A 40,544-nucleotide genomic window follows, 5' to 3' on the forward strand; every position below is an offset into this window, starting at 1 on the left:
GCTCGGCATCACCACCGTTTTCGTGACGCATGATCAGGAAGAGGCGCTGTCGATCTCCGACCGTATCGTCGTCATGAATGCCGGCCGCGCGGATCAGATCGGTTCGCCTTTCGAGATCTACAACACTCCGGCCACCCGCTTCGTCGCTTCCTTCGTCGGTACGCTGAACCTGATCGAAGGTAAGGTCGTCGATCCCGACAACAGCCGCATCATGATCGGCGATCAGGACGTCACGCTGAAGCAATCGGTCACCGCCTACAAGCCCGGTGACACGGTATCGCTGGCTTTGCGCCCGGAGGCAGGCTCACTGGCCGAATCGGCCAAGGGCGACACGGCCCTGACGGGCGAAGTTTCCTCGGCGCACTTCCTGGGTTCGGTCATCCGCACCCGCATGAACGTCGCCGGCAACACGATTTCCTTCGATATGTTCAACAGCCCCGGCATGCTGCCCCCGAGCGTCGGCGAAAAGGTCACGCTGCGTTTTGCATCATCCGATCTGCTGGTCATTCAGGATTGAGAATCTGCCCTGTGCTACAGGGCAATTTTGGAAAATTATTCGCAAACGCCGGGTCGAAAGCCCGGCGTTTTTCTTTGATTTCCTTGCTGAAATGCATTTATAGTCCATCCGTTCTCAGGGCGGGGTGCAATTCCCCACCGGCGGTATGGGGGTTTCCCCCGAGCCCGCGAGCGCCTTCCGGTCCCCCGGAAGGGTCAGCAGATCCGGTGAGAGGCCGGAGCCGACGGTATAGTCCGGATGGAAGAGAGCAAGCAGGTCGCACCCTCCTCGGCGAGAGGAGTGTCGCGTTCATGCGTGTTCGCCCAAGGGATATTTGGTACCAACCCTTGAAAGGCAGAATTCATGACCATTTCTATCTCCTCCCAACCGAGCCGCATCGCGATCATTCGGGCTCGCTGGCATGCCGATATCGTCGATCGCTCGGTTGATTCCTTTATTGCCGAATGGCAGACGACAGAAAGAGCATCGCCCATCGACATATTCGACGTGCCGGGTGCACTCGAAATTCCGCTCCATGCGCAGACGCTTGCCCGTAACGGCCGCTATTCCGCAATCGTCGCCACCGCTTTCGTTGTCGACGGCGGCATTTATCGCCATGAATTCGTTGCCAATACCGTTCTCGATGCAATGATGCGCGTGCAGCTCGACACCGGCGTGCCGGTCCTCTCGGCCGTTCTGACGCCCCATCACTTCCAGGAATCGGAAGCCCATATCCAATTCTTCAAGGAGCATTTCATCATCAAGGGCCGCGAAGTGGCGAGCGCCTGCCGGCATATATTGACCGAGCGCGCCAAACTCCTGCCGTCGGTAACGGTCTGAGCGGGAGTATCCTGGAGGCGCGGCGCAAGCCCGCCTCCATTTCTCAAGGGAGGAAGTCGGTGACCGTTCTACGCATCATCCCTAACCTGCCCGCCGCCGATCCCGCCAGCGCTCGTCTGTTCTACAGTGAGTTGCTCGGCCTTGACATCGTCATGGATCACGGCTGGATTCTCACCTTCGCCTCCAAAGCCGCAACGGTCCCGCAGATCAGCGTTGCCAGCGAAGGCGGTTCGGGAACGATTGTCCCCGACCTCTCGATCGAAGTTGATGATGTCGACGAGCTTTATCGGCGAGCCACGTCAATGGGCTTCGGCATCCTGTACGACCTGACGGACGAGCCCTGGGGCGTTCGTCGTTTCTACGTCCGCGACCCGTTCGGCAAGGTCGTCAACATCCTCTCGCATCGCTAATCCAGCTACCGCAATTCGACATTGAAAGTGATGCGCTCCGCCGGCCAAATCGATTCCGCGTAGGCTATAGGCACGCCATCGGTATCGACATCCACCTTGCGGGTCACGAGCAGCGGCGCTGATTTGGGCTGTCGCAACAGTCGCGCTTCCTCGGCCGTCGGCATGCGCGCCTCGATCTCGGTCGACAACCGTTCATAGTCGGAGATGCCATAGCTGGCGAGTGCCGCCGTGATCGTCGGATATTGCAGCCGGACCTTGTCGAAATCGGGAAAGCGCTCCGCTGGATAATAGGTGTCACCCAGTTCGACCGGAACGCCATCGGCCGTCATCACGCCGCGGCGATGGATGACAGGCACGCACGCCGCAAGTTTCAATTGCACGGCAACACGTTCCGTCGCCGGCACGACTTCATGAACCAGCAGTTCGCCGCCTGGCTCGAAGCCCTGCTCGATCAGGTTCTTGGAAAAGCGCGTTCGCTTCGAGAGTGTGTAGTCGAGCACACCCTTGTGTACGAAGGTCCCCCGTCCCTGCTCAGCGCGAACCAGCCCGCGCTGCTCCAAATGCCCAAGCGCCTGGCGAACGGTGAAACGGCTGACGCCGAAACGCTCCATCAGTTCAGGCTCGGTCGGCAATCTCGCCCCGGGGGCAAAGGTCCCGGCAGCGATATCAGCCGCCAGGATCTCGCCGATCTGATGCCAGAGGGTGCTGCCTCCGTTGCGATCGATCGTCTCCATATCATCAGCGCTTTTCGAGCCGGAACAGCAGCTTGTATTCGGCCGGATAGCTCAGCGCATCGAGAATGCTCGGATAATATTTCCGATCCTTCGTCGCCCGCACGAAGCCGTCATAACCGAAGCGCCTGACGGAAACATCGAAGCCGGCCGCCGCGAAGGCGTCGATATAATCCTGCGGCGAGCGATCCTGCACCGGCGCATTGCTGTTGCCGCCGATCAGCTCGCGCCATTTTGGCCAGAGCGGCATTTCATTGTGGCATCCGGTAACGGCATAGTAGACGCCGCCATTGCGCATGACCTGGAACATCTGTTCGGCATGCAGTCGCAGCTCCGGCAGCAGGTAGACGACCTCATAGCTGAAAGCCACATCGAAGCTATCAACAAAGGGCGACAGGTCGGTCGTGACGTGAAACTGCAGCGGCATGTTGCCCACCGCAGCGACAGCTGCAGCCACCGATTCCGAGGCAATGTCGATGCCGACACCGCGACGAAACGGCCGCAGGGCATGAAGCAGTCGCAGGAAGCCACCGCGATTGCAGCCGAAATCCAGCACTGTCTTCGATGAAAAATCCCGCTCCGGGACCGTTTCGATGAAATGCCGCCAGTAAGGACTATGCGATTCCGCCATCGCGATATCGCCCTGCGGCTCTGTATGCCAGGTTGCATAAATGGATGCTGCGTTTGTCATGATGCGCTCGCTGCTGGAGTGGACTGAGCCCGTGATAGCCCAGCTTCATGACAGTGGAGTGAATTCATCCGGACGACCGGACTATTTGATTCAAACCCTTACTATTCGAGATCACGATCGCACGCAGTCCACCATCCATTGAACGCCAAACCGATCCGTGAGCTTGCCGTAGTAGCTGCCCCATGGCTGGATGGCGAGCGGCGTCGTCACCGTGCCGCCTTCGGCCAGCAGAGAAAAAATCCTGTCGGTGCTGTCGCGGTCATCCATGACAAGCATATGGGCGGAGCCGCGCATCGGCTCGGCATCGTGATTGTCGGATGCGAAGAACAGCACGCCTGGCCCCTCGAAACGCGCGTGCATCACCCTGCCCCGCATCGCATCCGCAGCAAGCGGTATCCCATCGGCACCATGATGGATCAATAGCGTAACGCGGCCAAGCCCGCAGGCGGCATAGAAGGCAAGCGCCTCCTCGCAATGCGTTGTGAAGAACAGATAATTGGCCAGTTGCATGTCCTGTTTTCCTCTTGCGTCGGACCACGATGGCTCGGCACACGCCGGTCCGACACCCCTACGAACTCTGCCGATTCAGGCGGTATTGAGCCGAGGGTTACCTAGGACCCTGCGGCATTTTGAATAGCGCCGACCAAATCGGCATTGCTGTAGCTATGCCCTGCAATGCCCCAGGCTCCTTCCGGCGCGTAGACTATGTTCGACCAGATGTGCTCGCGCTTGATCCGCCCTCCGGCGGCCTGTTCGACGATATCGGTCGCCTTCTCGATGAAAGCCCGTTTGGCTTCCGGCGTCGTAAGCGCGATCTCGGGCAGCTTGAGCTCGATGAAGGCCGCCGCAACGGGCTTTCCCGCCGCCAATACACGTTCGGCCGGAAGCACGTTAATTGTGCCGATGACATTGGCCGTCATGAAGGCATTTCCGGTCAAGCCGGCAACATCGAGAACCGCGTCGGTCAAGCGGGCAAAAGCCTGCGCTTGCGCTTCAGACGAAAGCAACCGTTCGGGGAGTGTAAGCGTAATAGGCATGGGACATCTCCTTGTTGGACCTGCGACGGCAATTGATATATACCGATCACTCTTTATCAATACACACAGATCGCTCTCTATGCAATCAATAAAGAGAGATCACTCTTAATGGGGGCACCAATGCGCTATAGCGCCGAACACAAGCAGGAGACCCGGGCGCGGGTGATCGCGGCCGCCGGGCAAGTATTTCGAAAGGAGGGTTATGGCGGGGCGGGCATCGATGCCCTGACGAAAGCGGCCGGCGTCACCAACGGCGCCTTCTACGGGCACTTCAAGTCCAAGGGCGAGGCATTTCGCACGGCTGTCGTGGAAGGGCTGGAAGAGCTCCGTCAAGGGATCGCGGCACTCAAGGAAAGCCAGCCGAAGAACTGGCTGAAGGCCTTCGCCAGCTACTATCTCGGCTACAAACGCACCTGCGATCTCGGCGATAGCTGCGCCCTGCCAAGTCTTTCACCCGATGTCATGCGTGCTGACGATGAAACGCGCAACATCTATACGGTGGAATTGAAAAAACTCATTGCGGCCGTGGCCACCGGCCTGCCGGAGAACAAGGGAGCGAACCTAACCAAAACGGCGGCCGAGGATCAGGCGATCCTTCTGCTCGCTATGCTCAGCGGCGGTGTCACGATTGCGCGGGCCGTTTCCGATCCCGCGCTTTCCGAGCGTATCGCAGAGGTCATCGAGAAGGCCGCGCTGACAATAGGCAGCCCCTCGAACCCCTGAGGCGAATGATCGACCACCACGCTCCCTGGGCAAGGGACGTCCGAAACGAAACACCCTGCTTCGCCTCGAGTGCAGCAGATTACGTGCGGATCGCTTTGTCGTTTGCATCGAAGCGATGCATGTGGGTCGCATCCGGCGTCGCATAAACCATTTCGTCCGGCTCGTATTGATGCTCGCCGAAAAGACGAACGGTCAAAAGACCGGTGACATCGGATTCGAGATAGATAATCGTGTCGGCACCGAGGTGCTCGACATGGATGACCTTGGCCGACCAGGTGCCCTGATCACGCGACAGAGTAATGTGCTCCGGCCGAATACCAACGGTTTTTGCGCCGCTTTGCCCCAGTTTCTCGGCCGGAACGAAATTCATCTGTGGCGAACCGATGAAGCCGGCGACGAAGACATTGGCCGGACGGTTATAGAGCTCCATCGGCGAGCCGATCTGCTCGATCGCGCCGGCATTGAGCACGACGATCTTGTCGGCAAGGGTCATCGCCTCGACCTGGTCGTGGGTGACGTAGATCATCGTCGCCTTGAGGCTGCGGTGCAGACGAGCGATCTCCAGGCGCGTCTGTACGCGCAAGGCCGCATCGAGGTTCGACAGCGGTTCGTCGAAGAGAAAGAGCTCCGGCTCACGCACGATGGCGCGGCCGATGGCGACGCGCTGGCGCTGGCCGCCGGAAAGTTCGGCCGGCCGACGCGCGAGATAAGGCTCGAGCGACAGCATGCCAGAGGCCTTCCCGACGCGGCTTTCGATCTCGTCCTTCGCCGTGCCGGCCTGCTTCAGGCCCAGTCCCATATTGTCCTTCACCGTCAGGTGCGGATAGAGCGCATAGGACTGGAAGACCATGGCGATGCCACGCTTGGCAGGCGGCGTTACCGTCACATCCTGGCCGTTGATCAGGACAGTACCAGCAGTCACGTCTTCGAGGCCGGCGATGCTGCGCAGAAGGGTCGACTTGCCACAGCCAGAAGGGCCTACGAAGATGACGAACTCGCCGTCCTTCACCTCGAGATCGATGCCTTTCAGCACATCATGCGTGCCGTAGGCCTTGCGGATGGATTTCAGTTGAAGCGATCCCACAGTCTCTTATCCTTACAAATAAACGGGCTTGCCGGTGCGCACGCTCTCGTCGGCGGCGATGCAGATGCGCAGCGATTGAACGGCGTCTGCCATGTGGCGGTCGAGGTCGATGTCTTCGCGGATGGCCTTCAGCATGAAGGCCTGTTCAAGATCGCAGAGCTCCTGATGGCCTGGCTCCCCGTCCATATGCAGATCCTGATCTGGTCGGATGAACTGGCCATTTGGCCCGGTTTCGGCATTATGCAACCGGATGACGGAGGTCTTGGTGTGCGTGTCGATGTCGTCGGACTTGGCGTTCGGATCCATGACGATCGACACCGCACCGTTTGGCGACATCACATCCTTCACGAAGAAGGCGGTCTCGGAAATCATCGGTCCCCAGCCGGCCTCATACCAGCCGACAGAACCATCCTCGAAGATCACCTGCAGATGGCCGTAATTATACATATCCGGCTTGATCTCGCTCGACAGGCGAAGGCCCATGCCGCGCACCTCGACAGGTTTGGCATCGGTGATCTGGCACATGACGTCGACATAGTGCACGCCGCAATCGACGATGGGCGATGTCGTGCGCATCAGCGCCTTGTGCGTCTCCCAGGTCGGGCCGCTCGACTGCTGATTGAGGTTCATGCGGAAGACATAGGGACCGCCAAGCTTGCGGGCCTCGGCAATCAAACGCTGCCATGATGGATGTTGACGCAGGATGTAGCCGATGACCAGCTTCTTGCTCGCCTTCTTCGCCGCTGTAACGACGCGCTCGGCATCGCCGACCGTCGTTGCCAATGGCTTCTCGACGAAAACATGGCAACCCGCCTCGAAGGCCATCACTGCGTAATCGGCATGGCTGTCGGAATAGGTATTGATGGAGCACAGATCCGGCTTCAATTCCTTCAACGCCGTTTCGAAATCCGGGTGGATCGCGTAGCCGCGCAACTCTTCCGCCAACTCCGGCTTGGAGCGATTAACGAGGCCGACAATCTCGAACCCAGGATTGTTATGATAGGCGAGCGCATGGCTGCGGCCCATGTTGCCAAGGCCGGCGACGAGAACGCGGATCGGCTTTTCGGATACGCTCACTTGACTGCTCCGGAGGTGATGCCACGAATGAGTTGGCGCGAAAAGATGACGTAGAGGATAAGGATCGGCAGGATGGCAAGCGTCAGCGCCGCCAGCACGGCGTTCCAGTTTGTGACGAACTGACCGATGAAGATCTGCGACCCGAGCGTCACGGTTTTCGTCGCCTCGCTCGGTGCCAGGATCAGCGGGAACCAGAGGTCGTTCCAGATCGGTATCATCGTGAAAACGGCGACCGTCGCCATGGCCGGGCGAACCAGCGGCAAGACAAGGCGAAAGAAGATGGCATATTCGCTGAGGCCGTCGATACGACCGGCATTTTTCAGGTCATCGGAAACGGTCCGCATGAACTCCGAGAGAATGAAGATCGCCAGAGGCAGGCCTTGAGCGGTATAAACGAGGATCAGCGCCGTCAACGTGTTGACGAGGCCGGCGGCAACCATCCCCTGCAGGATGGCGACCGTGCCGAGGCGGATCGGGATCATGATACCGATCGCCATATACAGACCCAGCATCATATTGCCACGGAAACGGTACTCCGACAGGGCAAAAGCGGACATTGCGCCGAACAGCAGCGTAAGGATGATCGAGACGATCGTCACCACGAAGCTGTTCTGGAAATAGGTCAGGAAATCGCCCTGCCTGAGGACGGTATCATAACCGATCATGCTGAATGAGGATGGCGTCGGAAGGCTTAACGGCGCACGGAAGATCGATGCGCGATCCTTGAACGAATTGATGATGGTCAGGAACACCGGGAAAAGGGCGACAAGCGTATACGCGATCAGCGCCAGATGCACGAAGCCGGTGCGGACAAGGGAAGTGCGGGCCTTGGACATGGTCGCCTCTCCTCAGAACTGGTAGCGGCGAATGCGCCGCTGGACGATGAAAAGATAGAACGAGACACCCGTCAGGATGATCAGGAACATGACAGTCGCGATCGTCGCCCCCATGGAGCGGTCTCCGAGCTGAAGCTGGAAGCCGAAGAAGACGCGATAGAGAAGTGTGCCGAGAATATCGGTCGAGCCATCCGGCCCGGCCAGTGCACCCTGCACGGTGTAAACCAGATCGAACGCGTTGAAATTGCCGACGAATGTCAGGATCGAGATGATACCGATTGCGGGCAGCACCAGAGGCAGCTTGATCTTCCAGAACTGGCTCCAACCGGTGATGCCATCGCATTCGGCCGCTTCGATGACCTCTTCCGGAATATTGAGCAGGGCGGCATAGATCAGCATCATCGGAATGCCGACATATTGCCAGACGGAAATGAGCGCGACGGTAATCAGCGCCGTGCTCGGCCTGCCAAGCCAAGGCGCGAAGAACGACTTGAGGCCGATCATGCTCAGCAATTCGGGCGCAACACCCCAGAGAGGGGACAGGATCAGCTTCCAGATGAAGCCGACGACGACAAATGAAAGCAGCGTCGGCAGGAAAATAGCGGTACGATAGAAGGCAACAAAACGCAGCTTCGGCAGAGACAGGAGCGCTGCGAGTGCGACGCCGATCGGATTCTGCACGCACATATGGATGGCAAAGAAGATCAGATTGTTGCGTAGCGCATTCCAGAAATCATGCGCCCAACGTTCGTCGCCGAACAATACCTTGAAATTGTTCAAACCGACGAAAACCGGTTGATTGTCGACGACGTTGTAAAGCGACAGCCGCAGCGTCTCGATCAGAGGCAGGATCATGACCGCCGTATAGACGACAAAGGCCGGGAAAAGGAAAACGAGGATGTGCCAGCGTCTGGAGCGCCTGATCGGCGCAACCTCAAGGGCGTCTGATATCTCGGCGTCGCTCATGGCTTTCTGCCTGTTTTTGTTGGCTGCCCGGCGAAGCGGCAGCTCTGAGGTTCAAATTCACCCGCCATTCCGGCGCTAAACGACGTCGGGCGTGTCGCAATGCAATGGCGAGGCGATCGCCAATCCAATTATCCATGATCAAGAAAAAGGGAGAGGAGCCCGAAGGCCCCTCGCCCGTTTTATGCAATGATTACTTGCCAGGCTTGTACCAGCTGTCGAGGCCCTTCTGCAGCTTTGCAGCAGCCTGTTCCGGCGTATCCGTAGCATTGATCACGTTTGCGGATTCCGTCCAGGTTTCGTTTTCCAGGTTCGGCGTGCCGCGCGACAGGATCTGATACGTGGAGCGAACGGTCGACTTGTGATCCTTACGCCAGGAGACGAACTCCTGAGCAAGCGGATCGCTCATCTTCACCGGATGCGAATTCAGGCTGAAGAAGCCCGGCAGCGAATTGGCGTAGATGGTGGCGAACTCGTCGGAAGCGACCCAGCTCAGGAACTTCTTGGCTTCTTCCTGGTGCGTGCTCTTCGTATTCAGGCCGACGCCGATATCCGGATGGTCCGAGATATAGGCGGTGTCACCAGCCTTGGCGACGGGCGGCGGGAAGGCGCCCATCTTGAATTGCGCCTGGGTGTTGAAAAGAGCGATTTCCCAGGAGCCGGCCGGATAGATCGCAGCCTTGCCGAGCGTGAAGAGGTTCTGGCTGTCAGCGTAGCCCTGAGCCTCGAAACCGTCACCGAGATAAGGCTTCCACTTGGCAAGTTCCTTGTAGGGATCGACCCACGGAGCGTCCGTCAGCTTTTCCTTGCCGGCGATAAGAGCCTCGCGGCCGTCCTCACCCTTCCAGTAGTTCGGGCCGATGTTCTGATAGCCCATGGTTGCAGCCTCCCACAGGTCCTTGGTGCCCATGGCCATCGGAATATAAGTGCCGTCAGCCTTGATCTTGTCGAGAAGAGCAAAGAACTCGTCGCGCGTCGCCGGCACCTTCAGGCCGAGCTTGTCGAAGGCGTCTTTGTTGTAGATGAAGCCATGGATGACCGAAGCCATCGGCACGCAGAAGGTCGACTTGCCGTCATCGGTGGACCATGCGGCCTTGGCGACTGCCGAGAAGTTCTCCATGCCCTTCAAGCTCGTCAGATCAGCGAGATGCTTCTTGTTGAAGAGGTCGAGCGAGGCATCGAAAGGACGGCAGGTGATGATGTCACCCGCAGAGCCGGCGTCGAGCTTGGCGTTCAGCGATGCGTTGTATTCGGTGGGAGCCGTCGGCGAAAAAACGATTTTGATGCCGGGGTTCTTCGCTTCGAAAGCCGGGATGATCTTGTCCTGCCAAATCTGCAGGTCGTCGTTACGCCAGCTTTCGACCGTCAGCGTTACATCAGCCGCATGCGCGAAGCTGACCGAGGTCAGCAGGCTGGATGCAAGAAGCAAGCCTTTCAGAACATTATTTTTCATTTCCCTCTCCTGTTTTCGACGCCCGTAGCGAGGCGCTGTTTTCGATCTGAAAATCCGCTGGCCTGTCTGAAAAAACGGTCAGCGATCCATAGGGACCGCCAATGCTGCCGGCCCCCAATACAAAGGGCTTCAGAGGCACTTCGCCTGATCGGCCCGTTCAATCGCCGTCTGCCGCCAACAGGGCAGAGACGCTGTAAACACCATGCGGGAAATTCATGACAAACGCCGAAGAACGGATCCTCCTGATCCAACCGGCTTGGGACAACGATGGAGGTTCAGCCTTCTGCTTAGCCCGCCGGCTGTTATTGTTCTGCCGGTTCCGCCGATGTCTGTTTGTATTGTTCCCTTGGCAAGAATTAAGGCCAAAAAAATACCAATTGTCCAGCCGAATTTAACCTTTGGACACAAAAAGAGCGGGCAAAAGAAATTTTACAATATATTTCAATAGGATATTGATGCGCAAAAATGGACACGTTGCCTATTGGTAAATGGTATTTTTTTGGTATTGTATAGGAAAATGGGGAACAGGTGGCATCCGGAGGCATGATGGGGCAGTTTGCAATAGGCATCGACGGCGGAGGAACGAGCTGCCGCGCTGCCGTGATAAACGGAACGGGCCAAGTTCTCGGCACGGGCAAAGCCGGCGCTGCAAACATTCTCTCCGACCTGGAAAACTCGCTGATCAATATCGTCGCTGCGGCCCGACATGCACTGACAAGCGCAGGGCTCGATCCCGAACAGGTTTACAAGTTGCCTGCGGTTATCGGCACGGCCGGCGCCAATGTCGGCAGCTATGGAAAACGGGTGGAAGGCGCCCTTCCCTTCGCGAGCTCTCGCGTGGTCACCGATGCGACGATCGCACTTCAGGGTGCGCTCGGTGATGCCGATGGAATCATCGGCGCTTTTGGCACCGGCTCCGTCTACAATGCCCGCCGTGACGGTGTGAGCTGGGGCATCGGCGGCTGGGGGTTTGTCATCGGCGATCAGGCCAGCGGCGCCCGCCTCGGCCGCGATCTCCTCGAACGCGCCCTTCTGGCGCATGACCGGGTGGCGGCAACGTCACCGCTGACGAATGCGATCATGGCCGAATATGGCAACGATCCGGAGCGGGTCGTCGAATTTGCCCATGCGTCCAAGCCAAAGGATTTCGGGCGCTATGCACCAATCGTGTTCGACTATGCTGGGATGAATGACCCCGTCGCCATCGATATCGTCAAGACGGCTGCGAAGGCCATAACCGAAAGCCTGGATGCCCTGCTTTGGCCCGAATGCCCGTCGATCTGCCTCCTCGGCGGCCTTGCCCAGGCTTATCGCCCCTGGCTCGACGCACGCCACAAAGCACTCCTGGCCGAGCCCAAGGGCGACGTGCTGCGCGGAGCGGTGGAATTGGCGGCAAAATTGCTACGGGATGGGAAGGGAAGCTGGGCATGACCGAGGATTTGAGTGCCATCTTCTCGCCAGAACGCCTGTCAGGAGGCGGACCCGGCCCGCTCTATGTCAAGCTGCGACGCACACTCGAAGAAGCCGTAAAGATCGGAAGGTTGAAGCAGGGCGATGCGCTTCCACCCGAGCGCGATATTGCCGAATTTGCCGCCGTCAGCCGCGTCACCGTGCGCAAGGCGATCGACGACCTTGTCGCCGAAGGTATTCTCGTGCGCCGCCACGGGTCCGGCACCTTTGTCACAAAGCCCGTATCCAAGGTGGAACAACGGCTATCTCAGCTCACCTCCTTCACCGAGGACATGGCCCGACGCGGCATGACCGCACGTTCCGAATGGCTGCACAAAGGCATCCATACGCCGTCTCCCGATGAAATGATGATCCTCGGCCTTGCCGCCGGCACTAAGGTTTCCCGGCTCAGCCGCTTGCGCATCGCCGACGATCAGCCACTGGCGATCGAGCATGCCAGTGTCTCCGGCGAATTCCTGCCGGATCCAGCAGTCGTGACGACATCGCTTTATGCGGAACTCGAAAAGCGACAGGTCCGCCCCGTGCGCGCCGTACAGCGCATATCGGCAACCAACATGAAAGAGTCCGATGCGGGGTTGCTTGGCGTTCCCGTCGGAGCCGCCGGCCTTTCGATCGAACGCATTTCCTATCTCGGCTCGGGCCGGGCCGTGGAATTCACCAGGTCGCTTTATCGGGGAGATGCCTACGATTTCGTCGCGGAGCTAACGATCGGCGCAACTTAGGTTCACCCGGTAGCGATCGAAGATTTATATTATTAATCAAATAGATATCGCCGCAAAATGAATCAAATTGCGGCGATGGCGGCGTGCGGAATCTGCCTATGAGCAAAACGCCCCAAGGCGTTGAAACGACTCATGATCAGGCTGCGTCATCGACCGCTGCTTCGGCCTTCGCCGGCACATAGTTCAGCACCGGACCCAACCAACGCTCCACCTCCGCAACGGGCATATCCTTGCGGGTCGCATAGTCCTCAACCTGATCGCGCTCGACTTTGGCGACGCCGAAATAATAAGCGTCGGGATGCGCGATATAAATGCCCGAGACGGAGGAACCGGGCCACATTGCATAGCTTTCCGTGAGCTTGACACCCGCTACCGCTTCGGCATCGAGCAGCCGGAACAGCGTTTCCTTTTCGGTATGGTCAGGTTGTGCCGGATAGCCGGGTGCCGGACGAATACCGGCGTAAGCTTCAGAAAGAAGCTCGTCGCCGGAAAGATGCTCATCTGTGGCGTAGCCCCAGAACTCGCGTCGCACCTGCTCATGCATCCGTTCGGCAAAGGCTTCGGCAAAACGGTCGGCAAGCGCCTTCACCAGGATCGACGAGTAGTCGTCATTCGCACGTTCGAAGCGCTCGGCAATAGCGATTTCCTCGATACCGGCAGTGACGACGAAGCCGCCGACATAGTCGGCCACACCGCTTGAAACCGGCGCAACGAAGTCCGAGAGGGCGACATTCGGACGGCCATCACGCTTCGACAGCTGCTGGCGCAAGGTGTAGAAGGTCGCAAGCTCGCGATCACGGCCTTCATCCGTGAACAGCCTGATATCGTCGCCAACGGCGCCCGCCGGCCAGAAGCCGATGACGGCGCGAGGGCGGAACCAGTTTTCCGCGATGATCTTTTCCAACATCGATTGAGCATCGGCGTAAAGCTGCCGTGCCGCCTCACCCTGCTTTTCATCTTCGAGGATCGCCGGGAAACGGCCCTTCAGCTCCCAGGTCTGGAAGAACGGCGTCCAGTCGATGTACCTGGCAAGCTCGGCCAGATCGTAGTTCTCGAACACCTTTGTCCCGAAGAACTGCGGCTTCACAGGCTTATAGCTCGCCCAATCGACCTTCTGGGCGTTCTCGCGAGCTCTCGCAATCGGCAGGCGCACTTTCTCAGCCTCACTACGGGCGTGAGCGGCCGCGACCTTGGCATATTCTGCCCTGATGGTGTCGACATAGCCCTGCTTGGCATCCGGCGACAGCAGCGCCGAAACGACGCCGACGGCGCGGCTGGCGTCGGTGACGTAGACCGTCTGCCCCTTCTCGTAGCGCGGATGGATCTTCACCGCAGTATGCACACGGCTGGTGGTCGCACCGCCGATCAACAGCGGAATATCAAAACCCTGCCGCTCCATTTCCGAGGCAACATGCACCATTTCGTCCAGGGAAGGCGTGATCAAGCCGGAAAGACCGATAATATCCACCTTCTGGGCGATGGCCGTTTCGAGAATCTTCGTCGCCGGCACCATGACGCCGAGATCGATGATTTCGTAGTTGTTGCAGGCAAGCACGACGCCGACGATGTTCTTGCCGATATCATGCACATCGCCCTTGACGGTCGCCATCAACACCTTGCCGGCAGCCTGACGCTCGCCGCTGCCGCCATTGGCCAGCTTCTCGGCCTCCATGTAAGGCAGCAGCACGGCAACGGCCTGTTTCATGACGCGAGCGGACTTCACCACCTGCGGCAGGAACATCTTGCCCGCACCGAAGAGATCGCCGACAACGTTCATGCCCGCCATCAGCGGACCTTCGATGACGTGCAGCGGCCGTTCGACGGTCTGACGCGCCTCCTCGGTATCCGCCTCGATATAGTCGGTGATGCCGTTGACCAGCGCATGCTCCAGCCGCTTTGCCACGGGCCACTCGCGCCAGGAAAGATCTTGCGCCTTGGCCTCCCTGCCGCCGGTTCCACGAAAGCGCTCTGCAACCTCGAGCAACCGTTCCGTGCCATCCGATCGACGATTGAGAACGACATCCTCGCAGGCCTCCCGCAATTCGGGATCGATATTGTCATAGACCGCGAGCTGACCCGCATTGACGATGCCCATGTCCATACCCGCCTGAATGGCGTGATAGAGGAAGACGGCATGCATGGCCTCGCGGACCGGTTCGTTGCCGCGGAAGGAGAAAGACAGGTTCGACACGCCACCGGAGATATGAACCAGCGGCATGGTCTGTCGGATCGTCCGCGTCGCTTCGATGAAGTCGACACCGTAATTGTTGTGCTCTTCGATGCCGGTCGCAACAGCGAAGATATTAGGATCGAAGATGATATCTTCCGGCTGCAAACCTGCCGTTTCCGTCAGCAGCTTGTAGGCGCGCGAGCAGATCTCGACCTTGCGTTCATAGCTGTCTGCCTGGCCCTGTTCATCGAAGGCCATCACGACGACGGCGGCGCCGTACATGCGCATCAATCGAGCTTGCTTGAGAAAATTCTCCTCGCCTTCCTTGAGCGAGATCGAATTGACGATCGGCTTGCCCTGCACGCATTTCAGGCCGGCTTCGATGATCGAGAATTTCGAACTGTCGATCATCACCGGAACGCGGGCAATATCCGGCTCGGCGGCGATCAGATTCAGGAACTCGACCATTGCCCTTTCAGAATCGATCAGGCCCTCGTCCATGTTGATGTCGATGACCTGCGCGCCGTTCTCGACCTGATCGCGGGCAACGGCAAGTGCCGCCGTATAATCGGCATTGGTGATCAGCTTGCGGAATTTCGCGGAGCCAGTGACGTTGGTCCGCTCGCCGACGTTGACGAAGGGAATGTCTCTGGTCAGCTCAAACGGCTCGAGACCGGAAAGCGACATGAAAGGACGGTGCTCGGCAAGCTGGCGCGGTGGATATTTCGACACCGCCTCAGCGATCGCGGCAATGTGCTCTGGCGTGGAGCCGCAGCAGCCGCCGACGATGTTGACGAGACCCTCGCGTGCAAACTCCTCGACTTGAGCCGCCATCATATCAGGCGTTTCGTCATATTGGCCGAATTCGTTCGGCAACCCGGCATTGGGATAAGCGCAAATGAAGGTATCCGCAGCAGCCGAAAGCTCCTGCAGGTGCGGACGCATGGCGTTTGCGCCGAGGGCACAGTTAAGGCCGATGGTGAAGGGGCTCGCATGGCGCACTGAATTCCAGAAAGCCGATGGCGTCTGCCCTGAAAGCGTGCGACCGGAAAGGTCTGTGATCGTGCCGGATATCATGACAGGCAGGCGTATGCCCTTGGCCTCGAAACGCTCCTCGCAGGCGAAGATGGCGGCCTTCGCGTTAAGCGTATCGAAAATCGTCTCGATCAGAATAATGTCGGCGCCCCCGTCGATGAGGCCATCTATCTGCTCGCCGTAAGCCAGACGCAGATCATCGAAGCTGACGGCGCGATAGCCGGGATTATTGACATCGGGGGAAATCGACGCTGTGCGGTTGGTCGGACCGATGGCACCGGCAACGAAACGGCGCTTGCCATCTTCCCGCTCCGCGCGGATCGCCGCACGGCGGACGATCTCGGCGCCTTCCTTATTGAGATCATAGACGGCACCTTCCATCTGATAATCCGCCTGCGCAATGCGGGTGGACGAGAAGGTGTTGGTCTCCAGGATATCCGCGCCTGCCTTGGCATAGCGATAATGAATCTCTTCGATCGCGTCGGGCTGTGTCAGAATGAGAAGGTCGTTATTGCCTTTTTGATGACAGGCACAGCCTATGAAACGGTGACCGCGAAACTGATCCTCGTCGAAACCGAGGCCCTGGATCTGCGTGCCCATGGCGCCATCAAGCACGAGAATTCGCTCGCTCGCCGCCTTTCGCAAGGCGTCGAATATCTCGCTACCATCGCGTTTCGCTGTTTCGGAACCAAAAAGATTGTCAAACATAAGCGAATTCCTCTGGCCTGATTGCGACTCGACAATCAGATCACATAAAGATATCTTTATGTCAACATATCTATGCTCTGGTTGAGCGCAGCACAAGCATGCCGCTTCTATGGTTTGCTTCCTTTCCGAAAAATACAAACAAGACGAATTGCCGTGCCGGCCATGGACAAGGCGGAGCTGACGACACAGTTTCATCCCATTACGCCATGACAGCGCTTTTGGGCGGCGCTATAGGGCTTGTAGAAAGAATCCAAGGAGGATGGCATGAACATACAGGTTGAACCGGCAGCGCTCGGAAACTGGAGCACGCGCGCCTATCATCGGCATTGGCTGCTCGAACAGGCAAGCGCACTTTTTGACTTCTTCCAGTATCGCGCCGTCAATCCCAATGGCGGCTTTTACGACATGGACGATGTCGGCAAGCCGCTGGATGCGATCAATCCCACGCGCGGTATTCATTCGACGGCCCGCATGGTGCATTGCTTCTCGATCGGATCGCTACTCGGCCGCCCCGGCGCGAATGATATTGTCGACCACGGAATGAACTACCTCTGGAGCCACCATCGCGACACGAAGCATGGTGGTTATGTCTGGTCACTGAACAATGATGGTCCGGTCGATTCAAGCAAGCAGGGCTATGGCCACGCATTCGTACTGCTCGCCGCCTCCTCCGCCAAGACGATCGGCCATCCGCTGGCCGACGGCATGCTCGCCGACGTTACCGAAATTCTGAATACGAAGTTCTGGGAGGAAAAGCACGGCGCTATTGCCGAGGAATTCAACCAGGATTGGTCGCCGATCGACGGCGGCAGCTATCGCGGCCAGAACTCCAACATGCATCTGACGGAAGCGCTGATGGCTGCTTTCGAGGTCACCGGCGACAAGAGCTATCTTGAAAAGGCGGAAAGCATTGCCGATCTCGTCATTCGTCGCTCGGCCGGTTCGGTTGGCTGGCGAGTCGCGGAACACTTCAATGCCGATTGGGTACTCGATAAGAATTATCGCGGCAATGAGATGTTCCGCCCATCGGGCACGACGCCCGGGCATTGGCTGGAATGGGCGCGGCTCATCCTGCAGCTCTGGTCGCTGGGAGAAAAGCGGCACGACTGGATGCCGGAAGCAGCCAAGGGCCTCTTCTCCCAATCCATGTCATTGGGCTGGGATAACGAAAAGAGCGGCTTTTTCTATACCCTCGACTGGGAAGACGTTCCCGCCAAACGCAACAAGCTCTGGTGGCCCGCATGCGAGGGCGCCGGCGCCGCCCATTATCTGAACGAGCATGTTCCTAGCGATTTTCACGAGGAGAGCTACCGCAAGATTTGGAGCGTCATCGGCCGCTCGTTTATAGACCACGCCAATGGCGGCTGGCATGAGGAATTAATGGAAGATCTCGTTCCGGCCCACACACTGTTCCCAGGTAAGGGCGATATCTATCACGCATTGCAAGCCAGCCTGATTCCGCTCTTCCCGGCGACCGGCAGCTTGACCAAGGTCATCGCCGAAGCCGGCGGCAAAATCTGAGATTGCCGGCGGCGCCCCGCTTTGGGCTTGGCGCCGCCATAACCCTCTACGAGAGGCTGAGATTGTGAAGTTCGTGGCCGAGCGTCAGCGCGAGAGCCTCGACCACGAGATTGTGGTCTTCACGCTGCGGAAGACCTGAAACCGTGACGGCGCCGATGCAGCCCGTGCCGTTGACGAAAATAGGGAAGCTGCCGCCGGATGCGGCGTAATCGGCGCCCGAAAGCCCGTTATCCTCGATCGTCCTCCCCTGCTGTTGGAGCCGCAAGGTACTGGCATAGCTGCTGCGGAAATACCGCAGCACCATATTGCGCTTGCGGCGTATCCAGTTGGAATTGTCGGGCGTCGATCCGGGCAAGGCAATGTAGAAAACCGGCATCGAATGCAGCGTGATATCGATGGCAACGCCCAGATTGCGCTCGCTGGCAAGGTCATGCAGCAGCTTGCCGAGCACCCAGGCGGTCGAGAGGTCGAAGGCCTCGAAACGCAGAGTCTCCTCCTGCAGTCCGATACGAGTGAGGTCCTGGTCGATCGTCATGGAAAACCTTCCCTAAAAATGGATCGACTTATGAAACGCGCAAAGAGTGATTTGTCCACCTATCTCTTCGGTATTTCGAAACCAAGCTGCCACTTCTGGCCGAGCAGGAGATCATGCTCTTCCGGCTCGAACGCTTCAAAGCCTCCACCCGGATAAAACGTCAATTCTCCCACACGAACCCACTCCGCCGACGCATAGAGATCGACGCGAACAAAATCGATGTCGCGAGCGACCGTTTCCGCGACATGGATCATCTCATCGAGCCGCGGCGGCCGTGCCACATGGCCCGGATAAAGGCCAAGATAATCCCGGTCGTAGAACGGTAGCTTCTTCCAATCGGGCGTGTAATTGCAGGAATAGCCCTGGCCATTCTCGCGAATGTCGATCTCGATATGCGACACCTTGCCATTGAACGTGAAAAGCCTGTAGTCCCACGGAACGCGCCCTTCGACGAGCAACATGCTTTCGATGAGAATACGGCGTTCGACCTGCCGATAGGCCCACTCCCTGTTGTAGAAGGCATGATCGATCGCCAGCCACTCGGCGGAGGGATTGTTCGTGAGGAGCCGATCCACATCGGCCTCTCCGTAAAGAAATCGCCCCACGCCACTCGCATGAGTCGGTTTGACAACGGCGGGCAAGGGAATTTCGGCCCAATCGACGGTAGCCAAATCCGTGCCGACCCAGAGCGTCGGAATGACGTATTGGCTGCCAACCCTCTCCGCGATCAGCACTTTGGCATCGGCCTTGTCGACGAAGCGCGGGAAGAGCGGATTGCGATCGTATAGTTTCCGGGCCTGAATCTTGTCCGTGAAGGTCTGAGGCGACCTCAAATCGGGAAATTTGCCACGAATGACGCGATATTTTAGTGCGCAGTAAGACCTATCGGGCAGCGGCGACATAAGCCTCCATAGAAGATTATGCGCCCGCTCGCGCAAGCCCCTCTGCAGATATCCCGGAATGAGAAATCCATCTTGGTCGGCGGCTCTATCTGTCATGGCGGCCATCTCGAATTTCAACTAGAACGCAAGTGAAAATTATCAGCCTGCCTTTAACACAAGGTTATGCGACAACCTTCTAGGAGGATTGCCATGAGTGCGACTACGTCCAATCTTCTTAGAAGCTCGCTGATCAGTCTGGCCGCGACGTCGATTTCGCTGGCTGCTGGCTTTGCGAGCAGCATCATAGCTGCGCGCCTGCTCGGCCCGGCAGGGTCCGGCAAAGTCGCTTACGCGTTATGGGTTGCGACCTCCGCAGCAGCATTGGCGGATATGGGCCTGCCGCAGACGTTGCTGCGCAATGCCGGCAGCCTCTCTGGCGATGGGGAAACCTGGAAAGCGCTGGTGCGCACGGCGCTACGCAGCTTCATGATTTCAGTCAGCATGGTAAGTGCGGCCATACTGGTGTTTGCCGCAATCACTTACGTTCAGCGCGACGCGCGACACGCCTGGTTCTGGATCGTCACCGGGCTGTTGTTCTTGAGCTACACATTTCACGTCTTCTCCACAGCAATCGCTCGCGGAAGAAATCGTTTCGGCCAAACCGCGCGTAGCACCGTTCTTGGCGGAATACTGCAGGTCCCACTCGTTTTTATCGGAGCCTGGCTGCTTGGTCCAACCGGCGTCCTGATCGGATACATCGCGCGCTACCTGCCGCAGGCGCTGAAATTGCGCGGCTACATCGATCGCGATATCAGGCCTTCTCGTGAAGCACTGACGCCGGAAATGCATCGCTATGGTCGCTATATATGGTTGAGCGACCTTATCGAAATTCTAGTCCTATCGCGCATTGAGTTCCTGTTTCTCGGCCTCGTCCTCTCTCCCACCAGCATTGGCTATTTTGCGGCAGGCCTCGGTCTGGCCGGTCTCATCGAACAGGTCATGCTCCAGATATCGCCTGCCTTGATCGTCAGCTTTACCGATGCCCAGGCCAAAGATGATCGCCAGATGCTTCAAGCCGCATATAGTCGCGTCATTCGCATAGTCGCTCTGATCATGCTGCCGATCAGCTTTGGCGGCGCAACCATCATGCCCGATCTTTTGCCGCTGATCTTTGGCGATGCCTTCAAGCCCGCGATTCCAGCAGCGGCAACACTGCTCGCTTTTGTTTGGCCTGCCGGCCTGTCTGTCATCCCCTGGGGTATGATCGGCGCGTCCGGGCGCAGCGCTCTTTTGCTGCGCGTGCAGATCGTAAGCGGCATATTGACGATAATGCTCTTGACCGTTCTCGTACCACTGATGGGGCTCGAGGGAGCCGCGCTTGCTCGCGCGACGATCGTGACATTGACTTTTGCACTACTCGGCCGGACTGCTTGGAAATATGTCCGAGTTGCCGTACCCATTGCTGCGTTGACAAAAACGATACTGGCTGCCCTTCTTTGCGCGGCCGCCGCAGGGCTCGGCATTTACAATTTCGACGGAGCAGCGGCCGTTGCGACGGCTATTCCCGCAGGGGCCGTCGCCTACGTGCTGGCAATCCGATTTCTGCGCTTGATTACGCCCGAAGACGTACGAATCCTGATGGATACTGCCGGCGGAAAATTGCCCCGAGCATCACGCCCGCTCGTCAACAGTCTGTTGAACCTCGTCGCACCGGGCTAAGCCCGATCATGGCGTTTCAAAAGCGGCAGCCAATGTCTGCCGGGCAACCTCGTCCCAGGTCATTATCCCATCGCGAAAAGTCGGCGAACGCCGCATCGCCAGCGCCGCGTCGACCTTCTTTCGCCAAGCGGTTTCGCCGTCAAGGCGATAGGCAATACCGTTCGCACGGGTAAAGGGAACGAGATCAGGCAGCAGGATCGGTAGACCGCAGTAGCTGTACTGCGCGAGTTTCAAGCTCGATTCCGCCAGGTAAATCTCATCTGCCGTCAGGCGATAGGGAGCGATGCCAAAATCGGCGTGCTGCAAGTATGGTACGATGCTCTCGAAATCCCTCTCACCGTAGATGGCGATGTTCGGCAGCGCCCAACCACTCCATTGCGCACCAAAGACATGGAAATTCACATCCGGAGCGGCCGCAGCCATGGCGGCGACAGATGGCTGGTCAAAGAGCATGTTACCGATCGAAACAGCATTGCGGCTACCAGCTTGATACGGCGACGGCTGGTCGCGATCGAACACGGCGGCATCGACACCCTGAGGAATGACCCGTACACGCCCACCCTGGGGAAGCAGCGCCCCGAGCCTTTCCGAAGGAACGCAAATTGCGTCGAAGCGACTAACCGCGGCAGCTTGAATATCTTGCAGCACAGGTGCTGCGCGTATGCTTCTCAGCAGGTCGCGACAAAAATACAGAGTTCGCGCCTTCGGATTGAGCCGCTTGATCCGGTCAAAGAAAGCAAGTGCTGAGCCGCTTTCGATCAGCACCAGATCGGCAGCGGCTATGACATGACGGGCAAAGCGCGGCAGGTAGCTGCCATAAAGCCGAAAGAGCATCGCATTTGCCGCATTCAGAAAGCGGTTGTTCGAACTGAATGCATGGAGTGGCGGGAGATACGCGCCCGCCCTCAGATTGACGCCGATAGTCTGAAATCGATTCGCTTGGCTTCCCGACAAGGCTCGGAAGCGCGGGCGATCCTTGAGCAGAGTCAGCCAACTATGGCCAATGGTGAGAAAATGGACGTCGTGTCCCTGCTCGGCCCAGCGGGATGCAACGAAGTGGATCGACGCCTTGCGATAGCCGCGTAAAAACGCATGCGACGTCAGAATGACGATTTTTCGTCGTGGCTCGGTCGCGTCCCCGGCCACCCCTGCTTCTCCGTTTGCCACGGGCGATCCCCAACAGCGATCTTCAGTCGGTTTCTCTCATGCCCGACATCAAAACGTCGATTAGGTTGCGGCGACGAACCGTCATGTCCGGGGCGCTGATAACCGCAACCAAAGCCCAGTTTGCGGCGATATGAACCGCAAAGCGTCTAACAGGCAGTTAAAGTTGGACAATCGGCCTATACATTGCAAATAATAAATGCAGAGAACGCCTCTGGATCTGCCGTGGTCGCTATCAACGCATCGTGAAACCGCATTGCGCTCGCTTGCCCGCACGAAGCGAACAGGTCATTGATAACGCTCCATGAATATCTCGCCAGAGGAATATCCCAGCATGAATGCAAAATACGCGCTGCCCGCTATCCTGGCATGCACTTGCACATGCGCCGTGACACCGGCCTTGGCCGACGACCCGGCTCAATTGGTGCTACGCGATGGCTTCGACGGCAGCGAGTTCGCACCATCCGGTCATCTTTATTATCGCGACAACTCCGAGCAGAAAGCAGGCTCAGTCGAGTTTCAATCGGAAGTCAAACGCTCGGGCACCGGAGCGTTGAAGCTCAGCGTCAAACCATTGTGCCCGCCGGGCAAGGCGAACTGCAGCGAGAGAGCGGAAATCTGGGAGCGTACCAAATATCGCGTTCCATACAATAAGGGCGTCTGGTACGGCTTTGCCGTCAAGTTCGCCGATCCCATTCCCTCAGGCGATCATCGCTATCTCATAGCGCAGTGGAAGCGAGAGATCGGCCCAAAAGCACAAGGTGATTTCAGTCCCTTCCTGGCGTTCCGGCTCAACAACGGCAAGCTCTTCGCGACTGTCGAAACGAACTATGTCGCCCCAACTGCCAAGAAGGACGAGCTCGAGAGCACCGGCAAAGCTTGCAGCGATAACGAGACACCGGTCTGGTTTCGTCCGAACACCAATCAAATGCGTGCGCTGGTCGCCACAGATGGCAACTGGAGCAATGAAGACGGCACTGAGTTTACCGGTTGCACCAACGCTATTAAAGTAATCGATCGTGGTAACAAACTACCGACACCAGATTCCGGCTGGATAGACTTCGCCATTTACAGTAAGCCCGGCCCAGATGGCTCAGGGCACATCGAAATATTCGCCAATGATAAATGGATTGTCACGGTCACGGGACACATTGGACATGCAGACCAAGGGCTTGGAAAGAACCAATATTTCAAATTTGGCCCCTATCGCGCCGCAGATACAACGGTATGGACCCTCTACTATGATGATTTTCGTCGGTCGCCTCGCTGTGCCGATGTATTGTCGGATCCCAAGCTTTGCCCGATGAAATGACAGGCAGGCGGATGCGTTTCGATGTCGACAAACATTGCAAGGGGAATGCTACGAGGATCTTGCGAGTTTTTTAATGAACTCGCCTGAACCTTTTTGCTTCTTGTTGGTTATGTCCTCTTAAAGAGGAGGCCACCGAAATGCTTACCACCCATCGCGATTGCAAGCATCATGTAAAGAGAAATGCAATTCCATCTCTAGGTGAGATAGAGGGCCGTGTTGCCGTTCTTGAAATCGTTGCTCAATCCGCCCTGACGCATGTCTTCGATGAAGGCGAGGTTGATATCGACGCCGTGCTTTTGTCACAAATTCGCAGAGCCATGCATCGCAAATGCACGGAATTGAAGTTGGACGGTGAAGACGTGGCATCTGCGCTTTCTTACGCAGAGGAGTTGATCGAGGCCGCGGTCAGGGCGTCGCATCCAACCCATCAATGATGCCTTCAGGGCCGAGATTAGTTTTGTCCATCATGGTGGCGCTAGCACTTACGCTTGGCGCCTTCCTTCTTGTCGCGCGCCATGATTCAAGAAGCAAACTTGCCGTGCACCCGGACCCGGCTCAGTCTGGATCGCATCAAACCCCGCAATAATGTGCCGCAAGGACGCTATGTCGCGTTAAGAGACAGGGCACGTGTATCCTATCAGGCTGACGTTAACGTCGACCGACGAAGGCGATTGCAAATCTCAGAAATCAAAGCAGTGTGCGCTACATCCATCCGGTTAAAGCTTTCAACAATGGTGTAGCGAATGTCTATGATGGTCAGTGCGCCACTTTATGCCGACGACATCGATGTCCTTGCAAACGCGCTTTTTGCTTGGTGCGCCGAACGCAGCATCAAGTTACAAAGCCAAGAGGGCCTGTCCGCGGCCAACGTGGCTATAAATCTTTACGACGCCGGCTATCAAACGCAGGACCGGCTTCTTGGCGCGCTGCATGACCATGAGTTTCATTGAGACCGACGTCATGCAATGTGGGCCGCATTGGAAACGGTCGACATAGTTCGCAAAAACAGGCGCGTCAGACCGCTCCCAAAACGACTGGATTTTAGTTCCGATAAACACGTCTTTATGCTGCTGTGACCTTTTGCAGGACACCTGCAATGCAATCGCGTTCTTCGAGAATCCCAGTCCATTCATCTTCATGGTATTGCGAATCATAGATCAGCGTGAAAGGGCCTCGGTAACCGGCAGCGTCGGAAAGTTCGACGCAACGTGCGTAGTCCTCCGCGTCAAGACCTGCCGCTGAATAACGACCCTTGGCATGGCACAATTCGGCACGCCCCATGATCTTCGCTAGATCTTCATATTTGCCAGCGCGCTCCCAATTGCCGAAATCCCCGTTGAGACCGACTTTGCCATTCAAGGCATCAAGAACGCGATTGAGTTCCGCCGGGCCGGGCAGCAGATCAAACCAGTTTTCTATAACGAGACGTACACCCGCGTCGGCAGCCTCCTCAGCCAGTTGGCGAAGATGTATTTCTGCCCGATGTAAAGCTGCATCGCTTGGCTGAGCCTTGCCGGCAATCACGCGCATATTCTCGGCCCCGAGAGCCGCTGCGGTATCGATCCAACCGGCCATCCATTTGGCGTCACGTCGAGCCGTCTCGGGATCACTGAGATCACCATCCTCGATCAACAGTGTTTGCACCTTAACATCCACTTCTTCGGCGGCGCTCCGCAAGTCGGCAACGTAGCTCGACACACGGCTTGGCAAATGGAAAGAGCAAATCTCGAGCCGAAAGATATCGTGCTCAGCACATTGGCGCGGCAAATCAATCAATTCGACGACCCCCTCCCCATAAGCAGGCTGGCGGGTCGGTGTTTCGACACCATCGGGCCTATATGGATAAATGCCGCCGAGCGCACGGTGCAGGGACCACGTGGATACGGCAAAACGATCTGCAAGGTCGATCGCGAAGCTCATTTCATTCCCCTCCTTGATTCCTCAAACTCTCGTGAGAGCAGGTAAGAAGTAGATTGAACAGACCGGATATCAATCGAAATCCGGAGATCGATCACATTGCCTTCGCGGACAACCCGATCCCACGCAGAAGGAACATTCGAAATATCAGGCACGGTCACGGTACCCCACGGCCGCCGTTCACCCATCGGGAAATGGCGTCGAAGATCAAGTCGGCAATCCACATGGCGCATACGCCGACGACAAAAGCCGTCGCATTCATGGCTGCGACATCCTTTTGCGGCAGAGGCCAATTGATGGCACGCAGGTAAAAGAGCACCGGCTCCGTTAGATATGCTGCCGCCAGCGCTCCGCAGATCGGCGATGCAACAATCTCCCGCATTGTGTATCGACGCCTGGAAAGACCACGCAAGATGCCGCCGGAAAGGCCAGCAATGACGACCCCGGCTTTGATGCCCAACGCATCCAGAAATTCGTGCATCGTCATTGTTTTCTCTACTGGAAATCTGACGCTCTCGTTCGTCGAGGCGTGCTGCGGGAAAAGCCTTATTTGTCGACAGGCGGCTGAGGTTTTATCAACCCCGAGATCCCATCACGCATGATATTGACCGCGATCTTGAGAGCGCTCAGAGCGGCAACTGCAGCAGCGGTGTAGCTGGGGCCGACAAAGGACTGTGAACACTCCAACGTGCCATCAGCAAGCTGAGCGCAACCTGTTGCCAACAGAATGGCAACGATCAGTGCCGACAGAGTGATGGATACATTGAGAAGATTATGCAAAGCATTGGTGTTGAACATCTTTTTCCTTTTTTCACATGGAGGGATGGGAGGGATGGGCGCGATCCGCGGACAACGTTCACTAGGGTCGTTCATATGATATCGCCTGGCTTCATTGGCCGATTGGTCTGCCGATGAGAGTTTTTTGATTGAAGGGGCAATTGAACCTTGCCGAAGGTGATTGGCCATCCTTTGGGTTGGTCGCAACGGAGCTTAAGCCGGGCGTTTCGCTTTGATCCGTGAGTACCCTATGAACTCGTCAGCAAATTTCGGCTCATATTGGTCGCGATCCCCTGGCGGATGGCAGCGCCATCTGGGATCCAACCTGGGGCAAGACTATCGCGCGGCCTCGAGTGCCGCGGCAAATTTCTTGGCGTGACCGGCGATATCGACCGCGCGATCCGAACAATTGATGATTCTTCGCGCACCAATCCAATCGGTCGCAGTGGCAGTGAAGAAGTCCGACAATTTCTTACCGGTGAACCGGCCGTTGGTCATCCCGTCAAATAGGATTTCAATGGCCTTGATGGGATCAAGCGCCTTATCCGGATCATCGGCAATCCCGTATTTTGTATAATTGTCACGCCCGGTTATCTGTACCAGACCACGACCACGGTAGCGCCAGCCATCGCCACTGGCTTCGTCCCGGTTGCCCATCCGGTTTGCATAGGCGCGGTTCGCTATCCGCTGTGGCTGCCGGGCATAGGCGCCGGCCTCCCCCACCGTGAAATATTTCGGGAAGGTCGCAAGCAGACCGGCGGCCGAGTAGTTTAGATTCTCCGAGATGGCACACATAGTCTTGTCCGTCTCATGATACGTCGTCGCGAGTATGTAAGCCAACCATCGGCTATCCAACGGTCTGGCCTCCAACTCAGACACGATTGCCTCGATACCATTGACCTGATTTGTCGACAGTCGCCCGCCAAACAGCGACAAGCGCAACCCCGCAAAAAACTTTGCGTGCTCCATGTCATTTTCCTTTATTGTCAAAAGTCCGGCCCGCATTCGCGGCGCCTTTGATTACGACCGGATTTTTTCAAGCTAGGCTTCAGCCGGCGGCGGTAAACGCCATCGATGCGAACAAGCTCGCCCCCAGTGTATTGTTCGCATCACGTGAGCCGTTTCCCGGTCACCAGGTTCTGCCTCCCCCAGCGCGGCGGAGCCGCATCTCTTGCAGAGCAGCCGTGCTGAGCCACATGCCGTGAAGAGTCTTGGATAACCCGTAAGCTCAGATCGTTGCTTAAGCGTTCTTTTGAAAATACACTTAGGCTGCAGTGTTTGCCGGCCACGCGAAGGCGTCGATTTCGGTCGTCGTAGTGATGGTGCCGGCGATGATCTGCTTGTCGACTTCGCCTTCGGCGGCAAAGCTCGCCTGGACGTGAGCGCCGACCGCATTGGCGATAGCCGTCATCTGTGCCGCCGTCAGCTCGACAAAGCCGGCCGCCGTCTTGAACTTCACCGTCACCTCCGGGTTCGCCTGCACATAGTTGTAGGCTCCAGTGATCAGCGATTGGCTCTGCCGATCGGTCATGACGCGCATGCCGTCGATGACGACGCCGCCCGTTTCGACGGCATAGCGCTTGATCGCGGCATAGGCGTAGAGATCGACAGGGATCGGTTCCGGAGACCAGCCGACAACAACGGCTTGAAGGCTCGACGGCATTTCCGGCCAATCGCCGGTCGCGCTGACCAGGGCGGCTTCCTTGTTGCTCAGTTGATCGAGGATGGCGTCCTTATCGGCGGCATCCAGTCCGGAGGTGATCTTGGCGGCAAGTGCGAGCCAGTAATCCGGCACGTTATAAATCTGCTGTCGGCCGAGCCAGAAGGCGGCGCACGCCATCCAGCGATCGGCCCGACTTTCCGAGCGAGCCGAAAGCAGCGCCTCGACCATCGGTTCATACATGCTGTCAATGCGGTACATGGCAGTCCTTTCCTGTGTTTAAGCTTGGGCATAAGCGCGGACGTCCTGCCAATCGATGTCGGCGGCGGCGCGGATTTCGGGAGCGGATTTGGCAGCGGCAAGAACGGCGTTTGCCGATCGGCGGACGGCTTCGATCATCTGCGATCCGACTGCCCAATGCTGATCTCGCGTCAGGATCTCGAAAGCCTTCTCGAAGCGGCTAACGCCATGCTCTGCCGCCTCGGCCGTGATATGCGGCGTCTCGCTCCCGGGCACATTTGCACCCTGTTGCCGATCGGCGGCAATCAACAGCGCCTCGCGGCGCTTCAGCGCATAGACGGCCTCCTGGCCGGGAATGACGGTGATGAACATCATGCGCGCCATCCTGACCTGACGATCGATGTCGGTCTGCGCTTGGAGACGTTCCAGAGCAAGATCAGCCGAAATGTTAAACAGCATGGATGGTCACCTCGAAATGATGGAAACCCGCTGGGGCGATGAAGGAAAAACGGTGCTCGCCAAGAACGTCGGTCGTAAACTCGAAGACGTTGTCCTCGATGGCGACGATCTCGCCGGCATGAAGGACCGAGGTGCCGGCCGGCAAGGCGAGGCGCACCGTGTCAAAGCCATCTGCCCGGACGGTGTATTCGGTGACATCGAGCGCAGCGCTTTTGGAGGTGATGACGCCGTCCAGCACATAGCAGTGCGCGTCGATGTCTCGGCGATATTGGTCGGCCGGTACTTCAATTGCCTTGAAGCCCTCGCCGTAGATGCCGGCATAATGCGGCAACAGGCTCAAAGCGCAATCGCCGCTCTGGCGGATTGCGCCGTCTGGGCCATGGACGATGTAGTGGATTGTTCTGTCTTCTAACGCTGTCATGGAGTTACCTCTTGAAAGCTGTGGCGGTGATGTTGCTTTCGTTCCAGCCGATGGTGTTGCTGGGGCAATAGAGCTGCAGGATGTAGGTGTGATTGCCGGCACCGGGGGCGTCGTAGAGGCCAGAGACGGCGACGAGGCCCGCCGTATAGGTGGTTTGTGTCGTCGTGCCGTTGCTGCCTCCTGTTCCAGAGACAACGGTTTGGACCACGCCAAGATAATAGGTCTGGCTGAAGATCGCCGTTCCGTCGCGGAAGATGTTGCAGCCGATCGGCTGTGAGTTCTGACTGCCGCCGTTCTGGTTGAACTGACCGAGCGTCATGGCATCGATCACCACGCGGCCATCGCCGGCAACATTGACGACACAGCTTACGAGATTGACCGTGCCGTTTGCGCCGATGGTCTGCGTGCCGGCGACACGCCCAGCGCCCACTCCCGTAACAGCGCCACCCTGAATATTGGACGTGCCGACCTGCAGCGAGCCGATGACGGCCGAGCTGATATTGACCGCGCCGAGATTGGCGGTGATAGCGTCGAGGCTGTTGACCGAGATCTTGTTAGCGGTCACGGCACCGTCAACGATCAGCTCGGCCGAGACGGCGCGACGCATGACCGGCTTCGACCAGTAGCAGGAACTGCCGGTGCCGGCCGTCTTGTTCACCTGCAGGAGCATGGCCAGTTTGGTGACACCACTCGGGACGGCGTATCGTCCCTGAAGCCGCATCCAACCGTTCTTTACGTCCGTGCCGACCACAGCGGGGTAGCTCACCGACCCCGAGGGGGTCATTGCGGCTACAAGGATGCTCGCCCGGTTTGGGTCCGCGTTATAGACCCAAACGTCAAAGGCGTAAGTCTCGCCGGCCGTGACAGCGACAAAGTTCGATCGCGCGATGTCTCGACCAAGCGATTGCAGGACATAGCCTGCCGCATCTCCTGCCGACCCGGTATCGAGATAGAAGTTCTGAACGTTCTGCGTTACCCAACCGTCTAGCGTGCCGGTCTGCCAGCCATTGTCGGCCATATTGGAGTAGTCGGTCAGTACAAGCTGCTTTGCGGTAATCGCGTTCGCCGCGATCTGGTTGGCACCGATCGTGTTTGCCGCCAGCTTGTCACCGGTGATCGTCCCGGCCGCAATCGTCGTAGCGGTGACCGCACCGGCTGCGATCTTGCCAGCCGTCACGGCATTGGCTGCAATATCATCGGCAGTCACTGCGTTGGCGGCGATCTTGTCGGCAGTGATGGCGTTAGCGACGATATTGCCACCAGCGATCAGTGTTATGCTGCCGTCGCTCCATGGGCTAGGCTCGGTTTGATTGGAATTTGCCTCGCCAAAGTACATGCGCGTCAGCCACAGAAAACTGTCGTTCTGACCGGCAACCGTCCCCTTCATTCGGAAGAAGACAATGGCCCTGGCCGCGTTCGCTGGCATCTGGGCCTTGCCCCAGAAGCGCTGGTAATTTGCGAGGTTTTTCTGCGGATCAATGTTCTGAGCCGCAGGGAAAACTCCCCAACTGGGATAGGCGAGAAGAGTGCCGTTGGCGTCGAACACCCCGAGGTAGGGTTGCACGCCGTTGCAGCGATGGCCGAGATAGTAAACTGACAGCTCGTACCAGCCGTTTGGCTTGACAGCGAACTGCTGACCACTCCCATCGGCTTTGTAAGGTGTCACGCCATATTCGAAGCCCTGATCACCGTTGATCTGCCGAATTTCGATAGCGCCGGGAACGGGCGCGTAGGTGTCCGTGCGCAGTGAAAGCGTGAACTTGGAGGCAGAATTCGACCACTCAGGCCCCCATCCGGTGAGGCCGGCCGACAGATCCGAGTTCGTGAGGTAGTTGCCGCCCGTGCCGACTGCGAGCGCCTGGGTAGAGACCGAACCGGCCGCGAGCTTGTCGGCAGTGATGGCACCGGCCGCGATCTGTGCTGCGGAGACCGCGCCAGCCGCAATCGTGCCCGCAGTCACGGCATTGGCGGCGATGGTGCCTGCCGTCACCGCATTGGCGGCGATCTTGCCGGTCGTCACAGCGTTGGCGGCAATCGTGTCCGCCGTGACGGCGTTCGCGATAATAGCGCCCCCCGTGACCAGGACGATGCCGCCGTCGCTCCAGGGCGTCGCTTCCGTCGCTCCGGCCGGGATGCGGCAAAGCATCGGTTTGTTGACGAACATGTAGCTGTCCGTCTGACCGCTGTTGGTGTCGAGTTTGCGTAGATGGAAGCAAGCCGCAACGGCGTCTGCGGGAGCCGCGCTGGCCGTTCGCAAGCGCAGCCAGAGGTCTGGATTGGTGCTGCTTCCGGCGATGCTGTCATTTGCCGCAGCGGCCGTATAAGCCGAGACAGTGCCGTCAGCACGCACCCATTCGATCCGCAGTTCCACCTTGCAGCGATGGGCAGAAATATAGGCGGTCGCCTCAAGCCATTCTCCGGCCGCGCAGGGCACTGCAAACGGCAAGGACCATGGCAGGCCATCGCCATCAGGGCGCATCCAGCGAACGTCAGTATAAAAGCCTGTGGGACCGCTGCCCTGATAGAGCATGAGCGTCGGATTGTTCGCGCCAGACCAAGGCTGACCCCTTGGTCGAATAGCCAGCGACAAGCCCGGTATCGTCCCGCTGGTATAGCCAATCACCCAACAGTCCCGCCCCATCGTGAAGCTGGCGTTCTGCAAAAGGTTCTTGCCTGAGCCGACCGCAAGCTTGTCGGTCGAAATCGTACCGGCCGCGATCTTGTTAGCCGTGATCGCGCCATCAACGATCAGCTCTGCACCAGCCGCTCGGCGCATGTTCGGCTTCGCCCAGTAGCAAATCTTGCCGTTGGCCGCCGCCTTGTCCACGCCAAGCACCGGCTGGATATAGTAGACGCCGGCAGGGATGGTGAAGTTACCCTGCATTTGCGTCCAGACCTTGCTCGCACTAGACGCGACCGAGATGAAGTTCGGCGCAACATTGTTGCCGGACTGATCTTTCTGATAGAAGCCGATGAAAGCATTTGCGTTCGGATCTTGGTTGTTGAACCAGACCGAAAAATTATAGCTCTCCCCCGGTGAAACCTTGATCAGAGGGCTTGCAATAAGCGCGTGCTCGCGCCCATCGGCCGCCAGCAGCCACGTATTCTGAACCGGGCTCACTGCGGTTTCGAGGTAGTAGTAGGCGGTTGCACCGGGCGTGATCCAGGCGGAGAGATTGCCGGTGGAGAAACCGAGATCGATCATATTGTCGAAGCTGCCGACAAGGAGCTTATCGACGGTGATGGCTTTAGCGGCGATCTGTTGCGCACCGATCGCGCCGGCAGCGATCTGACCGGCTGTGATGCTGTTGGCGGCGATCTTGTCGGCCGTGACCATTCCGGCCGCAAGCTTCGGCGTTGAAATCGCGCCATCGGAGATCTGCGTTCCGACAATCTGCCCGGCGATATCGCCAGCAGCCGTCGCCGCCGTCCAGGCGCTGCCGGTGTAGCGATAGAGCTTGTCGTCGGCGGTGAGATAGACCGTGCGACCCTCGACATTACCGGTGGTCGGCAGGCTCGCAACAATCTCCACCGGCCGAATGCCGGAAGCAAATTTCGTCGCATCGACGGCATTGGCGGCAAGCTTGTCGATGGTGACGGCGTTGTCGGCGATCTGCGCATCCGTCATCTGGCCATTGACGTCGATCGCGGCGACGGCGGCCGTCCATGCGCCGTTGTGATAACGATAAAGCTTACCATCCGTCGTCAGGAAAACCTGCCGGCCTTCGACATTGCCTGAGGTGGGAAGATCAGAGACGACTTCGACGGCCTTGATGCTGCTCGCAAGGCTGGTCGCTTCCACCGCACCCTGAGCGAGCTTGGCGGCCGTCACCGCGCCATCGGCGAGTTTGGTGGAAATGACGGCGCTGCTGGCCAGCACGTCGGCCGTGACCGCCGCCACTTCAAGCTTTGCGGTCGAAACGGCCTGGTCGGCGAGCTTCAGGTTGGTGACGGCCTCGTCCATGATCTTTGCGGCCGTAACAGCCGCGTCGGCGATCTTCGAGGCGATGATAGCGCCATCCAGAACGTCGCTGGCCTGGATGAGGACGTTTGGCGTCGTGACGGTCAGCCATGCCGACCAATCGGTTGCGCGGTTCGATCTTGGGAGGTACCGGCCCCGCGCCTCATAGTCGGTATTGGAGATCATCCATTGTCCGGAAATGATCCAGGAATAGGGAGAGGCATAGGGATTGCTGTCGCTGTCGAACACGACATCGCCGGTCGCCTTGAGGCGAACCTGCACCCACACGCCCGTAACGTCATCGAGGTCCTGCGCACAACTGATCTTGATTGCCGGACGGCGATCGATGCCACTGGCATCCTTCACCGTTGCGGGCTCGACGGTCCAGCCGATCATCGGCTGCGATGGCGGCGTGATAGGGCCGAGCCAGCCGATGGCGCTGGGCAGCTGCAGACCTGGGTGCCAATCATAGTCGGCGGGATCGACTTCCTTCAGGGTAACGACGATCAGGAAACTGGATTGCGGCTCGACCTTGACGACCAGGAATTTCTTCTCGTCATAGCCGTTGCGCGCGGAAGACCAGGAAACGACATCGTTCGGCTCCAGCGGATAGGCATCCGGCGGCAGCGATACCTGGTGCACACGAAAACGCCGATAATCCTGGATCATCGCCAGGCCGACACGCTGCACCTGATTGGCGAACGGAACGGTGAGCAGCTGGATCTGCGCCGGTAGGCGGCGATTGCCGTCCTGAACTTCCAAATCGGCATTGTAACGGCCCGGAGCATCCTTCGTCGCCCATTTTTCCGCGGGCTCCGGATAGGTGGCCTCGATGGCGTTATAAGTTGCTGAAAGCGACGGGAATGGCTGGAAATCCTGCTCCTCGGTAACGACGATATCGTCATCCGTGAAAGAATAGACCGCCGCACCCGGCGTTCCCACAAGCATCTTGAAGATGCCGCCGACTTCCGCGATGCGGCCGTTGCAGCCCTTCAGCAGCTCGGAAATGGCATCGAGGGGTTCCTGATCGCATTGGATATCGTAGCCGGCACGGAAAGCTGGTTCGCTGCCACCGCCGTCGAGCTGGACGGACGCGTCGCAGGCATTCGCCGCTGCCATCCAGTTCGCCGCCGGCAGGCAGAAGGCGCCGATGTTCTGGCCGCCGTAGACCCATTCCGACCCGTAGTAGACACCACGGGCAAGGTTGTAGGTCATCACAACCGGGTTGGTGCTAGGCTCCCACGTCGAAGGATCGGCCCAGCGATGCGCACCGTTGCCGCCGACCGAGGAATCCTTGCGGACGTCGTAGAGCGGCAGCGGATGCGGCTCGAAAAGGCCGGCAGGAACGCCCCTGAAAAGATCGGTATTATAGCGCGAGGTGAGAATGACCACCTGGCAGCCACGGCCGATCATCGTCGGCTTCCACGGCCGCTCGGCATGGGTGCCGAATTTGGCCGTCAGAAAAGGATCGGGGCTTGTCTGCGTGCCGTCTAGGAACTTGATCCAAAGATAGTCCTTGTTCTTGACGCGATACTGCAGCACCGGGAAGCCACGCCCGTCTGGATGCGGCTGGTCCCAGAGAACGCCGACCTTCTGGTCATCGATCCAGACGCTGGTCAGGCCGCGCTCGCCGGCGCGGTTAGGAAGGCTGCCGATTTCGATGACATCGGTAAAATAGGCATTCGGCGTCTTGCCGTCGTCTCCCCAGGTGCCGGCATATTTGCGCTTGCCGGCGGTCGCGTAGCTGCCGATGATGAAGGACATCGCATGATCGTCCCCCATGCTGATCTCGAGCTTCGTTCCGGCTGGCTGAGGCTTATCCTTCTTCGCCAGCGCCTTTTCGACCAGCGAAAGGCCGATATTGATGGCAACCGTCAGTATTAGTTTGCCGATGCTGATCGAGGAGAAGAAACTCGCAATCGAGCTGATCGCCAGGCTGAGCGGGTCAGCATGCGCCGCATCCGCCACCAGCCAGAAACTTAGGACGTTCAGAAGCAGGATGAGATATTTCATGGATCGGACGACCTCGATTGGCGCGTGGGAAAGGGCCGTCGCAACCAACGCTGCGCCGACTTATCACCGGTCAGGGATAAAATTGATATCGAGAGGCCGGATTAACCGACCTTGAAGGCCCGCTTGGCGTCGAGCAGGTCGACCGTGCCGAGCCCGCTCTCGCGCAGCACGAAAATGCGCTCGCCATTGACGACGCCGAGCGCGTAGCCGAAGGGCCCCTCGTGCGGGATAGCCGCGATACCGCCGATGCCGGCTTCGCTTGGGTGGATCTCGGGCAACATGCTGGCAACGAGATCGGCAAGATTGTCGAAGCCCGCCGCTTTCATCGTCTTCAGCGCGCCGGCCGCAGTCGAATATTCGTCGCGAAACTGGGCGGCGCAATCGACGCCGGTGATCGCCAGCACCAGATTGCCGGCAAGGCCTGGTCCGCAATCATGGCCGCCCCAGGCAAAGGGCGTGCGCTTCAGCCGATCGATCTCGGCGACGAAGCAGGCGCGCCAGTTCTTGACCCTGACGAGATCGCTGTTCATTTCTGCCCCCAGGGGATCTGCCAATTGGCGACGGTGCTGGAATAGAGGCCGAATTCATCGCCGCTACGACGCTTCTGGCCCTCGTAGGAGGATTTGGCCGGATTGGTGCGCTCCAGCATGGCGATGGCGGCGGAGATGGCTGAGATTTCGATGTCGCCATCCTGCCCCACGGCCGGCGTCTTGATCGGAGCGCCATCGGCAATACCGAGAAAGGCGATTTCCGGCGCCGCACTCGGCAGGCGCGTGCCGGTATCGAACGACATGTCGTGGATTTCGATCGGCGCCAGCCGCAGATCGTAGCCGCGCACGAGCTGCTGCACGGCGGGCGCGATCTGGCCGATGGTGATGGTCACGGTCTGGATCGTCAGATCCGCCGTGCGCGGGATCGGGCTCACCTGCAGATTGAGGCCGCCATAATAGGTGCGCGCCTCGGGCAAACCGGTGACGCCGGAGGTGACGGTGATGTTGATGTCGTCATCGCCGGTCCAGAGGCCGATCGAGGCCGGCGCGCCGCTGGCGAGATCCTTGCCGGTGATCCAGACGAAACGACGGGGCACGAGCCCCTTGTCGCGCGCGCCGGTCAGCGCCGCGAAGAAGGCGGAGGTGATGTTTTTCATCGTCTATTTCTTCTGGATGATCTTGAAGGTGGCGCCCGAGGTGATCGGGCCGCTCGCTGTGCCGGGATTGTGGCTGCCCGGCATGACCAGGTATTTGCAGGCCGGCAGCAGAAGGGTCACGCCGAGACCGGCGGCAAAGCCCGCCGGCAGATGCGGGAAGACGCCGAAGACGGGCGTGATCCCCTGCCCGCTGGCATCAACCGTTTCCGAGATTTCGAGAAAGGCGTAGCGGCCGCCATAGCCGACCTGCATCTTGTCGCCGACGGTCAGCTGATAGCCCGCCGGCAGGCCCTTGAGGCTGAGCGAGGCATTGTCGGCCCCGAATGCTGCGACGCTGACACTCGCGGCCCCAAGCTTTGTCCCGTCGGGATCGGCCTGCGGATATTTCGACAGCGGATCATAAAGAAAAAGCGCCTCCTGGGCGCCGTGTAGCTTGCGGATGCGGGCGGCGATCTGTTTCGCCTCCGCATTGTACATATCGGAAAGCGTCACCGTGCCGGTCCAGAGTGGCGGCGCCAGCTCCGCCTGCCAGACCCGGCCATCGCCGGAGCCGGAAAGCTCGTCATTGCGCTGAATGTCCCAGACGATGCTGGAGATCTTCAGAAGATCGGCAAAGGCCGGCAGGCTGTAGGGATAGGAAACGGCCATCAGCGCCTCCGGGGATTGCGGTTGATCTGCGCGACGCGATCGGGAAGCTGCTGATTGAAATCATTCAGCCCCTGCCGCGTCGAACTCTGCGCTTCCGATTGCGCGACGTTCTTCACATAGGCCTTCAGATTGCCGTCCTCATCGACGGAAACGCCGACCGTGACATGCACGCCGGAAGCGGAACCGGAGGCATCGTTCTGATTATCGGCCCTGAGGCGGCGGACGGGAACGGAAGCATCGGGCTGCGCCCGCACCAGTTGCGGCCCGCCCTCGCCGACCACGCCGCCATCGGCATAGCCGCGCCGGCCAAGCCGCATCGCCTCGACAACGCCGACGCCGCCCGCCCGGGCAATATCCTTCTGACTCCAGACGACCTCGCCGGCATGTACCAAACCAGCCGGATCATAGACGCCCCCAGGGCCGGTATAGCCGCCATCGGCCCATCCGGCGGACAGAGCGCTGAAGGGATTGAAGCCGGAGGTGGGCACGGTTGCATTCGAGCCGATGTCGAAGCCACCGCCACCGCCAAATCCGAGCAGGCTTGAGAAGATGCCGCCGATACCGCCGCCACCGAACAGCCCACCGCCTGCAGCGGCGCTGTTGACCTTGAACAGGCTGTTGAGCACATCGTTCAGCAACCTGTCGGAAATCTTGGTGAGCACGGAAATCGCCGCCTTCCCCAAGGATTTCCAAAGCCCCTCGCCATTGCGCAAGCCGCTGACCAGCGTCGAGGCAAAATCGCCGGCAAGCTCGCAGGCATATTTCAGCTGTTCATTGTAGCGAATGATATTGGCCGAGGCCGAATTCATATCGACCGGCAGGCCATATTGCTTCTGTGTCGAAGCGACAGTTTGATCGATGGTCGAGCGACCCATCTGCTCCTGCTGGAACTGGATATCGCCCGCGAGCTTCTGCAGCGACTGCGCCTCGGCGACGCGCCTATAGGCATCAGCCTGGTCATTGGCCGCTTTGGTCAATTGCGGCATCTGCCCCAACTGAATTGCGCAGCTTTTCTGAAGGTCGTCCTGGTTTTGCTTCAGCGTGACGACCTTCGACGTCACATTTTCCGTTGCGGCAGCGGATTGGGTGGAGGTCTGTGTAGTAAGCTTTGTTTGTCCAGCGTAAGCTGCCGAAGATTTTGTCGCGTTATCAATGGCCTTTGCTGATCTCCCAATAGCAACGTCATTATCGGTCCATCCTGCAACTCGATTCGCCTCTACGCTAACGGTAGACTGATCGGCATTTTTTTCGACAGAATTCGTTGTCGCAGCCGAACTGGACAAACTTGCCAACCCTGGAATAAGCAATCGCGTGATGGCGGCCATTCCATTGACAAATCCTGAGGAACTATTTGCCCATTCAACTAACTTTGAAGCGACTATTTGCGTCGCAGCATTCGGTGCCCCAACGTTGTTAATGTTTGTCGCACCAACCGAAGTTCCCGGTGCTCCTCCGTTAGTCATATAGCCTGCAACCGCAGCTTTAGCTTCCGTACTCGTCTCTTGAATCTTTTCCAATCTCTGCGAAATCAAGGTGGCGTAATTATTTTCCCAGGAGTTTTGTAACGCCTCCAAGTCGGGCGCCACGTCCAGATTTTCTGGCTTCGCTCGGGCTGCTGCAATACCCTCGATAACTTTTTTCACATCCTCCGGAACGGCGTCCATGTGCTGCAATCCGTTGATCAACTTTTCCAACGGCGCCGCAAACTCATAATAACTCGCACCAGGAGTATTTCGCTGAATTCTTGCATCAGCAACAATATTATAGTTTTCCTTCATAAATTTATCTAGAATTTTCTCAGATTCCTGGTATTTTTCGTTTATAGATATTCTACTTTTATATATAGTATTTGCCACACTAAGCATTTTCTCAGCGTCTTCGGCGTCTTTCTTAAATTGCGGCATAGAATCGCCGCTCAGCGTGCTTCTATCTTTCTTTTCATCCCGGTCTTTTTTTATTTCCTCAAATGCTATGGCTTGTTTATTGAGATCGGTCTCGCGCAACAGCCGAGTCAATATGTTATCGCCTTGAGTGGCAGCAAGTTTTGCTTTCGCATCACTAACAAACGGCCCAACAAGCTGCAGAAACCAATGTATTGCTTCACCAACTTCCTGGATTTCGCTCTTGCGAAGGGGTTCACCTGCCCCCGAGGCGCGTTCACGAATAAAATCGAAGTTAGAATATCCCGTAGGATGATTAAAATCTAACATGCTTCTACTAGCACCACTGGCTGCTGCTTGTGTGGTTGGCGGCGCGCTATTAATGAGTTGCGCAACTGCAAAAGTAGTCATGGCATTTGCTGCCACTTTGCCGTTCGCTGTGGCAAGTTTTATAACTTCTGTGTTTGCTTTGCCGATCGCTCCGCCGGCGACCCGAACCTTGCCATTCATATCGTCGATGGCTCGCGCTGCTGCGCTTGTTTTCTTTTCCGCCCGTGTGGCCTCCGCATTCCATACGCTAGGATCATTTGCTGCGGAGCGTACTTGGGATGCATCAATGACAATACCAAGTCTTGCAACGTCTAACATACGCTTGCCCTCCCCTGAATAGCAGAGTATCGTTTCTAGGTTGTCTCATTGGGAAAATTTCGTGCTGTATCTTTTATCTACGGCTGGTGACGCAGCTGTTGTGTGCCCACACCTCAGCTATTTGAAGCGGGCTTCAATCATCGCGAGCGCTTTACTTGCTACGTCGGCCTTGAGCGGCTGCAACTTTTTTGATCCACCACTCGTTACCGCATGCGAAGAAAATCTAAAAGGCGTGCTAGTAAAACCCTCAAGCTATCGGCGCGGTGATTTCAACATCACTTCAATACCAGTCACACGATCCGAATTGGATAATTATTTTGAAGGCACGCCATTAAAGACATTGCGCAAAGAGGCTCTTGAGCGTTTTGACGACGGAACTGAGCGACCGGTGCGCTATATGCTAAATTTACAATTTACCGCTGACAACGAAAACGCCGAAACTGTGACCACAAAGCTCGCCTGTGAGTATTTCTCTTTTGACGGCAAACAGTCCAGCGTTGTTCCGTTCGTAACAGGGTTAAAACCCTTGGATATTTCCGAATTTTCGCGATTAACGTCAAAATCGCTTAAGGGTATCGCCGAAGAGAACCTTCGAAAGGCGGCGGAAGGCCTACAGTAGTCTGGCCAATTATGTTCACCTTATCCCCGTACGGCAGTATTCGCCGCGCAGCACCTCGCGTTCATCTCACCTAAGCCGGCCATTTACATGCAAGACTGCGCCGGACCGGTCATTTCCGGTAGGCCTTGAAGCGATCCATTAGGGCTCTGATATCGCCGGCCAGGATACTGATGCCCAGAGTTGCAATATCTGCCACTGGAATCCGTTTCAAAACCATGCGAAATACAACCCTGCGCTTTGAATGGGGGATTTCGTGATTAGATTGTGGGGATTGGTGAGCGTGGCTTTTTTGCTGCCAGCCATCGGCGGCTGTAGCTCTTCTGAATCAAAATTGGTGACCGTGTGCGAAGAAGTTTTGAAATTGAGACTTTTAGCACCGGCAGGATACAAGCGGGTCGAAATCAAAGAATCCAACGAGCCTCTCAACCGCGCCGACTACCAACGCTATTTGGCGGGAGACGAATATGGACCACTCATCCAGGGAGCCAGGATGAAGGATTTTGACCAAGGCCGTGTAAAACCTCTGATGTTTGAGGTTCTTATAACTTACGATGCTCCTAACGCTTATGGCACACC

At 58.0% G+C, this 40,544-nt stretch carries 38 protein-coding genes and 1 riboswitch; of the genes, 13 read left to right on the forward strand and 25 right to left on the reverse strand.

Features of this window, described 5'->3' with window-relative positions; all coding sequences use genetic code 11:
- From GA0061101_RS35615 to GA0061101_RS35625, 3 genes are all read left to right on the forward strand, one after another.
- Positions 1-517, forward strand: a 517-nt coding sequence (locus tag GA0061101_RS35615) for a TOBE domain-containing protein (protein ID WP_047562904.1), incomplete at its 5' end; no start/stop codon positions are given.
- Positions 518-623: 106 nt separating this feature from the next.
- A riboswitch (FMN riboswitch) is annotated at positions 624-770 on the forward strand.
- Between the two features lie 89 nt (positions 771-859).
- Positions 860-1,336 (forward strand): 6,7-dimethyl-8-ribityllumazine synthase, encoded by a 477-nt coding sequence (locus tag GA0061101_RS35620; protein ID WP_092577105.1) that lies wholly within the window; start codon positions 860-862, stop codon positions 1,334-1,336.
- A gap of 59 nt (positions 1,337-1,395) precedes the next feature.
- Positions 1,396-1,746 carry a VOC family protein gene (locus GA0061101_RS35625; protein ID WP_092577108.1) on the forward strand — a complete coding sequence of 117 codons (351 nt, stop codon included), beginning with the start codon at positions 1,396-1,398 and terminating at the stop codon, positions 1,744-1,746.
- Positions 1,747-1,751: 5 nt separating this feature from the next.
- Here GA0061101_RS35625 and phnF read toward each other — a convergent pair whose 3' ends face one another.
- The 4 genes from phnF to GA0061101_RS35645 all read right to left on the reverse strand — a co-directional run bounded on the left by phnF (position 1,752) and on the right by GA0061101_RS35645 (position 4,205).
- The gene (gene phnF / locus GA0061101_RS35630) at positions 1,752-2,480 is read right to left on the reverse strand and encodes a phosphonate metabolism transcriptional regulator PhnF (RefSeq protein ID WP_092577111.1); all 729 of its coding nucleotides are present in this window, start codon (positions 2,478-2,480) and stop codon (positions 1,752-1,754) included.
- A gap of 4 nt (positions 2,481-2,484) precedes the next feature.
- Positions 2,485-3,168, reverse strand: a complete 684-nt coding sequence (locus GA0061101_RS35635; protein ID WP_092577114.1) for a class I SAM-dependent methyltransferase — start codon at positions 3,166-3,168, stop codon at positions 2,485-2,487.
- A 111-nt stretch (positions 3,169-3,279) separates the two neighbouring features.
- Complete coding sequence (locus tag GA0061101_RS35640; RefSeq protein WP_047562892.1) at positions 3,280-3,678, reverse strand: VOC family protein; 399 nt, start codon at positions 3,676-3,678, stop codon at positions 3,280-3,282.
- Positions 3,679-3,779: 101 nt separating this feature from the next.
- Positions 3,780-4,205 carry a tautomerase family protein gene (locus GA0061101_RS35645; protein ID WP_092577117.1) on the reverse strand — a complete coding sequence of 142 codons (426 nt, stop codon included), beginning with the start codon at positions 4,203-4,205 and terminating at the stop codon, positions 3,780-3,782.
- Positions 4,206-4,325: 120 nt separating this feature from the next.
- On the opposite strand from GA0061101_RS35645, the gene GA0061101_RS35650 reads away from it, so the two are divergent.
- Entirely contained in the window at positions 4,326-4,928 is a 603-nt protein-coding gene (locus GA0061101_RS35650; protein ID WP_047562890.1) for a TetR/AcrR family transcriptional regulator, read from the forward strand.
- Positions 4,929-5,007: 79 nt separating this feature from the next.
- Here the strand turns inward: GA0061101_RS35650 and GA0061101_RS35655 are convergent, their stop codons facing one another.
- The 5 genes from GA0061101_RS35655 to GA0061101_RS35675 form a co-directional block, all read right to left on the reverse strand.
- On the reverse strand, positions 5,008-6,012 hold the full coding sequence (locus GA0061101_RS35655) for an ABC transporter ATP-binding protein (RefSeq protein ID WP_092577120.1): 1,005 nt from the start codon (positions 6,010-6,012) through the stop codon (positions 5,008-5,010).
- Positions 6,013-6,024: 12 nt separating this feature from the next.
- The gene (locus tag GA0061101_RS35660) at positions 6,025-7,089 is read right to left on the reverse strand and encodes a Gfo/Idh/MocA family protein (RefSeq protein ID WP_092577123.1); all 1,065 of its coding nucleotides are present in this window, start codon (positions 7,087-7,089) and stop codon (positions 6,025-6,027) included.
- Entirely contained in the window at positions 7,086-7,925 is an 840-nt protein-coding gene (locus tag GA0061101_RS35665; protein ID WP_047562887.1) for a carbohydrate ABC transporter permease, read from the reverse strand. Before GA0061101_RS35665 ends, GA0061101_RS35660 begins: the two co-directional genes overlap by 4 nt.
- 12 nt (positions 7,926-7,937) lie before the next feature.
- Positions 7,938-8,891, reverse strand: a complete 954-nt coding sequence (locus GA0061101_RS35670) for a carbohydrate ABC transporter permease (RefSeq protein ID WP_037200693.1) — start codon at positions 8,889-8,891, stop codon at positions 7,938-7,940.
- Positions 8,892-9,081: 190 nt separating this feature from the next.
- Entirely contained in the window at positions 9,082-10,341 is a 1,260-nt protein-coding gene (locus tag GA0061101_RS35675) for an ABC transporter substrate-binding protein (RefSeq protein WP_047562882.1), read from the reverse strand.
- 546 nt (positions 10,342-10,887) lie between these two features.
- On the opposite strand from GA0061101_RS35675, the gene GA0061101_RS35680 reads away from it, so the two are divergent.
- Both GA0061101_RS35680 and GA0061101_RS35685 read left to right on the forward strand, forming a co-directional pair.
- Complete coding sequence (locus tag GA0061101_RS35680) at positions 10,888-11,772, forward strand: glucosamine kinase nucleotide-binding domain-containing protein (protein WP_092577171.1); 885 nt, start codon at positions 10,888-10,890, stop codon at positions 11,770-11,772.
- Positions 11,769-12,533, forward strand: a complete 765-nt coding sequence (locus tag GA0061101_RS35685; protein WP_037200687.1) for a GntR family transcriptional regulator — start codon at positions 11,769-11,771, stop codon at positions 12,531-12,533. The genes GA0061101_RS35680 and GA0061101_RS35685 overlap by 4 nt, the downstream gene beginning before the upstream one ends.
- 136 nt (positions 12,534-12,669) lie before the next feature.
- Here GA0061101_RS35685 and metH read toward each other — a convergent pair whose 3' ends face one another.
- Positions 12,670-16,446 (reverse strand): methionine synthase, encoded by a 3,777-nt coding sequence (gene metH, locus GA0061101_RS35690; protein WP_092577126.1) that lies wholly within the window; start codon positions 16,444-16,446, stop codon positions 12,670-12,672.
- Between the two features lie 264 nt (positions 16,447-16,710).
- On the opposite strand from metH, the gene GA0061101_RS35695 reads away from it, so the two are divergent.
- Entirely contained in the window at positions 16,711-17,967 is a 1,257-nt protein-coding gene (locus GA0061101_RS35695; protein ID WP_092577132.1) for an AGE family epimerase/isomerase, read from the forward strand.
- A gap of 46 nt (positions 17,968-18,013) precedes the next feature.
- Here GA0061101_RS35695 and GA0061101_RS35700 read toward each other — a convergent pair whose 3' ends face one another.
- Positions 18,014-18,502 carry a heme-degrading domain-containing protein gene (locus GA0061101_RS35700; protein WP_092577134.1) on the reverse strand — a complete coding sequence of 163 codons (489 nt, stop codon included), beginning with the start codon at positions 18,500-18,502 and terminating at the stop codon, positions 18,014-18,016.
- Positions 18,503-18,561: 59 nt separating this feature from the next.
- Positions 18,562-19,500 (reverse strand): ATP-grasp fold amidoligase family protein, encoded by a 939-nt coding sequence (locus tag GA0061101_RS35705; RefSeq protein WP_092577216.1) that lies wholly within the window; start codon positions 19,498-19,500, stop codon positions 18,562-18,564.
- Between the two features lie 93 nt (positions 19,501-19,593).
- On the opposite strand from GA0061101_RS35705, the gene GA0061101_RS35710 reads away from it, so the two are divergent.
- Complete coding sequence (locus tag GA0061101_RS35710; RefSeq protein ID WP_092577136.1) at positions 19,594-21,102, forward strand: lipopolysaccharide biosynthesis protein; 1,509 nt, start codon at positions 19,594-19,596, stop codon at positions 21,100-21,102.
- A 6-nt stretch (positions 21,103-21,108) separates the two neighbouring features.
- Here GA0061101_RS35710 and GA0061101_RS35715 read toward each other — a convergent pair whose 3' ends face one another.
- Complete coding sequence (locus GA0061101_RS35715; RefSeq protein ID WP_113085037.1) at positions 21,109-22,269, reverse strand: GumK N-terminal domain-containing glycosyltransferase; 1,161 nt, start codon at positions 22,267-22,269, stop codon at positions 21,109-21,111.
- A gap of 331 nt (positions 22,270-22,600) precedes the next feature.
- Between GA0061101_RS35715 and GA0061101_RS35720 the strand changes: the two genes are divergently transcribed.
- The 3 genes from GA0061101_RS35720 (at position 22,601) to GA0061101_RS35730 (ending at position 24,528) form a co-directional block, all read left to right on the forward strand.
- Positions 22,601-23,578, forward strand: coding sequence for a polysaccharide lyase family 20 protein (locus GA0061101_RS35720; RefSeq protein WP_037200716.1), 978 nt, complete (start codon positions 22,601-22,603; stop codon positions 23,576-23,578).
- Between the two features lie 137 nt (positions 23,579-23,715).
- Complete coding sequence (locus GA0061101_RS35725; RefSeq protein WP_037200679.1) at positions 23,716-24,012, forward strand: hypothetical protein; 297 nt, start codon at positions 23,716-23,718, stop codon at positions 24,010-24,012.
- A gap of 309 nt (positions 24,013-24,321) precedes the next feature.
- A complete protein-coding gene (locus tag GA0061101_RS35730; protein WP_037200678.1) occupies positions 24,322-24,528 on the forward strand; it encodes a hypothetical protein in 207 nt (68 codons plus the stop codon).
- A gap of 112 nt (positions 24,529-24,640) precedes the next feature.
- On the opposite strand, the gene GA0061101_RS35735 is transcribed toward GA0061101_RS35730, so the two are convergent.
- The 12 genes from GA0061101_RS35735 to GA0061101_RS39975 all read right to left on the reverse strand — a co-directional run bounded on the left by GA0061101_RS35735 (position 24,641) and on the right by GA0061101_RS39975 (position 39,349).
- Positions 24,641-25,498: a sugar phosphate isomerase/epimerase family protein gene (locus GA0061101_RS35735; RefSeq protein ID WP_092577139.1), complete on the reverse strand. Its 858-nt coding sequence runs from the start codon at positions 25,496-25,498 to the stop codon at positions 24,641-24,643.
- Positions 25,499-25,652: 154 nt separating this feature from the next.
- Complete coding sequence (locus GA0061101_RS35740; RefSeq protein WP_037200675.1) at positions 25,653-25,982, reverse strand: hypothetical protein; 330 nt, start codon at positions 25,980-25,982, stop codon at positions 25,653-25,655.
- A 59-nt stretch (positions 25,983-26,041) separates the two neighbouring features.
- Entirely contained in the window at positions 26,042-26,293 is a 252-nt protein-coding gene (locus GA0061101_RS35745) for a hypothetical protein (protein WP_092577141.1), read from the reverse strand.
- Positions 26,294-26,608: 315 nt separating this feature from the next.
- Complete coding sequence (locus GA0061101_RS35750) at positions 26,609-27,241, reverse strand: hypothetical protein (protein WP_092577144.1); 633 nt, start codon at positions 27,239-27,241, stop codon at positions 26,609-26,611.
- 295 nt (positions 27,242-27,536) lie between these two features.
- Positions 27,537-28,193 carry a DUF4376 domain-containing protein gene (locus GA0061101_RS35755; protein ID WP_092577146.1) on the reverse strand — a complete coding sequence of 219 codons (657 nt, stop codon included), beginning with the start codon at positions 28,191-28,193 and terminating at the stop codon, positions 27,537-27,539.
- Between the two features lie 18 nt (positions 28,194-28,211).
- Positions 28,212-28,631, reverse strand: coding sequence for a hypothetical protein (locus GA0061101_RS35760; RefSeq protein ID WP_092577149.1), 420 nt, complete (start codon positions 28,629-28,631; stop codon positions 28,212-28,214).
- Positions 28,621-29,052: a hypothetical protein gene (locus tag GA0061101_RS35765; RefSeq protein WP_141694160.1), complete on the reverse strand. Its 432-nt coding sequence runs from the start codon at positions 29,050-29,052 to the stop codon at positions 28,621-28,623. Before GA0061101_RS35765 ends, GA0061101_RS35760 begins: the two co-directional genes overlap by 11 nt.
- Positions 29,053-29,056: 4 nt before the next feature.
- Positions 29,057-35,026: a phage tail protein gene (locus GA0061101_RS35770; RefSeq protein ID WP_092577219.1), complete on the reverse strand. Its 5,970-nt coding sequence runs from the start codon at positions 35,024-35,026 to the stop codon at positions 29,057-29,059.
- 101 nt (positions 35,027-35,127) lie between these two features.
- Positions 35,128-35,556, reverse strand: coding sequence for a DUF6950 family protein (locus GA0061101_RS35775; RefSeq protein WP_092577155.1), 429 nt, complete (start codon positions 35,554-35,556; stop codon positions 35,128-35,130).
- Positions 35,553-36,173: a hypothetical protein gene (locus GA0061101_RS35780; protein ID WP_092577159.1), complete on the reverse strand. Its 621-nt coding sequence runs from the start codon at positions 36,171-36,173 to the stop codon at positions 35,553-35,555. Before GA0061101_RS35780 ends, GA0061101_RS35775 begins: the two co-directional genes overlap by 4 nt.
- Positions 36,174-36,176: 3 nt before the next feature.
- Positions 36,177-36,821 (reverse strand): hypothetical protein, encoded by a 645-nt coding sequence (locus GA0061101_RS35785; RefSeq protein ID WP_092577162.1) that lies wholly within the window; start codon positions 36,819-36,821, stop codon positions 36,177-36,179.
- Positions 36,821-39,349, reverse strand: a complete 2,529-nt coding sequence (locus GA0061101_RS39975; RefSeq protein ID WP_208865054.1) for a hypothetical protein — start codon at positions 39,347-39,349, stop codon at positions 36,821-36,823. The genes GA0061101_RS35785 and GA0061101_RS39975 overlap by 1 nt, the downstream gene beginning before the upstream one ends.
- 61 nt (positions 39,350-39,410) lie before the next feature.
- Between GA0061101_RS39975 and GA0061101_RS39130 the strand changes: the two genes are divergently transcribed.
- Both GA0061101_RS39130 and GA0061101_RS39135 read left to right on the forward strand, forming a co-directional pair.
- A complete protein-coding gene (locus GA0061101_RS39130) occupies positions 39,411-39,968 on the forward strand; it encodes a hypothetical protein (RefSeq protein WP_141694161.1) in 558 nt (185 codons plus the stop codon).
- 280 nt (positions 39,969-40,248) lie between these two features.
- Positions 40,249-40,544: hypothetical protein (locus GA0061101_RS39135; protein WP_141694162.1), on the forward strand; the 296-nt coding region annotated here is incomplete at its 3' end.

The sequence above is a fragment of the Martinezella lusitana genome (assembly GCF_900094565.1).
Lineage (GTDB): Bacteria > Pseudomonadota > Alphaproteobacteria > Rhizobiales > Rhizobiaceae > Rhizobium > Rhizobium lusitanum.

Bases quoted from the DNA above. Each gene is read 5' to 3' on its own strand.
- GA0061101_RS35665 (WP_047562887.1), bottom strand. From the start codon at position 7,925: ATGTCCAAGGCCCGCACTTCCCTTGTCCGCACCGGCTTCGTGCATCTG.
- GA0061101_RS35710 (WP_092577136.1), top strand. From the start codon at position 19,594: ATGAGTGCGACTACGTCCAATCTTCTTAGAAGCTCGCTGATCAGTCTG.
- GA0061101_RS35720 (WP_037200716.1), top strand. From the start codon at position 22,601: ATGAATGCAAAATACGCGCTGCCCGCTATCCTGGCATGCACTTGCACA.
- GA0061101_RS35785 (WP_092577162.1), bottom strand. From the start codon at position 36,821: ATGGCCGTTTCCTATCCCTACAGCCTGCCGGCCTTTGCCGATCTTCTG.
- GA0061101_RS35670 (WP_037200693.1), bottom strand. From the start codon at position 8,891: ATGAGCGACGCCGAGATATCAGACGCCCTTGAGGTTGCGCCGATCAGG.
- GA0061101_RS35640 (WP_047562892.1), bottom strand. From the start codon at position 3,678: ATGCAACTGGCCAATTATCTGTTCTTCACAACGCATTGCGAGGAGGCG.
- GA0061101_RS35700 (WP_092577134.1), bottom strand. From the start codon at position 18,502: ATGACGATCGACCAGGACCTCACTCGTATCGGACTGCAGGAGGAGACT.
- GA0061101_RS35620 (WP_092577105.1), top strand. From the start codon at position 860: ATGACCATTTCTATCTCCTCCCAACCGAGCCGCATCGCGATCATTCGG.
- GA0061101_RS35745 (WP_092577141.1), bottom strand. From the start codon at position 26,293: ATGTTCAACACCAATGCTTTGCATAATCTTCTCAATGTATCCATCACT.
- GA0061101_RS35760 (WP_092577149.1), bottom strand. From the start codon at position 28,631: ATGCTGTTTAACATTTCGGCTGATCTTGCTCTGGAACGTCTCCAAGCG.
- GA0061101_RS35705 (WP_092577216.1), bottom strand. From the start codon at position 19,500: ATGACAGATAGAGCCGCCGACCAAGATGGATTTCTCATTCCGGGATAT.
- GA0061101_RS35765 (WP_141694160.1), bottom strand. From the start codon at position 29,052: ATGACAGCGTTAGAAGACAGAACAATCCACTACATCGTCCATGGCCCA.
- GA0061101_RS39975 (WP_208865054.1), bottom strand. From the start codon at position 39,349: ATGTTAGACGTTGCAAGACTTGGTATTGTCATTGATGCATCCCAAGTA.
- GA0061101_RS35635 (WP_092577114.1), bottom strand. From the start codon at position 3,168: ATGACAAACGCAGCATCCATTTATGCAACCTGGCATACAGAGCCGCAG.
- phnF (WP_092577111.1), bottom strand. From the start codon at position 2,480: ATGGAGACGATCGATCGCAACGGAGGCAGCACCCTCTGGCATCAGATC.
- GA0061101_RS35740 (WP_037200675.1), bottom strand. From the start codon at position 25,982: ATGACGATGCACGAATTTCTGGATGCGTTGGGCATCAAAGCCGGGGTC.
- GA0061101_RS35725 (WP_037200679.1), top strand. From the start codon at position 23,716: ATGCTTACCACCCATCGCGATTGCAAGCATCATGTAAAGAGAAATGCA.
- GA0061101_RS35755 (WP_092577146.1), bottom strand. From the start codon at position 28,193: ATGTACCGCATTGACAGCATGTATGAACCGATGGTCGAGGCGCTGCTT.
- GA0061101_RS35775 (WP_092577155.1), bottom strand. From the start codon at position 35,556: ATGAACAGCGATCTCGTCAGGGTCAAGAACTGGCGCGCCTGCTTCGTC.
- GA0061101_RS35650 (WP_047562890.1), top strand. From the start codon at position 4,326: ATGCGCTATAGCGCCGAACACAAGCAGGAGACCCGGGCGCGGGTGATC.
- GA0061101_RS35695 (WP_092577132.1), top strand. From the start codon at position 16,711: ATGAACATACAGGTTGAACCGGCAGCGCTCGGAAACTGGAGCACGCGC.
- GA0061101_RS35680 (WP_092577171.1), top strand. From the start codon at position 10,888: ATGGGGCAGTTTGCAATAGGCATCGACGGCGGAGGAACGAGCTGCCGC.
- GA0061101_RS35645 (WP_092577117.1), bottom strand. From the start codon at position 4,205: ATGCCTATTACGCTTACACTCCCCGAACGGTTGCTTTCGTCTGAAGCG.
- GA0061101_RS35780 (WP_092577159.1), bottom strand. From the start codon at position 36,173: ATGAAAAACATCACCTCCGCCTTCTTCGCGGCGCTGACCGGCGCGCGC.
- GA0061101_RS35770 (WP_092577219.1), bottom strand. From the start codon at position 35,026: ATGAAATATCTCATCCTGCTTCTGAACGTCCTAAGTTTCTGGCTGGTG.
- GA0061101_RS35735 (WP_092577139.1), bottom strand. From the start codon at position 25,498: ATGAGCTTCGCGATCGACCTTGCAGATCGTTTTGCCGTATCCACGTGG.
- metH (WP_092577126.1), bottom strand. From the start codon at position 16,446: ATGTTTGACAATCTTTTTGGTTCCGAAACAGCGAAACGCGATGGTAGC.
- GA0061101_RS35750 (WP_092577144.1), bottom strand. From the start codon at position 27,241: ATGGAGCACGCAAAGTTTTTTGCGGGGTTGCGCTTGTCGCTGTTTGGC.
- GA0061101_RS35675 (WP_047562882.1), bottom strand. From the start codon at position 10,341: ATGAAAAATAATGTTCTGAAAGGCTTGCTTCTTGCATCCAGCCTGCTG.
- GA0061101_RS35730 (WP_037200678.1), top strand. From the start codon at position 24,322: ATGTCTATGATGGTCAGTGCGCCACTTTATGCCGACGACATCGATGTC.
- GA0061101_RS35685 (WP_037200687.1), top strand. From the start codon at position 11,769: ATGACCGAGGATTTGAGTGCCATCTTCTCGCCAGAACGCCTGTCAGGA.